Source organism: Hallella bergensis DSM 17361, assembly GCF_000160535.1.
GTDB lineage: Bacteria > Bacteroidota > Bacteroidia > Bacteroidales > Bacteroidaceae > Prevotella > Prevotella bergensis.
In genome coordinates this window covers 113,302-165,337 of the sequence record NZ_GG704780.1, presented here as the reverse complement: position 1 = coordinate 165,337, position 52,036 = coordinate 113,302, and the positions used below count along the sequence as shown (strand labels likewise).

Here is a 52,036-nt window from a genome sequence, read left to right as displayed (position 1 = left end):
AATAACAAAAAATTCACAGAAATGCAAGGTTTTGTTCCAAAACGGATTGAAGAATCGGGGGGTCGAGGTGATAAATTGTTATTTAAAAAAACGAACGTGAGTGGTAGATGTGTCTGATTTACACACGCATTCGTGCAATCGTTTGGGTAAATCCAGCTGCCGCCACAGCGCTTAACGGCCGCGATACACGTGTATGACGGACGATAGACACATGGATGACAGACGATAGACACATGGATGACGGACGATAGACACGTGGATGACGGACGCAAAGCGCCGACGTTCAAACCTGATCAACACGACAAAGGCTGATGCGGCACGGGGAAATCGAATTAAATTTATCAGAATTCATAAACGAAAAAGGGATTTTTCAACTCGATTTCACGAAAAATATTTATCTTTGCGGATACAAGAATCAAACGATATACAGATGAGGCTCTCGCAGGTTCAAGTTGCTGTTAGACTGGGCCGACGAGAACCCTATATATGAAATAAGTAATGGAAACGACACAAGATTTTGACCAGGTGGTGATGCACCTTAAAAGCAAATGCATCAAGCGTCGGGTGGCTGTGGTGTGCCCACGCGACAAGTCGACCCAGGAAGCCGTGGAGCGCGCGACCCGAGATGGTTTCATAGAGGCTGTCATGCTCGACGGTGACGACCTGACGAGTGTAGCCGAACAAGCCGTCGCAATGGTTCAGCAGGGTGAGGCAGACATGATCATGAAAGGCTTGATTCCTTCAGAAATTCTGCTGAAGGCTATCCTCCGCTATAACGGCGGACTCCTGTCCGAGGGGCATCTGCTCACGCACACGGCTTGCGCTAACATTCCGCAATACCCCAAGTTGCTATTCTATTCCGACGCCGCTGTCATCCCTTTTCCCACCCATGAGCAGCGCATCCAACAAGTGAGCTATGTGGCTGACCTCTGCCGTGCCATGGGCGTTGAAGAACCCAAAATAGCACTGATTCATTGCAGCGAGGAGGTGGACGAACGTCACTTTCCCTACACGGCAGGCTATGCCGAGATTGCAGAGCGGGCCAAGCGTGGGGAGTTTGGCCGATGCGTGGTAGACGGGCCCCTGGACCTGAAGACATCGTGCTCGGCGGAAAGCCTGAAGGTGAAGGGCATAGCCTCACCTATCGCCGGAGATGCCGACGCCCTGATATTCCCAAACATCGAGGCAGGGAACGTTTTTCACAAGAGCATTACGCTGTTCAACAATGCCAAGTTAGCCAGCATCCTTCTGGGAGCGAGCGTGCCCGTGGTTCTCACCTCGCGTGCCGACACTGCCGACACCAAATACTACAGCCTGGCGGCTGCAGCCGCACGGGGTAGGAGAGAAAGTCAACGGGCGTGAGGTGCCCGGTGTGTTTTAACTATCAGTAAAAACAAAGATGAAGATATTAGTCATCAATCCCGGATCCACCTCTACCAAAATGGCTGTCTATGAAGATCTCAAGCCACAATATACAACCAACATTCACCATCAGGCCGAGCAGCTGGCCAACTTTGCCGACGTGCACGACCAGTACGACTTTCGCCGGGAACTGGTGCTCGATGAACTCAAAACCCAAGGCATAGCCTTAGACTTTGATGCCGTGGTAGGACGGGGCGGAATCGGCAAACCGGTATTGGGGGGAGTGTACGTCATCAACGAGCAGATGATCAGCGACAACCTGCATGCCACGTATCGGCATGCCTGCAACTTGGGGTGCAAAATTGCCTACGACATTGCAGCCATGATTCCCGGATGCAAGGCATTCATTGCAGAACCTGGTGTCGTGGACGAACTGACGCCGATGACTCGCCTGACAGGGCGACCGGAAATGATGCGGTCGTGTGTGTGGCATGCCCTCAACCAGCGCGCCGTGGCCAAGCAGTTTGCTAAGGAATGCGGTCGCCGTTACGAAGATCTGAAACTCATTGTATGCCACTTGGGTGGCGGAATATCGATTGCGGCCCACGATCATGGGCGAGCTGTGGATGTGAACAATGCCATCAACGGCGAGGGACCTTTCAGCACAGAGCGCTCGGGATCGTTTCCCAGTTCAGACATGGTGCGATTGTGTTTCAGTGGCAAGCACACCGAGGAGGAACTGCTGAAAATGATTACCGGACAAGGGGGTGTCATTGCCCATCTTGGCACCAACGACATGCGTGAGGTGATGCGACGGATAGATGAGGGTGATGCGTATGCAAAGCTTGTCGTAGAAGCCATGGTATACAATGTGGCCAAATGGGTGTGCGCCCTCGGGGCTACCTTTTGCGGAGACGTTGATGCCATACTGATAACCGGCGGAGTGGCTCACTCCACAAGAATTACGGACATGCTGCGCAAGCGCATAGCATTCCTGGCTCCCGTGCACTGCTATCCCGGCGAAAATGAGCAGGGTGCACTGGCTGAGGCCGCATTGGCTGTGCTGAAAGGAGACACGGAAGCCCAGGAATATAAATAATGATCTATCTACATGCGGCCACGCAGCAATCTGAGATAATAAAAGCCGGGGCACAGGGTAGCTGACGATGCCGTGAGCCGCACGACAAACTTGTTTTTGGCCTTGCCCCGAGCATCCACAACTAAGTGTGCCGGTATAGGGAATTCCACGTTGTAGAATCCATTGACCGACCCTTTCATCGTGGCCGGTATCTCGATATCGGCCAACTTCACACCGTCTACGGTGAGCGTGGCTTTGCGTCCCTTGTCGGCCGTGGTGAAACGGCAGAGGATGGAAAGGCTGTCTTTCAGCTTGTCAGGATTGAAAAGGGAATATTGGATAAAACCTCCGGCTTTGGCATCGCGATAGGTTTCATCGCGATAACTCCCCGATGAGGAGTCGTCGCTATACTGATATTCATGTCCAGCCTCGCTCTGTTGTTCTCCGGTGGCCACAAAATCTATGGTACGTTCGGCCAGTTTCTTATTGGCAAGTTCGCTGGCTACCATGTCGCTATGTTCAAAATTCTCCTGTGTTTGCTGGTACCAGTAGCACATATAGCGAGCATGGTGAATCTCGTGGAAGGGGCGCAACGTCAGTTCTGACCACGCGTATCCGGGAGTATCACCGCGACTGGCGTCCACCACAAATTGCAATTTGGCCAAATCTTTCACCTTGACCCTGTTCAGCACATCGGCACGATTGCCGATAAGCAGGGGTGCCGAGACAAGCGATTTGCTGGATGCCATGGCACCGGGCGCATGATCCATACGTCCTTCGCCGGCGTATTCGTTGCGCAAGGGTTCGTAGGTCAGTCCATTGGCTTTGGCATCGGATGCATCCGTGGCCGTGGTCTGGGCACCCAGCAACACGGGACCATACTCAAATGCAATATAATCGCTATAGTTGGGGCATTCTGCCACACGAAGTGACATGGGCAGATCGACAGTGATCACATCGCCCGCTTTCCATGCTCGCTTCAGCCGGCAATAGCTGGCTTGACCCTGAAGAACATCAAGAGGTTGCTTGGTTCCATTGACGCTGATCGAATAATCTGCCGTAGTCCACCAAGGGTGACGCACGGCAATGGTATAGGTTCCCGACTTGCCCACCGTGATTTTGGTGCGCTGCTCATAAGGATAAGCGGTTTCCTGGGTGAGCATGAAATGCTTATTATCCAACTTACTCGCCGTAAAAAGGTTGATATACACGGCAGTATCTGCATCGTGAGTGTAAACAAAATGACCATATTTGCTATGATTCTCCATACCGGTTCCCACACAACACCACATGCCCTCATTCACCTTGGAATAGATTCGGTAGCCTTGTGGGCGGAGGGTTGTGAAATAAACGTAGCCGCCTGTCGTGGGATCCTGGGTGGAGAGGATATGGTTGTACATGGCATACTCATAGAAATCAGCGTATCGGGCATCGTGAGTGCGGTCGGCCATCATCTCCGACAATTTCATCATATTATTGGTGTTGCAGCTCTCGGGACCATCGAGATGGTCGATATACCGATTGCTGTTGCCGACGGACAGGAAATGCTCGCCCACACTATTGCCCCCGATGCACACGGTTCGGTTTTGTGCCACGTCATCCCAGAAGTTGCTCGCAGCAGTGGCATAGGTTGTCGCAGTGGGATCCTCCTCGGCCACACGCTCAAAACCAATATACTTGGGCACCTGCGTGTTGGCATGTCTGTTGTCGAGGAATGTGGGGTTGGGCGTCTGCATTCCGTTTAGCATCGTCTGGTGGCTGTATTTGCGGGCAGCAGCCAGATATTTGCTGTCGCCAAAAAGAGTGTAGGCATCGGCCAAGGTTTCGTTCATGCCACCATGCTCGGTGTCGAGTACGGTCTGCATCGTGGCATCCGAAAGGTTGGATACCAGATTGACACTCCAGTCGGCAAGTTTACGAAAGAGATCTCGCGCCGTGGTGTTGCCGGTATAAAGATAAGCATCGCGCAGACCGGCCAGCACCTTATGCTGACAATAGAACGGCACCCATCCACGGTGTTGCCGGAAAGAACTGATGTCGCCGGCATACATTTTCTTCCACATGTCGTTGATGGGCTGACCGCCAATAAATCCATAGAGCCCCTCGGTATTGGTGTCGTAGGCATCCTGGCAATCCTTCAATACGTCAATCATATAGTCCAAACGCTCTTTGATGCGAGCCTTTGTGGCGGTGTCGTGACACGCTGCGTATGCCATGGCCAAGGCCGACACATAGTGCCCGCCGACATGTCCGGAGAGGTCAAAATTGTTTCCACCCCAATTCATGAAGTTCGGGTGTCGGGATTGCCAGTCAGCATATCGTCCGGTATGCAGGCCAGCCTGACGGATGAAGGGAGTGAGCAGGCGGTCGACATCATACTGCATCAGCATCTTGATGTTGAGATCCATGGCTGTCTTGAGTGGACTGTCGAGCAAGGTAACCTCATCCAAGTTGAAATGATGAGGGTAAAGCAAACGCTGCGCATGTGTCGGCATCCAGCTCCAAAAAGCCACGACTGCGGAAAGAAGAACAAATCTGAGTTGATTCATAATGATAGAATGTATAGTTAGTTAGGCTTGAGTGTTTCGGGAATTGATTGTGGCAAAGATACTCATTTAAAAATTTAACACCACGACAAAACACAAAAAATTAGATAAAAACGCCCAAATCACAGGATGTTTTCTTGGAATAGTACAATAAATTAGGTAACTTTGCCAGGGACAGTTAACAGAAGTCACGACATGCTGACAAGGAATGATATCCAGAAAACTGTTCTAAAACCATAACCCAGGCATGGAGAAGATATAGCATGCACATTGTAATCGCAGGAAATATAGGTAGCGGAAAGACTACGCTCACCAACATGCTCGTACGCCATTACGGGTGGGAGCCGCGCTTGGAAAGCGTGCTCCAAAACCCCTATTTGGAGGAATACTATCAGGACATGCAGCGATGGTCGCTCAATTTGGAGGTGTACTTCCTGAAGGAAAGGTTTCGTGACCTCTTGGACATAGCCAAGGCCGACAACACCATCATACAAGATCGTTCCATCTTTGAGGGCGTGTATATATTCACGGCCAACAACCACGATATGGGTAACATGAGTGACCGTGACTTTGACACCTACATGGGACTGTTCGAATCGATGATGATGGTTGCCAAACAACCCGACCTCATGGTCTATCTTCGCTCGTCAGTGCCCCACCTCGTTGACCATATCCATAAACGGGGACGGGATTACGAACAGAATATTCAACTCGACTATCTGAATAATCTCAACGTCAGATACGAAGACTTTATCAATAACAAATACAAGGGACGTGTACTGACCATCGAAGCCGACAACCTCGACTTCCTACATTCCAGAGAAGATTTCGCATCGGTTATCAAACGAATAGATGCTCAGTTGGCTGAAATCCAAAACACTGACCATACGCTGTTCAGTACAACTCCTTTCATCAAACCATAAAAATCATGCACATTGCAATAGCAGGAAACATCGGAAGTGGCAAGACCACCCTTACGAAGATGCTGGCCAATCGCTATGGCTGGACTCCAAGATTTGAACCTGTAGAAAACAATCCATACTTAGATGATTTCTATAAGGACATGAACCGATGGTCTTTCAACCTTCAGGTGTACTTCCTGAACAAGCGCTTCAAGGAGGTGGTGGAAATTGCCAACAGCTCGGACACCATCATACAAGACCGCACAATCTTCGAAGACGCACGAATCTTCGCCCCTAACTTGCACGAGCAAGGGTACATGAGCGACCGGGACTTCAAGAATTACTCCGATCTCTTTGACCTGATGATGTCGTTGGTCAAGCTGCCGCAACTTATGATTTATATCCGGTCCTCCATACCAACGCTTGTAAAGCATATTGAGAAACGTGGGCGATCATTTGAACAAAGCATACGCATCGACTATCTTACGGGGTTGCAAAAGCGATACGAAGACTGGATTGCTGGCTACAAAGGCGACCTCATTATCATCGACGGAGACAACCTCAGCTTTGAGGATACGCCCGAAGATTTTCGAAAGGTGACCGAAATGATTGACACCAACCTCTATGGACTGTTTCCCGTGGAAGGTAAGTAGAGTTCCCCAAAACGAATATTCCCAGAGCCTCCGCGTTTGCCGAAGTTCGGCAAAAACATCAAAACCATACATTATGACAGAAATAAACGAAATAAAGAATTCCAGCATCAACTTCTTGGTGACAGGAAAAGACGGCACCCGTGAGGTCATGCTCATCGGCCTGAAGCCTGGCTTTGAAGACAGACCGCAGTATCAACGCGGATTGAAACGCGAATACGAACAGTGCCAGAAGATAGACCATCCCAATATCTTGAAATATCTTGAAATGAAGGAAGTTGCCGGTTACGGACAGTGTATTGTGATGGAATGGGAGCCATCTCGCACCTTGGCCGACTATATGGAGGAAAATCACAGTGCTGAGGAACAGAAAGACATAATCCTGCAGATTGCCAACGCGCTCAACTTCCTGCATCAACAAGGCAAGGTGCACGGGGCATTGGATCCCTCGTGCATATTCATCACTCAGCAGGGCGACCGCGTGAAGTTGTTGAACTTTAGGTTACGCTATGCCGACCGACTCAGTGAACCAACAGAATCCATGAAATTCCGCGCTCCGGAAGCCAAGGACGGCACCGTCTCACTCGATGCCCGAACTGATGTATTCTCCTTGGGTATGATTCTCAAGGAGATGGATTTGGGGGAAAGATACGAGAACGTTGTTTTCGGTAGCAGCGCCATAGCCCGCAACAACAGATTCCCGGACATTGACGCCTTCCTCGAGGCATTCGAGCACCATCGCCATACACGCCGGAAAACCACAGGCATGGGCAAAGGCGGTGCCAATAGTAAGCGCATAGTTGCTGTTGTTGCCGCTATTGCAGCACTGGCTGTTGTAGTCGCCTTGGCTTTCTTCAATCGCGATGTTATCGATACAGAAAAAAGCCAACCGACAAGCGAAATAGTCGATTCAACAGAGAGGACAGAGATTCCGACGAAACAATCCGACAGACCACTCCCTGCACAAGAAACGGCAGAACCTACCCAGAGCGCCGCTCCTGCAAACCAGACTTACACCGGCGACCTCGCCTTCCTCAACGAACTGGTACCCCAAATGCACATTGACATGGACAAGATCTATGCATCCAGCAAGGAGAAATCTGTCATACAAACTAAGCTTTCAAGCTATTACAAAGGACTACGCAAGGCATTAGGCAATAAAACAGAGGAGCAGTTTGCCGCCTACGATAAGGCATTTATGGATTATAGAGCGAAGAAGGATGCCGAACAATAAGAAGAGGACGCGCTCTTTCAACTGACCGTAATACCGAAATGTGTATAACACTGCAATATATCATCACCGGCATCATCGTTCTGGCATGTGTAGTGCTGGCGGGTGTCCGCATTTGGCGCACGCTGACCAATCCCAAGTCAGCATGCGACGGCTGCCAACTCAAGGACGCCTGCACCCGGTATGACTGCACCAAGAAGAATCACCCAAATACCAAGCTCCCCACATGAGCACACGCTGAAATTCTACTTCTCAAATCATAGTCTATGAAACGAAAACTGTTATTTATCCTTGTCCTTATCCTGTGTTTGTCGGCCATTGCCAAGGATAAACACATCTCAAACATTGAGAGCAGCAAGAACTGGGTGTATCTTTATGACGAGCGCGGCAACAAAATCAAGATACTCAGCAAGTCGGACATCGGGCAAGTCGTGGGATGGTCTGCCTATTTTTTTATCAGCAAGAAAGGTTCCTGGTATTATTTCTTCGACGTGATGGGGAAGAAATACAAAACCATGAGCGCCAATGATGTGGGATCCATTATCGCCGTAGCGGGGGAAACTTTTACCTCACGCAACGGCAACTGGATATACACATGGGATAAAAACGGCAAAAAACTTAAGACGAGATCCGCGTTATAGGGGTTTCGTGATGTTTGCGCCGATGGAGATGAAACCCCCGCACGCCCTGATTGGACAGATAAACGCCAAGCAAGATTAAACCAGAGCCCACGTATGCGAGCCATGTCATCGGCTCATCGAGTACCAAGGCTGAAAACACAACCGTGGAAACGGGATTCAGGTAGATATAATTACTTGCCTTAAGCGCACCCAACCGTTTGCTCACCCAACTCCAAAACACAAAACAGCCAAAGCTCGCCACAAATCCAAGGAACAGCAGATTAGTCCATACGGCTGGTTTCAGAAAGCCCTCCAATGGGAACTGCCAAGGATGAACCAAGAACATAGGCAGCACCGTAACCAGTCCGTAGAAAAACACTTTGCGCGTGACAAACACCACATTATATCCTGCCATCCTGCGCAGCAACAGGCTATACACGGCCCAACTCAGTGCAGCACTCAGCGCCAACATGTCGCCCAGAGGGTTGAGGTTGAGCATAAACTGACCGTTAAACACAACCAGCGCAACGCCCAACACAGCTGCAGCCGATCCCAAAACCAATCCCTTGTTGGCCGTTACACCCTTCAAAAACAGCAGCGCAAGCAACGTTGTGAGCAAGGGAGCCGTGCAAACAATAAACGAAACATTGTTCACATAATCTATCATCACCGCCTCGTTCTCCGTCACAAAATACAACGAGCCTCCGGTTATGCCCAGCAACACAAACAACAGCTCATCTTTCACGCTGTCTGCCCAAAGCCGATGTGGCGATATTGTCCAGATGCAAATGTATGAGAAAAAGAAGCGCAGAACAAATATTTCGTGCGCAGTAAGCCCATTCATCAGCAGAACTTTGGAGTTGACAAAGGTGCAACCCCAAATCAAGACCACCACTGCTGCCAGCAGATGATAGCCAATCATACCTTTCTTCTTATCCATTCTTTCGCTCTACCTTATCCCCATTTACAATCTTCTACCTCTCACCACGCTAAGCCATGATGGTGGCTACAATGCGCCGCGGTCCTCCATGCTCCCTGAATTCGCATAGATATATTCCCTGCCAGATGCCCAAAGCCAAATGTCCATTGATAATAGGGATATTGAGCGAGGCCCCCACGAGCGAACTCTTGGCATGCGCACTCATATCCGTTGGCCCCTCATCCCGGTGACGGTAGGCTGGGTCGCCGTCAGGAGCAAGCCGATTCATAATAGTCTTCAGATCATGACGAACGTCAGGATCACAGTTTTCATTAATCGTCAGCCCACAGCTCGTATGTTGTACAAAAAGGTTGAGCATACCCACCGTGGGAAACTCCGGCAGTTGCCTCATCACCTCTCCTGTCACCAAATGAAACCCTCTTGGAAAAGGGCCAAGCTCAAAAGTCACCTGTTTTATCATCTTAGCATATTGTTGTCCAAACCGTGTGGTTTTATTTCCCGAATCATTGAGCAAACTCCCTGCATGCTCAATCTTCAATCAAGGCTCCTGCTCCTCCTTTGCTTTGGGCAGCAGCAAGTTGAGCAACACGCCCACTAAGGCACTCAGGCCAATGCCGCTGATGGCAAAACTTCCCCATGACAGAATGGCACCACCAATACCCATGGTCAGCGTTACGGATATTATGATGGTGTTTCGGGTCACATTCATGTTCACCTTATTGTGCACAAGATTTTGAATGCCCACACTCGCAATCGTACCAAAGAGCAGCAACATGATACCCCCAAGAACCGCAGTAGGAATGCTCTGCAGCAGCGCGGAGAGCTTACCAATAACTGAGAACACCATGGCTGTTGCTGCCGAAATGCGTATCACCTGCGGATTAGTCACCTTCGTGATACTCATCGCACCCGTCACCTCGGAATAAGTCGTCACCGGAGGACCACCCAGGAAACTGGCCGCCAGACAAGCCAATCCGTCCCCGAGCATGGTGCGGTGAAGTCCTGGTTCTTCCATAAAATCCTTATCGGCCACTGCCCCTACTACATACACATCACCAATATGCTCAATCACCGGCGCGATGGCCACTGGAATCATATAAAGGAAGGGTTCCCATGCAAAGGCTGGCCAACGAAAGTTCACCACAGACGGTGGCAGGGCAAACCATGGTGCAGCCTCCACAGCCGTGAAATCAACCTCATGCATGGCCAGCGCAACCACATAGCCCACAATAATGCCGCAAACAATAGGCACCAACTTAATGAGTCCTCGACCGAACGACAGCACCACAATGGCCGTGGCGAGGGCAACAAAGGCCAGAGTCCAGTTGCTCTTGGCCATGTCGACAGCCGATGTGGAGAGCGACAAGCCGATGAGAATAATCACCGGGCCAATGACCACAGGTGGAAAAAGTCTGTCTAAAAGTTTCTTGCCCCGCCATTTGATCAGGGCAGACATCAGGAAATAAACCAGTGCCACCCCGATGATTCCGGCCAATGTCCCGGGCATTCCCCACTGTTTGCTGGCCGCAATAATCGGTGCGATGAAAGCAAAACTACTGCCCAGAAAGATAGGTACCTTACCCTTGGTGACGAAATGAAAAATAAAGGTGCCGATGCCGGCCGTCATCAGTGCCGTGGCCGGGTCGAGCCCCACTAACAAAGGGACAAGCACCGTGGAACCAAAGGCGATAAAGAGAAACTGTACGCCCAGTATAGTCTTCTTGAATGGAGAGAGAGTTGCGTTGTTCATAACAAGTTGGTCATACATGCATCAGGGCGTGACCTCAAGACACGTGCCGTCCCGATTCACACAAATTATCAACGTGCAAAGGTAATACAAAACTTCATCATTCCTGCTCAACACATCGCATTTTTTGCATCGATGTCATGCGTTGCTGCGCACAGGAAATCGCTGCTTGAGCAATTTCCAAAATCCTTTGCGCTCGAGATTGGCTGCTTCAAAGTTTTAAAAAAAGAATTGAAGCCCTGTTTTCTTATCATTGTTGGTCATCAAAAGTGAATAGCATGTAGGGCTAATAGAAGATGCAGGCCTGAAAGGTAAGTGTGTTGCTGTAGGTGTAATAGTACAGCGAACTGAGATAGACGGTGGCCTGCGATATGTTGAAGGTCCAGTAAGGCTTCTTTTGCGACTGCATAGCGCGCAGTTGCTTCACGGAGAACGACAGGGGCAGGGTGCGTTCGTGCCCGTTTTCGCTCAGTGTGATGGTACACGAGAGTGTATCGCCTGCGAGACGGACCTCTTCGCCCGTGAAAAAGGTGCTGGCACAGTGGCGCTTGCCGGGAGGCACGGGGAAGCTCTGCTCGGACGTGCTCGAGCTGCGAACTGTCAGGTCTCCATCGTTTTCAGCACTCTCCTTATCATAACTTTTGATGATATGAGCAATGGCAGCAGAGTCGGCCAGCTGGGAGAGTTCATGCTTTTCGTAGGTTTGGGCGAGATAGAGGAGCTGGTCTGAAACTTGTCGATGCTGTTCGGTGGTATCGCGTTTCCATGTTTTAACGGCTTCTACGTTCATCGGAAAGCGGTAAATATCGTTAGCCGCCATAGCCATCTTGATTTTGGTTGAGAGCAAATGCAACGTGATGTTGGCAAAACTTTGCGGTCCTACTGAGCTTGCCACAAGAAGGAAAACAAACGAGGCGGGAATCCACGCCAAGCGCTTGGGTTGGCGCACGATGAGCCAAAGACACACTCCGTAGCACCAGAGATTGAACAGGGCGAGGTAAAGTCGAGGCACCGTGATGCCGTAGTCGCTGAAACGGCGCACGATGCCGATTGTCATGAGCAGTAGGAGTGGCAACACCAGCATGGGCAGCAGGCGGGTGAAAGTGCGGTCAAACTTCCGCGTGTCGTCAAACCGGGAGGGATAAAGCAAGACCGTGAGGCTCACCATCAACAGCATGAGCACCGAGACGAGCCACGACACCCATCCGTCGGGCAGTTGCCAGGTGATGAGTATCTTGGCGGCGTAGGCATAAAGCGTAACGAGATAAGCCACCGTGAGCGGCACAAACAGATAGTGTACCACGGCGTTGGCCCATCGGGGCATGCCTTGAATGGACCGGTCGTGCTTGCGTTGGCCACCGGGCAGAAGCTGCAAGAAGAGGACAGGCGTGATGCATCCCAGACACACAATGGCGATGTCGAACTCCGCATTGTTCCATAGCTGTAGCGAGAACAACTCTTTAAAAGAGGTGAACAACAGGCTAATACCACCCCAAAAAATGTTGCTCACGACAATGGCAACAACGGCGGCAAGCAGTGTGCGGAATGTGAAATGCCACAGTGGAAGGTCGGTTTTCTCTTTCGTAAACGACACCAGAAAGCCGGCGATGACCATAGCCACCATGAGGGAGACGAGGGCTGTCACATGGATGATGCCCAGCTCCCATTCCGAAACAAGGTAGATCATGAATCCCAACCACGCGAGTTGAGTCGCCAGCTGTACGCCCCAACTGAGCCGTCGGTTGTCGGTCTCCTCGTCCCAGAGACGCAACACGGCCGATAGCAAAGCCGCCGAAGCGGTGTAGAATGTGGCGAAGAAACAGTATTTCTCCTCAGTAATGACGTCATGGGTGACGCAAATGGCGCATACAGTGAAGGCAAGGATAAACGCTAAGGCAATGGGGAAGCGTGTGCACATCGCCACGAATTGGTTTCGGATAGCGGAAAAAGATATTTTTTTCATCATCAATGTGTTTACAGTCAAACAAAAAGACTTTCGACAAAGATAGATAAAATTTCCAAATCATTAGCCCGTTCTTCTCATAAAAAAATGGAATTTTATTTATCTCACACCTTTATCAATCTCAGAATTTTGTGTATATTTGCAACACATGATTAGTCTAAAAGAACTGTGGAACCTGTTCCTGAAGCATCACAAGGCTTCTAAGGATGTCGCACTCGTGTTGAGCGGAGGCGGTGCAAAGGGATGGGCTCATATCGGAGCCATCGAATCGCTCATTGCCCATGGCTACCGCATCACGTCGGTAGCTGGCACTTCGATGGGTGCACTCGTGGGCGGATTTTATGCCGCAGGCAAAATGGGCGAACTGAAGCAAATAGCTGAGGGCATGACGCGCATGCGCATGTACCGCATCTTGGGCTTCGCACCCCACACCGACCATATTGCCAGTGACAGCCGGGTGATGGAAATACTCGACAGACTCATCGGCGACACCGCCATCGAGGATCTCCCCATACCCTATTGCTGCTCGGCATCCGACTTGGTAAGCGGCAAGGAGGTGGTGTTCCGGCAGGGCAGCCTCAAGATGGCCATTCGTGCATCGATTTCTATCCCCTTGTTTTTCAAACCAATTCGCATGAGCAACCATGCATACGTGGACGGGAGTATACACAACGCTCTGCCCCTCGACCGGGTGGAACGTAAAAAGGGTGACCTGCTTGTCGCGGTCAACGTGAGCGCGCCGGACGAGGAACCTGACACCACATTCGTGGGGAATGGCCAAACCCGAGGAAAAGAAGGCAACAATGACTTATGGATCAAGAGTGTCTTTCGCAAAGCTGAACCCACGTCAAACTATATGAACCTCACCACACGCATCACCAAGTTGACCATCCAGAACAACACGGAAATGGCGCTGCGCCTCACCCCACCCGACATTTATGTGAACCTTCCGATGGACGGCTTTGGCCTTTTCGACTTTGAAAAGGCTGCAGAACTGATTAGCTACGGTCGCCGAAAAATGGACGAGATTTTACAACATCGGGCATAGCCTCCTATCCCTCTTCGTCTCCTCAAACACGGGGTGGCATGCTCGCCACCCGCGCATCACGCTGTCTTTTGACTCGTTTCGTCAGCGTCCGGCGGCCGAAAAGCAAGTGTACGGCGGCCGCCGTACACGTGGATGACGGCCGAAGTACGCGTGTATCGCGGACGATGTACGCTGGCGACAAGGCTCTGATGAGCGCTCGCTCACCTGTAATCTGTGGCCAGCCGACGTCTCATCCGGGAGTTAGAACTACAACTTGTAAGTTTGGCTGTATTGTTCGCCAAACCTGTTGGTAAACACAATTTTTATCTGCTTTGTACCCACCGAAGGTTTAAAACGAAACAGATGGCCGGTCAGTGCATTGGCTTTCTTACCCAATGTAATCTGTTGCACCAGATAGGCATCGTCAATGTCTGTGAATTTCTCCATGGCACCCTTGTGCTGACCGTCCTCGTAATACTCCACCTTGCAGCGGTTGTCGTAGTCCCACACGTTGGCAACCACCGTTGCAGGCTGGCTGCGGAATTGGCCGGGCAGATAAGTGCGGAACTGGTCGGCAAAGCTGCCCTTGGTAGGTTTGAAATGCCAGCGCACGTCATTGCCATCGACGTCTACCACGAGATACCCATTGGGAGCTCCGCACACACTGTAGTCGCCGGCCCACCATGTGCCACAAGCGGCACCGATGTTGTGCTGATAGAAGGTGGGAGTCACCTCTATATTCTGATAAAAATGTGTGTGGCCACAGAAAAAGTGGACGTCATAGTCTTTCAATAGCCTCTCTACATCTTTGGCCTCACGAAAGTTGCCATCATTGCCTATCTTGTTCCAACCTGCAGCATGCATATTGACAAACACCACACTACCTTTGGGCACAAATCTGAGGTCGTTTTCCAACCATTCCAATTGTTGGTCTGTGACAGCCTCGATGTATTTTTTATATCCCACATAGTTGATATTCTTCATGGTGATGACATGCACGTTGCCGATATTAAATGAATAGTCGGTGGGACCAAAGTAGCTGTTGTAGACATGCTCGCCATACACTGGTGAGCCGACACGCATGTTGTGCAAATCCTGATATCGCTTGTCAAGGTCGTGGTTGCCAATGGTCTGAAACATGGTGATACCCAACGTGCTACAGGACTCTGCATAGGGATCATACAAGTTCATTTTGTCGAACACCAAGTCGCCGAGGGTCATACCTATCACTTCTCTGTGTTTTTTCAAGGAATCGACCACATGACGCATATCATTGACCGTCTCACGACGCCACCTGTTCATTTCTTCCTCGTTGCGCACCTGTGGATCAGAAATGGCTAAATAACTGAACGTTGTACATGGCTTTTTTCGCTTGGTCAGTACAAAGTTGTTGTCTTTGTTCGTCACCACCTCACGCATCGGCTTGTAAAACAAGGCCAGACCATTGCGATGTGGCAACTCATAGGCGGACGGGGTTGAGATGCTCACAAACTTGCAGAAGGCAGTGTCTGTGGTGAAGTGCCAAGTGCCAGTGTTGTCAGTTTTCACGAAGTGGCAACCATCGTTGACCACCACATTACTTATCCCATTGCCCTTTTCGTCGACCACCCTACCGGTTATGGTAAAGCTTGAGTTTTGTGCAAAGCCAGAAATGGCCAAGTGCATCAATGCTACGAATACTGAAGTTCTAATCATCTTTTTTTGTTATTTTGATTACTAATATCCGGGATTGTTCTCTTGGATGAGCTTGTTGGTGTTGAGTTCTGTCTGGGGCAAGGGCCACAACTCGTTCTTGTTTTCCCTGAATGCACCATTTATCCTGTAATTGCCCATATGATATTATAGTTTACTGCTTGTTATACCGCATGACTATTTTGATGGTTGCAAAATTACAAACTGAATGTTTCTACAGTATTAATCAGCTGTTACATTGGAATAACAATTAAGTTTCATTACGGTTATACCTTGACATGGCAACGTTCAAAGTAAATCGCATGAATATGAGACCTATCTACGAATTTAGCCTGACATGTCGCGCTACTTGAACAGTAGGCGCGACATATCAGGCTAAGTCTGTAAATACAAAATTTTCTTAGAACGTCATCCTCAGCATGAACCGTACACTGTTTCGGGTGCAAGTTGGCAGGTAGGTGTAGTTGCAGCGATGTACAAATTCAACGTGGAGAAGCTTAAAGATATTGTGCACTCCGGCTATCAACTCCACGTAGGGGCGCTTGGGATCCATCACGTAGCAGCCTTCCGGGAACTGCATCAGATTGGCATTGCCTGCATTTTCGGGCAGCAACGGGTTGTTCTTGTCGGTGAGTTGTCCCCACAGGCACTTCACGCCAAAATATTCTCTCCACTTCAGTTTCTTAAGCAGTGGGATGCGGTTGAAAATTTTACCGTTCATGTCCCATCCTACATCAAGACTTGCAAACCGATCGTTGAGGAACTCCATGTTGTTGATCAAGTTGAACGCCTCATCCTGAACAATGTAACTCAAGTTTGCCGCAGGCATGATAAGCAACGGATAGGGAACGCGGTTCCACTGGGCACCCGCCTTGATATGCGCGTCGATCTTGCCCCAGCTTTTCATCCAGAAACGTTTGAAGAGCGTTGCTTCCGTGTAGTTATACCTATATTCTCCTCCCAGGACATTCTTCAATCCTATGGTATGACCGATCATCAACTCGGGAGCATCAAGATTGATGGGCGTCCTACGCTGCTTGGTATTGATATAGGTACGTCCCGGAGCCAGCGTGAGTCTGAAACTCAGCTCCGTTGTTCGTATCTTGCCATTATGCAACTGGTCGCCCGCCACGATGTTATCGGGGAAGGAAAATGTGGTGCCGCTGCTCAGCTTGTTGAAAAACAGACGTCCGGCCGCCTCGTTCTGCTCCGTCTTGAAGCCCACAGATGTTTTTATGCCCCACTCATGCTCATACTCGAAGAGCAACTGCTGCCGGTTGTAGAACATCATCTTGTCCACGGTGGCCCACTTAAAGGCCGTGAACACGTTGTCCTTGTCGGTATGTATGAATTTGTCGGACGGCGAGCTGATGTCGTAGGTCGAAGTGAAGGTCAATGTGCGCTTTGGAAACTCACGGGGCAGATAGTCCTTCTTGTTGAAAGAATAGGTAAGCTCACCTTTATAATAGGTCTTCTTCGAGTGCCATCCATGGGCAAGGTATCCCGAAAGAAACCAGTGCTTGCTCAGGTTGGCTGTGGTCTGTGCACTGACACGCGTACGGAACCCGTCGATAAAGTTCTTGGTTATCATGGTGTTCACGGGACCGATGTCAACCTTACTCGGTTTGTTTTGGTCGCCCGTTTCGACATAGTTCTCGATCAAAGCCTTGGCGCCAAAGATGATGTACTTAAATCCTTTGATTTGCTCTATACGATGAACAAAGGCGTCCATGGTACTCTCGCTCTTGGTGAGTTCCACGCCCCGGTATTTGTTCCAAAAAGCCTCATCGCGCATCTGGGCATTGGCTTCGCGGCGTTCCTTGGTCCTGCCCTTGAACAACTGCTTGGGAAGTTCGTCGAAAGCATAGTCGCTGAGTCGGGTTGTGCGCACAACCAGCACCTTGGACAACAGATTGGATATCTTCAATTCTATGAACAGATCGTCAACACTCAATGCCCATTCGCCATTGGGCAACTTGCTGTATTCCTGTTTAATCTGCATGTTTTCCACAAAGTTCACACCGCTGTTTTTCGGAATGGTCAGGTTGCACCGCTTCACGTGAAGCGACGAATCAGCCAAGATAAAAAGCTCGCCCCGAAATCCGAAGTCCTGCTGGTTGTTAGGAATAAACTGCAAGTGGTAGCAAAGGTCCCGGTCCACATAGACGGTGTCCTCAATATAAAATCGGTAGAACGATATGGCATCCTTGCCGATGGGCGAGGTGAACGGGTATTGGAGCAGCCGGATCTGATCATCGTATATATCAATGTCAGTAAATACATCCTTCATACCCACATTGAGTATGTCGCCGGTCTGGATGAGTTGGTTGATGCCCGTAGCACTTTCTCCCTTTATAATTTGCTTCTCGCTCCTGGGGTTCTTGCGGTAGATGTGCTGCGTCACCGTCTCGTTGACGCTGATGGGAAGAATCAGTTTGTCGTTGTACGGACAGGTTTCTATCTGGTCGAGCAACCAACGGCGCTTACTGATAAACCCAGAATCAATATCCCCGGTGTTAATGTCATTAATGGCACACGTGAGTTTCTGATACTTGGTGTATTGCAGATAGTCATGGTTTTGCAAGTCGGTGTGCTTCTTGGCAGCAATGACACGCTTCATCAGTTCCACGGCGGGGTTGTTCTTCCGACTGTAGCGCCCACGTTTGGACTTGACCACTATCTCGTTGAGCTGCTTGGTGTCCGGGCGGAGCTTCACATTGAGCACAGATGGCGTGCCGGATGTAATCTTAACGGTCTTGGACTTATAGCCAACTGCCGAAAACGTGAGCTGCCATCCCTCATGCCGGGCTATGGAATATTCACCTAGGGCATTACCGCTCACCGCCACATGATGACCCTTGTACGATGCACTGGGATAAAGCAGGGTGTCGCCGGTCGCAGCATCGGTAATCACACCATGTATCTGAGCACTGATACTTGTCGTCAGCACCAGCAGTATCCATGTAAGAAATATCCTGAATCTTTTCATTCGTTTGCTTTTAATGTCCGCAGACTATATCTCCAACAACTGTGCCAGATCAGTAATGATATGGTCGGGCACCGTCTCGTCAAACTTTCTATTGGTCCATCCCTTACCCTTGAACCACACCGTATGGCATCCCAGCTTGCGGGCAGGCTCTATGTCTTTATAAAAGCTGTCGCCCACAACGACCGTTTCCTCCGGTTTCAGGCCAAGACTCTCCACACCCAACCTGAAGATGCGTGCATCGGGCTTGCGAATACCAACAGCGGCAGACTCGATAACGTCTTCGAAGTATGTGCTGAGTCCAAATTCCTGCAACACAGTATTGATGTTTCCATAGAAGTTGCTCACAAGCACCAAAGGGTAGCGTGCCTGCAACTTGGCCAGCACTTTCCCGCTGTAGTTAGTGGTGGCTTTCACTCGTGTATAAAGGTCTTCGAGCACAGCCTTGTGCTTGCTCTTGAATTCCGACTCGTCAGCATTCCACGCTCCCGACATGCAGAGGCACTCCATTTCCAGACGAATCTTAACGGCAAGCGTCTTGTAAAAAGTGAAGTCGGGACGAATCAGTGACTCGTTGCCCAATTTGCGCTCGCCATAGACGTAGGCATCGCGAAAATCCTGTTCGCCTACCGGCACATGCTGGCGCTGATAGGCTGCCCATAACATTTGTCCCCAGTGGCAACCTGCTGTATCGAGGGTTCCACCATAGTCAAATAAATATCCTTTAATCATGGCTCGGGAGTTTGGAGAGTTCAACAGTCATGTCGCGACACAGGTTCTCGTGGCTTTTGTGCATATAGCCGTAAAGGAAGTTGAACGCTGTGATTTCGAAGAGAAAATATATCCACGGACAGTTAAGCAGACACGTGATGTATAGAATGATGGCACGAGCGTTGAATGACAGGATGTTGGCATAGGTCATCATCGGGCGACTCCCGTCAAGAAATGCCTGACGCACCGGCTCGAGCACGGCGCTGTGATGCGACGAAAGCTTTTCTTTCCAGGCAGCAAAGAATTTTTGAAACTTGGGCGTGCGCTTTTCCTGTTTTCTACAATACCCTGCATAGTTGTTGTAAAAGAGCCGCGCCAACACCTGTTCCTTCGGCGTGGACTCATAAACCGCACGTTGTTGGGCATAACTGTCGAGTTCAGATCCCGCCTTGCCTTTGAGAAAGAAAAGGTGAATCTGCCGATAGTAGTCAGCCAGCATGGCCTGAGGCGCATGGCTCAGAAAACCGGCCAAGATTCCCAACACCCATATCCAGATACCCCAACGCATCTGCGTTCCGGGAATAAACTGTCCCTGCATCCGCAGACAGAGCGCTACGTAGATCGCAAGAAACCACATATCGCCCGAGGCTCCGTCCAAAACCCGGCCCACCAGGGTCTTCTTGCCCGTGAGGCGGGCCATCTGACCATCTGTGGAGTCACAGAAATTGGCCAGCATCAGCAGCACTACGCCCATGATGTTGTGGGTGAGATCGGTATAATAAAACATCCATCCGGCTCCGACACCGAAGAAAATAGATAGAATGGTAATGGTGTTGGGATGTATGCCCAACTTGTTCCACAATAGGGCAAAGACCAGTCCTATCGGACGGGTAAAATGCACATCCAACCATTCTTCCGTGTCTTTCGACTTGAGAGATGACTGTAACAGTTCCTTAAATGTAGCCATTTCGCTTTTTTGTAATTTGTTTCCTCCACCAAGGAGGTCTGTTTTATAAATATTATAATAGCTTGGAGACAATCTCGCCAGCTATGGCCTTGGCCGCCTCCTCCCTGCATCGCGAGAAACTTGGCCAGTCGTTGAAATCAATGATATAATATCGGCCGTCCTCCCTGATAATGGCATCGCCGCCATATATATCGATTCCGGCGAGTTCGGCGAGCCTTGATACATCTGCACGCAACGCATCGTCATCAAAGGAATAATGGTGTGCCTTGCCGTTTCGAACTTCATTGTCAAACTTGAACATGCCATCATCGCTGGGGTAGAAATATTTGAAGAAACGGGTTCCGACACCATAAAACTTCACCAAGTCGCCGGGAACATGCGCACTGACCACCATATCGCTGATGCCCCGCGCCAGGAAAGCATCCTTGGCATGCTCCAAGGACTTTTTGTCGGGACAGAACACCACATCCTTGCTGGACTGTGCAGCCGCATCGCCACGCTTCAGCCAGTAGCTTCCGCTGCTTTTCTCCCCCGGCATTGGAATCTGGTTTTCATGCATGAGGTGATTGAGCCGCGAGCGCTGGCAGTGCTTCACCGCACCCGGCGTGTTGACCACGATACTGCCTTTGGATTCTTGTTCCGCCAGCACTTGCAATGCCTCGTCCGACCGAGCCATTGAGATGTAGCAGTCAACTGCGTCCGGGAAATTCGGCAACTCCGCCTCGTCCATCATGCGAATGTCCTCCTCAATCCCCAGCAAGCCTGCGATTTCATGGCATGCGGCCTGCAATATCAGGCGATCATTCTCCACCGAATTAGGCGAGAAACGGTCATCGCGACGTATGGCAAGAAACTTCTTCACATCCATGTTTCCTATGCGTTGCTGCTCGGTTGACCTTCCGTTGCCAGAAATGCCTCTGCCTTGGCAAGGTCTGAAGCATGGTCTATGTCGAACACGGTGGAAAACCGAAACGCCTTTAAACGTCTACCGTCACGAATCAGTCCACGCTGAAAGTTGCGCATGCGGCTTTCGCCCCGCTGCATACAGTTGTCCAGAGTCTCGAGAGCCGACGGCGCAAGTCCGTAGATTCCACCGGAGATATAACGATTGGCAAGCCTGTTGTCATCATAAAATCCGGTAATGTTCATCTGCTCGTCCGTCCCCACGTACAAGGGTTTCTCATCGTCTATGAAGTCGGTAACGCCCATCAGTCCGTCTCCGCCCTCGTCCAACACTGTCTCAAAAGCCTTGACATAGGCGGAGAATTCCTGTTCGCGAAAAATAGAATCGACCGTGGTCAACACAAAAGGTGCATCACCAAGCAAGCCGCTCAGCTCATGGAAGGAATGCATTGAACTCGGCGTACTCTTGACAACGAAGCGCAAGGGCACAGGTCTTCCGTTCAGACCCTTCTCAGAGATATGGCGAAGATGACTGCTCACCAGCGAGGTCAAGTCGTTGCAAATGACGACCACTTCCTCTGCATCGTTCTCAACAAAAATACGCATCAAACGGTCTATGAGATACTCGCCACACACTTTTACGAGCGGCTTGGGTTCCTGCACGCCTTCTGCTGCTAAGCGAGAGCCCTCTCCCGCTGCTATAATTGCGAATTTCATCTTTTATCGACGTTCATGTTTTGTGCAAATTTAGTCATATTAGATGACATTGGAAAACTTTTTAGTATATTTTTGTTTTTCTTGGAAAAACACATTATATTTGCACGAGGAATATATCAATCACCTCAGAAATCTACGTTGCAGCATGAAAAATAGAGTCTTCAAACCTATCGCCCTCTTCTTATTTTTCGCGTTTTCTGTACATATTTTTGCCCAGTCGGAACACGACTTCTCGGACAAACGTTCTGCCACCCCCACTCCTTCCCAATCTGCTCCAGTCAAGCCCGGGAATAGAACCAAAAAAGTGGCCTTGGTTCTCGCCGGCGGAGGGGCCAAGGGCATGGCACACATTGGCGTGATCAAGGTGATTGAGCGTGCTGGAATCCCCATAGACATCATCACCGGAACGTCCATGGGAAGCATCGTAGGTGGACTCTACAGTTGTGGATGGAACGGCTATGCAATGGACACACTTGTGCGAAAACAGAACTGGAAGTTTCTGCTCAGCGACCGCGCTGATTACTATTCCCAGGATCTTCTGAACCGCAAAAGACAAAACACCTATCTGCTTTCCAAAAACTTCACCTCCAAGCAAAACAACATTTCGGAGACAAGCGGACTGATCGAAGGCAAAAACCTCATGCGACTCTTCAACAGACTGACGGCGGGATACACCGACTCCATGGACTTCAGCCAACTTCCCATACCCTTCGCCTGTGTGGCCACCAATATTATGGACAACACGGAGTATGTCTTTACAAGTGGTATTTTGGCCAATGCCATGCGAACCAGCATGGCCATTCCGGCTGTCTTCACACCAATCAGAAAGGACGACATGATTCTCGTCGATGGCGGACTGCGCAACAACTTTCCCGCCGACATCGCCCAGAAGATGGGTGCCGACTACATCATAGGCTCCACGGTGCAGGGCAAACCCAAAACGGCAGACGACCTTGCCAACGGAGCATCCGTCATCGGACAGCTTGTCGATGTGTACTGCATGAACAAATATGAAGATAACCTCTCGATCACAGACATTCCCATCCGGGTGAACACCGAGGGATACAGCGCGGCCAGCTTTTCCAAAGCCGCCATCGACACACTCATAAGGCGTGGCGAGGAGGAAGCCATGAAGCACTGGGACGAGCTCATGGCACTCAAGCGCAAATTGGGATTGCCCGAAAACTTCACCCCACCACCCCACGAACCCAACACCGCAGCCCAGGAAGCACCTGCCCCGACAAAAGAAAAAAACAAGGAGCGCCTTCCCTACGATCGCATTCAGGGGAACCTGGGAGTGAGATTCGACTCCGAAGAAATGGTTGTGCTGCAACTCAACGGCATCTACACGCCGGCCTACAGTCCCTTCGATCTGGAAGGAACCATCAGGCTCGGACAGGATATCAAGGGGGAAGCACTGGCCAAATGGAAACCGGAACATTTTACCGATGTGTCATTGGGCTACACCTTCCGTCACAACACTTTTGACATCTATGAAAAAGGCGACAGCAAATACAACGTGACCTATAATCACCACAAGGCAGAATTCAGCCTGCTCAATATCAATATCAAAAACATTGCCATGGATGTCAGCGCCCGGTGGGATTACTACAATTATAATAAGGTGTTGGTGTCAAGTCAGATGACAAACGAGGGTTTCAAGCTGAAAGACGACCATTATTTCAGTTACCATGCCAATTTTCACTACAACTCCGAAAACGACTGGATATTCCCTCAGCGTGGAGCAAAGTTCCGGGCTGAGTATGCCTATTTCACCGACAATTTTACGAACTACAAGGATCACGCCGGCTTCAGCGAGGTCAGTGCCTCCTGGCGCATGTCATTCAGACTGACCAAGAGCCTGGTCCTTCAGCCACTGCTCTATGGTCGTCTGCTTTTTGGATCTGAAATCCCCCTCATCAGGCAGAACGCCATCGGCGGACAATGGTTCGGCCATTACGTCGAACAGCAACTGCCATTTGTCGGCATTCACCATTTCGAGTTCACCGACCCCCACTTCGTTGCCTGCCAAATCAAACTCCAAGAGCAACTCACCACCAACAACTACATCTTGCTCCGGATTGCCGGTGCCCAGCATGCCGACAAACTACACAACCTCTTAGACCACAGTCCCATCTTAGGTTGTCAAGCGGCTTATTATTATCGTTCGATGTTCGGCCCTGTCGGTGGCTCCCTCAGCTACTCCAATCGGACAAAGAAGCCAAACTTCTTTATCAACTTAGGATTCGAGTTCTGAGAAGATACCAGGACAAACTGATCAAGCAGCTATAAGTAAACTCACCAACACAAAAACCATGTCACGACAACAAACAAGCCTCAAAACAATTCTGCTACTTTTTCTCATATCTCTGGCACTCACCCCTGCCCAAGCCAAAACGGGGCTGAAACAGAAACCTCGTAGCGAAAAGCAGATGGGGGCATACCTCTTTACCTATTTCAACGACCCCACACACAGCCTGTTTATGGCCATCAGCTATGACGGCTACACCTTCACGGCTGTGAACAACGGAGAACCCATCATATCGGGCGACTCCATTGCCGAGCAGAGAGGCATACGCGACCCACACCTCTACCGCGCTCCCAACGGGTCGTTCTATATCGCCATGACCGACCTCCACGTATTCGGAAAGCAGATGGGGCTTCGCACCACGCAATGGCAGCGCCCTGACCGTTATGGCTGGGGAAACAACCGAGGGTTGGTTCTGATGAAATCCGACGACTTGATTCACTGGACGCACACCAACGTCAGGATAGACAAGCTGTTTCCACAGAAGTTTGGCGACATAGGATGCGCATGGGCACCGCAAACCATCTGGGACCCCAAAGTGGGGAAACCCATGGTCTATTTCACCATCAGACAAACGGGAGGTGGGCGAACCAAACTCTACTACAGCTATGCCAACGAGGAGTTTACGACGCTCGAAACCGAACCACAGCTGCTTTTCGAATATCCTGACGAGAAAATTCAAGTGCTCGATGCTGACATCTGCCCCATGCCCGACGGACGGTATTTCATGACCTACGTGGCACAAGAATCGCCCGGTGGCATTAAATATATGATTTCGGACAAAATTAACCACTACAACGACTACCATGCCCAGCAGATCGACAGCGAGAACCGTGGCTGCGAGGCGCCGAACGTATGGAAACGCATCGGAGAAAAGAAGTGGGTGTTGATGTACGACATATACAGCGTGAACCCACACAACTTTGGTTTTGTAGAGACATCCGACTTTAAAACCTTCAAGCCTCTCGGACGCTTCAACGAGGGGGTGATGAAGGCCACCAACTTCAGCTCGCCCAAGCACGGGGCAGTGATCCAAATCACCAAAGCCGAGGCCGAGCGCCTCGAAAACTATTGGAACGCGCGGCAGGCCAAACCCAAAATGATACGGTCGGGAAAACTTTGGCCCGATGCAGGCGGTGCACATATCAATGCACACGGCGGTGGGGTGTTGGAACACAACGGCACGTACTATTGGTTTGGCGAGCACAAGGCCGACCACACTTCGGCAGCCCTGCACGGCGTGATGTGCTATTCATCAAAAGACTTGCTGCATTGGAAGAACCATGGCATTGCCCTCGCCGTTACCGACAACAAGGGAGACGACATCGAGCGTGGCTGCACGCTGGAGCGGCCAAAGGTGATTTACAACAAGAAGACCAATAAATTTGTCATGTGGTTCCATCTCGAGCTGAAGGGTCAGGGCTACGATGCCGCACGTTATGGTGTGGCCGTAAGCGACAAGCCCGAAGGCCCCTACAAGTTTCTATACTCCCAGCGTGCCAACGCCGGCATTTATCCCATAGAGTTTGGAGAGGTGGAAAAGGCAACCGCCGACACGCTCAACGAGCGTCATTACCGCGAGTGGTGGACGCCCACCTGGTACGATGCCGTGAAAAAAGGCCTGATATGGAAACGGGATTTCAAAGGGGGGCAAATGTCGCGCGACATGACGCTCTATGTCGACGACAACGGTAAGGCCTACCATATCTATTCGTCTGAGGAAAACCTGACCTTGCACATCGCCGAACTCAACGACGACTTTACCCATCATTCCGGAAAATACACCCGCTTGGCTCCCGGGGGACATAATGAAGCCCCGGCCATTTTCAAGAAAGACGGAACCTACTGGATGATTACCTCCGGGTGCACGGGATGGGCTCCAAACGAAGCACGGATGTTCTCTGCACCCAGCATCTGGGGGCCATGGACCCAGCACAAGAACCCATGCGTAGGCCCCAACGCCGACAAAACTTTCGGAGGACAGTCTACCTACATCTTGAAGAAAGGAAACTCCTTTATCTTCATGGCCGATGTCTGGCGCCCCAAACACCCAAGCGATGCACGCTACATCTGGCTACCCATCGAGTTTGAAAACGGCAAGCCCGTGATAAGGTGGCAAGATGAATGGTCACCCGAGAGTCTAAGATAAAGCTCTTGGGAATCTTGGCAAAAGGGAATCACCCGCTTGACAAATACCCGTATTTTTCTTAACAAACACCCCTCCATATTTCGCGCATTTAAAAATCGAAGTCCCTCGGGGCTGAAATTCAAGAAATTCGCGTCATTCGTAGTCGCCTAACAATCAGCCGTTTAATAAAACAGGCCTTGGAAGTCTCATTTTTTCATCTGCGATTGCATATCGATTGGCCATGCGGTTAAGCCTTAATCGCGGTGCGACAAGGGTTTCCTTGCACCGCCACGAAGCTCAAACCGCACCACCAAAAGGCTGCAATCGCAAAACGTTCAGTATTTTTTACGCATTCTGCCAGATTTTGTCCGTAAAAACATGGCGCATTTTTCTCTGGATGATTCATCAAAAATCATCCAGATTTTATCAATTCATTTGACATTTCTACACCCGTTGTCCACCATCCGAACAAAACAGGAGGTGAAGCTGGAGTTGCGGAACAATGCGCCCACCATATTCCAGACCTATTCGCCAAATGCCGACAGACAAGCAAGATACAAGCAAACAAAAAGAGCCGGAAGCATTTTGCTCCCGGCCCCATGATTACTGATCATATATGATGTTATCTTGTACAGTTAGCTGTCCAAGTGTTACCATCCTTCGTTACCAACATCGTCAGCTTGTCCTTAGTGATTGTGATGCCCTTGAGCGCTGAACCGATGCTTACCAAGGTGTGGTCATCCTTCTTTTCGAAGTTCACATTCTTCAGATCAGGAATTTTGTGATCGAAGTGGAACGAGTAGGAAGAACCAATCTTGGTAACAATTACCTTACCGTCGGTAGCGCTGATGTGATTGGCAGGCTTGAGGCTCGTGTAAGAAATATCACCCTTATAAGTACCTACGAACACGTCCGTGTCAGCTGGATCGGTGTCACTGCTGCATGCAGAAAAGCTCAGGGTTAACAACAGTGAGAAACATAAAATTGTTAAAGTTTTAATTGTTGCTTTCATTTTATTGAATTTTAAATTACAATCCAAAGGTAAAGGTTTTTCCGCTCCTTTGTATCTTTTGTTATGTTTTTTTTATAATTAATACGTTGAATCGCTTGCCGAGTGGTAATTTTTAACTAACTTTGACGCATCAATTATCCAAATCGATAAGTTATGAAACAGAATAAACGTTTGATGTGGTTTTCACTCCTAACCCTGCTGTTTTTGCTGACATCACCCCATGTCGGTGCGCAAAACCAGGAACAACCCGATGGCATCATACCCGTGGTTCAAGGCAAGGTGACGCTGGAAGATGATGGTACCCCGGTTATGGGAGCTACAATTCTGATTGAGGGAACGGGCAAGGGCACGACCAGTGATATAGACGGGAAGTTCACGTTGCAGAGCGTGCCCAAGGAGTCTTTCCTGAAAATATCGTATATCGGCACAACACCTGTGAGGCAGAAAGTTGCTGCCAAGATGAACATTCTCTTGAAAAGTGATGAGTTGTCATTGAAAAATGTGGTGGTTACGGGCTATTACACTCAGCGCAAACAGACTTTTACCGGTGCGGTTTCGAATTACAGCGGCTCTGAATTGCGCTCGGTGTCCGACCAAAACGTGCTGAGCACGGTGGCCGCGCTGGACCCATCTTTTAATCTGAATGAGAATCTGGCCATGGGATCTGACCCGAACAACATTCCCGACATTCAGGTACGTGGTGTCAATTCTCTACCCAATACGGATGCCAATCTGCTCAACGAACAATATAAAGGTAGGGCCAACCTGCCCACGTTTATCCTTGACGGCTTTGAGGTGAGCGTGGAAAAGATCTACGACTTGGACCCAAACCGCGTGTCCAACATTTCCATCCTGAAAGACGCTTCGGCCACGGCCATCTATGGTTCGAGGGCATCTAACGGCGTAGTCATCATCGACACCAAGGCACCTAAGCCTGGGCAACTGAAACTGAACTATACCGGGAGCCTCGATTTCGAAATCGCCGACCTCTCCGACTACAACCTCCTGCATGCCCCGGAAAAACTTAAGTATGAGGAGATGGCCGGGCTGTACAATGGAAGCAGGTATATATATGTCAAGGAAGACTACTTGGACACATACAACGAACGGCTGAAGCTCGTCTCCAAGGGCTATGACACCGACTGGCTCTCAAAACCACTCCGATCGGTAGGCATCACCAACAGGCACAGTGTGCTGCTCGAAGGTGGAAGTGATAACTTCAGATACGGCGTAAACCTGACATACAACAACACGTCGGGTGTGATGAAAGGGTCGGGCAGAACGCGCATCGGCACGGGTATCAAACTGCAATACAACTACAAGAACCTGCGTTTCAGGGACGAGATTACCTATGACAAGGTTTCGTCAGACCAATCGCCCTACGGCTCATTCAGAACATACACCAACCTGAACCCATACTATTATCCGTATGACGAAAGCGGACATGTGAAGAAAATACTGTTTGTCAACAATACTTCGACAGGCTCCTCACAAATCGCCAACCCGATTTACAACACCACACTCAACACATACGATAAGTCGGTATACGATGACTTTGTGAACAATTTCAGCGTGGAGTGGGATATTATACGAGGTCTGAAACTCAAGGGAAACTTCTCCATCGAACGCATCAACCGCACAATGGATGTCTTTAAGTCGGCAGACCACACCGACTTCGTAGATGACACGAAGAACAAAGGCAGCTATACCAAGGGGAAGAGATTATCCAATAATTATGACGGCAACATCATCCTGTCTTACTTCACCACGCTGAACGAAAAGCATGCGCTAAGTTTCAATGGCGGATGGAACATTCAGGAAACCAACGACGACTACGATGCATACACGGTCTACGGCTTTGCCAACCAAGCCTTGGATCACCCTGCCCTTGGCACGGGCTTCAAAGAAGGCGCACACGTGAACGGATACGCCACCAAGACCCGCCTCATGGGTTTCTTGCTCAACATGAACTACAGTTATGATGACCGATATTTTGTCGATGCATCCATGCGTACGGACGGATCGTCCATTTTTGGTAGCAACAAACGATGGGGCACTTTCTGGAGTTCAGGAATCGGTTGGAACATACACAATGAGCACTTCATGGAGGGCAACAAGCTCATCAACCAGTTGCGACTGAAATTGAGTACTGGTTTCACCGGCAACCAGAACTTCTACCCCTACCAGTCGATGATGATGTATCAATACATGAGCAAGCTGGCCTATCAAGACTATATCGGTGCTGTCATCAAGGCATACGGCAACGATAACCTAAAATGGCAACGCACGCAAAAGAACAATTTTGGCGTTGACTTTGAACTTTTCGACCACTGTGTGAGTGGGTATTTCAACTATTTTGTTGAAAACTCCAAGGACTTGCTCGTTGATGTGACCATGGCAAACTACTTAGGGTTTGACTCCTATAAGGAGAATCTTGGGGAGACTCAGAACAAAGGCTTTGAGTTTAACGTTAAGGCTGCCGTTATCAGGACAAAGGATCTTAAACTCAATCTGTTCCTCAATGGCATGCATTTCAAGAACAAATTAAGAAAGATCTCATCAGGCCTGAGTTCCTACAACTCGCATGCCGACGCCAATGCATCATCAAAACCCTATGTGAGATATATGGAAGGAGCATCTATCAATTCGATATGGGTTGTACCGTCAGCCGGCATTGACCCGGCCACAGGTAACGAAGTCTTTATTAAAAAGAATGGTTCATACACCAACACATGGAGCGAAACCGACTATGTTCCCTACAAATCCACCGACCCGAAGATGACCGGGACATTCGGACTGAATGCCTATTATAAAGGTTGGGAGCTCAACTCCATCTTCTACTACCGTTTTGGCGGCTACGCCTACAACCAGACTTTGGTGGACAAAGTGGAGAATGCAAACCCGTATCAGAATGTCGACCGCAGGGCACTATACGACAGATGGTCCACGCCCGGCACACCCGCAAAGTTCAAGCGAATCACTGACCTGTCGACAACCAAGCCCACTTCACGCTTCGTAGAAAAGGACAACCTGTTGAGGGGAACCTCACTGAGTGTGGCATACACGTTTGACAGAAACCTGATCAAATCATTTGGGGCACAATATTTGAAGCTGATGCTTACGGCTAACGACTTCCTTCACAAGTCAACCATCCACAGGGAAATGGGTACTGCATATCCATACGCCCATCATTATTCATTGTCAGCCCAGTTGACTTTCTAAACCATGGAGCATGAAAAAGCCCAACTTACATTCTAAACCAAGGAATATGAAAAAGATAATAATAACCTGTCTGTCGGCGCTCCTCATAACGCTAACCTTCTCCTCATGTGAGAATTGGTTTGACATCTCGCCCAAATCAGAGCTGAAAGCAGACGACTTGCTCAATAATGAACAAGGATTCAGAGATGCCCTCATCGGCTGTTATGCCTCCATGAGGGATGGCAAATTGTATGGAGCACAGCTGACCATGACCTACATGGACTGTCTCGGACAATATTACTCAACGGCGAAGACAACGCAAAACAGCTTTTATTACGCTGCCAATTACAACTACACCAAGACGGAAGAAGAGCAGAGGAAAGACCAGATCTGGAAGAATCTGTATAATGTGGTATCGAATGCGAACGGCATCGTTAACCGAATTGATGGCAAGAAGGGTGTTTTCCCCACAGGAGTCTATGAACTTCTGAAGGGTGAAGCACTGGGGTTGAGAGCCTATCTGCACTTTGACATCCTGCGGCTATTCGCACCTGCCCCGAGCATGGCAGACGGATTGCAGGCCAAGGCCATTCCATACGTGGATCAATTCACCAACACACTGTTCGAGCAACTTACCGTTGGACAGGTGCTTGACAGAGTAGTGGCGGATCTTACAGAGGCCAGAGAACTGCTTGCAGGCGTGGATCCCTATGGCCCCAAGCACGCCAACTTCGACCTCAAGGCCCTTGAGGGGGTGTGGAAAGGACGCGAGTATCGCATGAACTACTATGCGACAACAGCCCTGTTGGCAAGAGTGCTGCTCTACAGAGGACTTCCGGAAGACAAAACCAAGGCCTATCAATATGCCAAAGAGGTAATCGACAGCAATCTATTCCCCCTGATTACAAGCAGCGACCTTAAAAGTTCAGATGATAACGGCTTTACAAAGGAAAACATATTCTCATTGGAATATCCGGGTATCAAGGACGATATGGTGAACAAATACTTTGTAGTGGACGAGCGTGGGTACGAATTTCTCGGAATCAACAACTCCACACTCAAGCGCATCTTCCCGCCAACGCTTGACATGGATTACCGTCGGCAGTGGTGGCTTGGCGCAGCTGGCCCTTATTTCACAATTGCCAAATACAACGCGTCCAAGCGAGTGCCGTTGATCAAAGTTTCAGAACTCTACCTCATTGCGGCGGAAACAGCACCCAACTTGAGCCTGACCAACGAATATTTCAACACACTTCAATATCACCGAGGCTTGCCCAAGGAGGAAATTACGGCAGAAAACCTGCAAAAAACCATCTTGGCAGAGTATGCCAAAGAGTTTATTGGCGAGGGTCAGCTCTTCTATGCCTACAAGCGCTTGAATAACAAGGTGAAGCCAATACTAAAGTCTGCCCTCTCGGATCCGGAAAGCGTTTATGTGTTACCCTTGCCCAAGGAGAATACCTTTTTTAAATAATCATGTCGATTAAACAACTGTGCTTTATGAATAGAAAAATCTTCAGCGGTTTATATATACTAATATTCCTGTTATCGGTCACCGGTTGTCAGGAAAACGAACAGATGATATTCAGCGAGAAACCGAGTGTCTATTTCAGCAGTATCACTGCATCTGACAGCATTTCCTATTCGTTTGCTTCAGGCAAAATGAAGCAAGACACGGTGATTGTACCTATTAAAATTATTGGCGAATCAACCGACTACGACCGCGAAATAGCCTTCAGCATCGATGCTTCCTCCACCGCAAAGGCAGGCGTTCAGTACAAAGCCTTAGACAACAAGGTTGTCTTGCCCGCAGGAAAAGTAGAGACACAAATCAAAGTTGTGGTTTTTGACAAGGAGCTGGACAAAAGCGACGTCTCGTTGTTATTCGCCCTCGTGCCCAACGATAACTTCAATCTGGGTTATGGGGACAGGCTCACGGCCAAAGTCATCATCACCAACCAATTGGTCAAGCCTACCTACTGGGACATCCCCCTGTCGTTCTACTACGGAGAATACTCCAAGGCCAAGCATCGCCTATGCATCCAACTGCAGGGAGAAGACTTCCCACCCACATGGAACAGAACCAAGGTACAAACCTATATGTCCTACGGACGAATGGTCTATAACTATTTGCTGAAAACTCCCGTATGGGATGAAGATACACAAACATGGATTACAGCGGACTGGTCTCCACTCTAAAAGATAAATAAAAATGAAGAAACTTATCATATTATTTTCGGTTACACTCCTTGCGCTGACTGCTTGTGTCCACGATGATACAAACGAAGACTTCCTGCAACTCAACGAGGCTGCGATCAGCGGTATCGAGGATGTGTATGACAATGTCTACGTGGACGACTTCCTCAAGATATCGCCTGTCATCAACGCCAGCAAGAACGATCTCTCCCAGTTCAGCTATTCCTGGTATACCTACAACACCAACACCATCTACAGTGCTGACACACTCTCGCACGACAAGGATCTCAACGTGAAAATCAAGCTCATCCCCGGCAAGCACACCATGGTGTTCAAGGCTGTAGACAACAGTACCGGCATCTTCTACAAAAAGCAGTTTACCATCAACGTGATCAACGAATTTACCAATGGTATCATGCTACTCTACGAGAAAGATGGCCATGCTGAACTTGGCTTCTGGAGCTATGACCGCGACAAACTCATCAGCGACATCTATAGCAAACTAAACCATGGCGACATCATCGGCCAACATCCTCAAAGGGTGTACTTCAACAAATACTCCAGTGAGAGTGCCAACGAGATATTGGTGCTGTGCCAAGACCGGAAAGGCGGAATCTTCATGGATGCCACAACCATGCTGAAAACACGCGATTACAAGGACTTTTTCTTCGCCGAGCCCGATGAGTTCAAGCCTCAGGCCTATTTCAAATCGAACATGCGCGAATACCTCATCGACAACGGTTTGGCCTACGACAGAGCCACCAACACCATGGTGCCCAATCCAACTGTAAAGCCCAACCTCAGCGTACAAGGTAAAACATACGCCATTGCAGACAAGGCCGACTTCGGTGATACCGAGGTTGATCCCGAATATTACCCTGCCCGCATGATTCTGTACGATAACAAGAACATGTGCTTCTACAATGTTTACAACATAGCCTCAGCCTTTATGGAATTGGTGGGAGGCTCGGAGGACGTGGTATACACCCCCGGAGGCTTCTTCGATCCCAACCATGTGGGCATGACCTGCCTCTATGCCCACATCTCCGCACGCAGCGCCACCGGTGCACGCGAATACATGGGCGTGTTCGAAACTCCGGAAGGCGAGCGTCACCTGTTGAAAATGGCTATTGGTTTTTGGGTCGAAAATGCTGATCCCGACACCTATTTCAAAGACTTAGGCAACGATGTCATCCAATCCGAGAATATCAACAATGCAACCACATTCGCCTGCTCGCCAATGGTTCCGGGCTATATGTTCTATGCTTCGGGCAACGCGCTGTACCTCTACAACGCAACCAACAAGACCGGACAGAAGATTTTTGAGCTTGCAGCCAACCAAAAAATCAACCACATCGAAATAGAACGGAGCCACGGCTACATGCTTGTGGCCTATCAGGACGAGTCAAAACAATCGTCCGGAGCCGGCTTTGCCGTTCTGGAAATCAGCACCGACGGAGGCTTCAAACTGACTACCAAACACCAGTTTAACGAGGTGGGCAACAAAATTGTTGATTTTGAGAACAAGTATTAAAATGAAGATAAAAGTTCTATTTGTATTCCTGCTGGCCCTGTATGGTTACACCTCACACGGGCAGCAGGTCATTTTCCAAAAACTGTCCTGGCAAGAGGCCAAGGCCAAGGCAAAAAAAGAAGGCAAAGATATTTTTGTAGACATCTACACGACCTGGTGCGGTCCCTGCAAGAAAATGGCCAAAGAAGTGTTCAGTCAGAAAAAAGTGGGAGATTTTGTCAACCATCATTTCATCGCCTTGAGCTTAGATGCGGAGAAAGAATCGCAGCACGGCTTCTTCAAATCGTTCAAGGCCAATGCTTATCCCACCTATTATTGGCTCGATGCCGATGGCAACTTGTACGACACGCAGTCTGGCTATTATCCTGCCGATGAGTTTATCAAACTGTCAAAACAGGCAATCCTGTCCAAGTTGCCAGGCCAATATGCCGATGCCCGCACCAAGTGGCAACAGGGAGATCGGTCGGTGGAGTTTGTCGAGCACTTCCTTTATGACGTGATGAGCAAAGTCTATCCAGACTCCGTTCGACCCTATCTCAACCATTTTCTCGGCAGTCTCAGCAGTGAACAACTGGCCAGCGCGAAAATCGGGCGACTTCTGCATGACTTCACCTATACCATCAGGCGCGACAGCGTGTGGCAAACCTTGGTGACCTACAATGATGTCTATCAGAAACAACTGGGCAATAGCTTCGGCAAGAAAATGTATATGAACCTCGTGCGCGTTCCCTTGGTCACCAGCAGGGAAAATGCCGGGGAATATGATAAGCAGCGGATTATCCTCAGCGAAACCGAGTTTCCCAATAAGAAGATGTATCATGATATCTTCGCAATGGAACAGACACTACGCCAAAAGAACTATTCCTCGGCGCTGAAGAAAGCACTTGAAATTGGGCAAGCCAACGAGGATCACTTCCCCAACCTGTATTCAGAAATCATCTATTCGTTTATTCTTGCCGATTTCTTTGCAGACAACTACACACCCGACGCAACACAAATGGCAGACATGCAGCGACTGGCCGACAGGGCCTTTGAACTCGACCCGTCACAGTGCACCCTGCTCTACAAGGCCGCATCGATGGCGCGGGCTGACAAATTCCAGCAGGCCTACGAACTGCTCGCAAGCCTACCCTTCTATGGCGAACCCACACTCAGCTCCGCCGTCTATGCCAAACTGAACCTCAAGCGCATACGCACCAACAACAAGTAGGGACAGCGGTGGTGACACAAAACAGGATTGAAATAAACGGACAAAAGGCTTCTCAGGGTTCGCGTATTTGAAAACTCAGGACCAAAGTCTTCAAATACGCGAATTTTCGGCACTTTTTTCAATTCTCTGATTCACAGTCACTTGCACAAAATTTCATCAAAACACGTCCACCACAGTCGCAGAATGACCCTCCCGTTACTATCTAATCGCAGTGCGTTTCAAGCTCATTCGCACTGCCGATAAAGTCTTGTCGCATGGCGGTTAAGCTATATCCGCACTACCAAAAATCCTTATCCGCATCAAGGCTGCGCCCAAAACTTAGAAAAGCAAAGGTTTTACTGAATGAAAACCCGATTTCAATCTCCAGAACAAGAAAAAAAAAGGCACCTTTCACAGTGAAGAAAACTTGACACGAAAAACATTCGTTGCATCGTTCAAAGTCTTACTTGTGACAGTTCAAAACTAACTTTTTCTGTAGCAAATAATGCATCAAACTCCATACAAATTTCAGCAGTAGAGATACGGCTGTTGAGCTGTTGACAGCCGAAACTGGCAGTATGGGAATTAAAAAATAAAACAAAAAAAAACAAGAATCGTTTGGATGTTTTAAAAAAAACACGTACTTTTGCAAACGTTTTGAAAAGGATGTGTCTTTCATAGGCACGCTTCCCAACGCATGAGACCATGCACCCTTAGCTCAGTTGGTAGAGCAACTGACTCTTAATCAGTGGGTCTAGGGTTCGAATCCCTAAGGGTGTACTCATCGTTCAAGGTCGCTTTTCATGCACCCTTAGCTCAGTTGGTAGAGCAACTGACTCTTAATCAGTGGGTCTAGGGTTCGAATCCCTAAGGGTGTACTTACGCAAGCCGGGCAACGAATTTTCGTTGCCCGGCTTGGTTTTGCTGTATATCTACCTTCAAAAACACTACTCGCGAAGCCTGTCACGGAAGTGGTTGCTCTTGCCAAGATAGCTCATCAAGGCCAGCACACTGATGAAGGCTATGGCCAAGGAACCAATATAGATGGCCGACGCAAACGAGTCGTACAAGCCATGAAGCACGGCAGGTACGGCCAGCGCAAGCACATAGAGCGACTTGCGGTATCGGGGATAGAGATTGGCAAAGCCTACAAAATAGCCGCATATGCCACCCCAAAGGGCATGAAGGAAAGGCAAGGAGGTGAGACGGGCTATGTTAAGGAGAAAGGCCGTGGTGTAGTCGGCCTGAACATTGATGGTGATCTGATACTGCACGCCCTCAAATACTCCGAAGGCGATGCCCGACATCAAACCATAATATACTAACGTCTGAGGTAGCAGGGGTTCGCGTGAACGATGCACCAGATAGAGCAGCGGAAGCATCTTGACAAACTCCTCGGTCAGTCCAACACCCAATATGAAGCCAATGGCATTGACGGGGAAAGCGGCATTGGTAAAGGCATAGAACAGGTTGAGCCGGTTGAGTCCGGAAAAGATAACGAAGACAGCAATCTGGGTGAGGAAGAACACGGAAACAGTGGTCTTGATGTTGACTTGGCGCGTGCGGAAAAGATAATAGAAAAACAGGCCCCAGATAACGGCAAAATATAGGGACACGGCATAAAACACAAGATATCCGCCAAGCGGAAGCATCATGAGCACCGAGAGGGAGAGTCCCACGACAGCCAACACGAGCAGCTGACTGTCGTGCGCCCTCCAGTGCCTGGCGATGTCTTCCTTGGGAAATATAAACTCAGAACCAATGGCGCGGAGCTGTTCACGCAGCGTACCTTTGTCCCGAACCTTGGGGTCGAACCCTTTCCGCTCGAGAAAATCGGCCACGGTTCCCTCTTCGCCCGTCAAGGCATCGCGCGCCCTGTCGTTTTTCAACAACTTGCCTCCCTCCACATACCAGGCCACCATGGCCTCATCGTAAGGACCGTATTCGTGGCCGTTTCGTATGACGTATATCATCTTTTTACTGGTTTAGAAATCTTCCTTTGTATTACAACAAGCAGCGGGCTGTGCGCCGCACCGCTTGCCTGACGGCAAAATTAGGCATTATTCTTGAGAAAAAGAGTGGTCTGTTTCAATTTTTGGAAAGAAGAGTCCGATAATCAGAAACAAATGCTTACTTTTGCATATACATTCAATTTTTCTAAATACCCATCATGATGAAAGCTATCAACACAGACAAGGCACCGGCAGCCATCGGCCCATACAGCCAGGCCATCCATGCCGGAAATTTGGTATTTGTGAGCGGGCAGCTCCCCGTGGATCCCGCAACGGGCAACTTTGCCGAAGGCGGCATCAAGGAACTGACGCGCCAGAGCCTGACCAACATGAAGAATATACTCGAGGCCGAGGGTCTCAAGATGAGTCAGGTGGTGAAGACCACGGTCTTTCTGGCCGACATGGCCGACTTTGCAGAGATGAACGAGGTGTATGCCGAGTTCTTCGAAAAGCCCTTCCCGGCTCGCTCGGCCATCGCCATCAAGACACTGCCCAAGAATGCACGCGTGGAAATCGAGTGCATAGCATCTGAAATATAAAGGAACTACCCACCCTGTCGCTCCGCTTGTTCCCGGGCAGCTTCCAGCGCCTCGCTGCGCTCAATGACAGGTTCATATCCCCATGTGGCCGACTGTCGCCACAGGGATATGGCACGCCCGGCATCTTCGTGGACACCACGTCCGTGCCAATAACACCGTGTCAGCAGGTACATGGCCTCGGCATGTTCCTGCTTTTCGGCATAGCGCATAATGCGACATGCGTCCTCATAGTTGCCTTCGCTCAACAACTTCTTGGCACGTCCTACGGCCTCGCCATAACTTTCGTTGGAGTTGTCGTCGAAGTAACCAAAAAATGACCTCCACAGCTTGCTCATGATTTCTTTTGGTCTTTTAAGAAAATAATTGCGGACTGGTTGTGAACTCATTTTTTTATCTGTTTTTTATGCTTAAAATATTTATATTATCACTGATTTTCCATATATTTGCAAGCAGATAATATTTATTTTTTCAATGTTATGAGCAAATACGTTCGAGCCAAAATGGCACTGCTCAGTTTTTTGGTAGCATGTGTTGCCAGTCCAATGTGGGCGCAGCAGCCTGCTTTCGAGACAACGGAACCTGACACAACTATCAACATCGTGGCTTTCTTCTGCAACCACGACACGACAACCTATAATTACGAATCGCGAAAGTGGAAGGTGAATGCCGGTGATACGACGGAGGTGCATCGCCTGACGGAGAAGTTCCAACTTGTTGTTACCGACTCCACACCCGATGGGTATAAATTGGTGTATATTCCTTTGAGTTTTGAATATAATGACACCGCCAAGAGCAGTGACAAGCTGATGTATGAGGCGCTATGGAACCTAACCCGAAACCTGCGTCCGGAGTTTCTGATGGACGAAATGGGGCAGCTGACACATCTCACCAATTGGCGGGAGATACGCGACGCGATGAAGAAAGGCAACAAAATGATGCTCGACTCGCTCTATGCCAAGAGTCCGGAGCTCGACAGCGTGATGCCCCGGCAGCGAATGGAGTCGGTATTGGCCTTGAAATTTATAAACGAGGCCGGAGTGATGGATGCCTATGAAGAAGTGAAGATGCTGTTCGACCTGCATGGCGGACAGGTGAAAATAGGCACGACGGAAGTCGACGACTCCACATCTTTCCCGTCGCACACCAAGTTTTGGGCCAGCTATGAAGCCGTTGAAGACCCTGACGAGGATTACGAAGGCGATTATGCGATACAGTCAAACACTGTCACCACGCTGTCCGGGGAAGAGGCGGCAGCTTTGATTGGCAATGTTTTCAACGTGTTGGCTACGGGCGAAGTGGCCGGGAAACTTCAGCAACTGATGGTTGACAGCCTTAACACCCAAATGACCGTTACCAATTTAGAGGACTATCACTATTTCTTCAACGGTTGGCCGAAGTTGATGCGAAAGCAGAAAATAATTGAAATCAAAGACCATAAAAATGTGGACGAAACCTCTATAGAATGGGCAAACTATATATGGGGCACATACGGTGGCGAGGCTGAGGAACCCAAAAACAGTTTCTGAAAAGATATTTTCGGTGATTGTTGATGCTTTTTCAAAACGAAATGAGTATATTTGCAGAAGCAGTCAAATGTAACGAACGCGGTGCGGACACAAAGCCTGCACCGCGCGGTTTTACTTGTAGATGCTACTGTCTCTGCAGTCGTTGATGCAATGGAGCAATAGTGGCATGACAAATTAGAAATCATAATAATACAAACGATACATGGCAACAGTAGACGACAAGAAGATTATCTTCTCGATGGTGGGAGTGTCAAAGATTATCCCCCAGAACCAAAAACAGATTCTGAAGGACATATACCTCTCGTTCTTCTATGGTGCAAAAATAGGAATTATCGGCCTGAACGGTGCGGGTAAGTCCACGCTGATGAAAATCATCGCGGGCATTGAGCAGCCCACATCGGGTGAGGTGGTGTGGAGTCCGGGCTACAGCGTGGGTTATCTGCCGCAGGATCCTCCCTTGAACGAGGAAAAAACGGTCAAGGAGAACATTATGGAGGGTGTTCAGCAGGTGTACGACGCACTGGCCGAGTACGATGAAATCAATCGGAAGTTTGGCGAGGAAGAATACTACAGCGACCAAGACAAGATGGACGCACTGATGAAACGACAGGCCGAGGTGCAGGACATTATCGATGCCACCGATGCCTGGAACATGGACTCCAAGCTCGAGCGCGCCATGGCCGCACTGCGCTGCCCCTCTGGCGACCAGGCCATCACCCACCTTTCGGGTGGAGAACGCCGCCGCGTGGCACTCTGCCGACTGCTCCTGCAAAAGCCAGACGTACTGTTGCTCGATGAGCCTACCAACCACCTCGACGCCGAAAGCATCGACTGGCTGGAGCAGCATTTGCAGCAATACGAAGGCACGGTGATTGCTGTGACCCACGACCGCTACTTCCTCGATGATGTGAGCGGGTGGATATTGGAACTCGACCGCGGCGAGGGCATCCCATGGAAGGGCAACTATTCCTCGTGGCTCGAACAGAAAACCCAGCGCATGGCGCAAGAGGAGAAGACGGCTTCGAAGCGCCGCAAGACTCTGGAACGAGAGTTGGAGTGGGTGCGCATGGCTCCCAAGGCACGACAGGCCAAGGGTAAGGCTCGTCTGAAATCGTACGACCAAATGCTTAACCAAGAACAGAAGGAGCGCGAAGAGAAGCTCGAAATCTTTATCCCCAACGGTCCGCGTCTGGGCAACAAGGTGATTGAGGCCCAGCATGTGCAGAAGGCTTTTGGCGAGAAGGTGCTCTTCAAAGACCTCAACTTCATGCTTCCCCCCAATGGTATCGTGGGTGTTATCGGCCCCAATGGTGCGGGCAAAACCACGCTGTTCCGCCTGATTATGGGCTTGGAAACGGTCGATGGCGGCACCTTCGAGGTGGGCGAGACTGTGAAACTGGCCTACGTGGACCAGCAACATAAGGACATCGACCCCAACAAGTCGGTCTATGACGTGATATCGCAGGGCAACGAGACCTTTCGCATGGGTGGCCGCGACATTAACGCGCGGGCTTATCTGTCGCGCTTCAACTTCTCGGGCGTCGACCAAAACAAACTCTGCGGCGTGCTCTCGGGTGGTGAGCGAAACCGTCTGCAACTGGCACTGGCCCTGAAACAAGAAGGAAACGTGCTGTTGCTCGACGAGCCGACCAACGACATCGACGTGAATACGCTGCGCGCGCTCGAAGAAGGCTTGGAGTCGTTTGCGGGCTGTGCCGTGGTCATCAGTCACGACCGCTGGTTCCTCGACCGCATCTGTACACATATTCTTGCCTTTGAGGGCGATGGCGAAGTGGTGTATTTCGAAGGCAGCTATTCTGAATACGAAATCGATAAGGCACGCCGGTCGGGCAACGAAGAAATCAAAAAGGGTCGCTATCGCAAGCTGATGGAAGACTGATTTGACTCAATTCCATGGTCCAAAGCTATAAAACGCTATAAGAAATGAAGAGAATTTTGCTTGCAGGGATCGTGATATCACTCTGCTTTTTAAATTGTACAATGTTACAAGCCAAGGGAAAAACCGTAACCATAAAGATAGTAGGGACAACCGACGTGCACGGCTCGTTCTTCCCCTACGACTTTATCAACCGCAAGCCCAAGGCCGGCTCGCTGGCTCGTGTGAGCAGTTATGTCAACCGATTGAGGGCAGAATATGGCGAAAATGTTATCCTGCTCGAAAACGGAGACATACTGCAGGGACAGCCCGTGACCTATTATTCCAATTATATTGACACGTTGGGCCATAATATTGCCGCCGACCTGATCAACTATATGCGCTATGATGCACAAACCATTGGCAATCATGACGTGGAAACCGGACACAAGGTTTACGACAAATGGATATCGGAACTGGACTGCCCTGTGCTGGGAGCGAACATTATCGACACAGCCACGGGAAAACCATACGTAGAGCCTTACACGATCCTGAAACGCAGTGGGGTGAAGATTGCGGTGCTCGGCATGATTACACCAGCCATTCCCAACTGGTTGCCCAAGGAGCTATGGACGGGGCTGCACTTTGAGGAGATGGTGGCTTCGGCACGCCGGTGGGTCAAGATTCTGAAAGAGAAAGAGAAGCCCGACGTGATTGTCGGACTGTTTCACTCGGGTCGCGAGGGTGGCATCACCACGCCCGACTACACAGAAGATGCCTCACTCACGATAGCACGCGAGGTGCCGGGCTTCAATGTCATCATGTTTGGACACGACCACACACGATTCCTGGAAACCATTAAAAACAATGCCGGCAGATACGTGCTGTGTATGAACCCGGCCAACAATGCCATGGCCGTGGGCGAAGCAACGCTCACACTTGAAAGGAACAAGGGCAAATGGCAACTCGTCAGCGCAGGGTGCAAGTTGCCAAGCATGGTAGACGAGCCTGTTGATCAGGATTTTACAAACCACTTTAAATTCTTCACTGCGAAAGTAAGCAGCTATGCCGACGAGGTGATCGGGGAGTTTGGGCAGACCATTTACACCCGCGACAGCTACTTCGGAAACTCGGCTTTCAACGACCTTATACTCAACTTGCAGTTGCAAGTCACCGGAGCCGACATCTCATTCAACGCCCCTCTGTCGTTTGATGAACATATCAGTCAGGGGCCAGTACGCGTGAGCGACATGTTCAATCTTTATAAATACGAGAACCAACTCTATGTCATCCGGATGACGGGAGAGGAGATTCGCCGCCATTTGGAGATGAGCTACGACCAATGGGTCAACACGATGACCTCGCCCAACGACCACCTCCTGCTGCTCGACAGCACCAGCCGTGGCGATGCCCAGCGTTATGGCTTCAAGAATTTCACCTTCAATTTCGACTCCGCCGCAGGCATAGACTACGAAGTGGACGTGACCAAGCCCAACGGACAAAAGGTGAAAATACTGCAAATGAGCAATGGCAGGCCGTTCGACGAGAAAGCATGGTACAAGGTAGCCGTCAACAGTTATCGCGCCAATGGGGGCGGAGAACTTCTCACCCGAGGTGCCGGCATTGCGAAAGAAGACCTTGAGCGTCGCATCGTGTGGCGTTCGGACAAAGACCAACGCCACTATCTCATGGAGGAAATCAGAAAGGCTCGCGTCCTGAATCCCAAGCCAAACCACAACTGGCGATTCGTGCCCGAGGCATGGGTAAAGCCTGCCGCCGAGAGAGACAGACAGTTGTTGTTCGGCCATCGTCAGCAACGGGCGGCACAGCAACGTGCGAATGATTAAGTTTGAGAGGCTTGGGCAGTTATTATTTCATATTCAGCAAGACCGACCTGATGCTCCAAAGGCAGTACGACGGCTCATTGACGGTACCGCGATGCGATGATGTGCCCGTCAGAATCCACCCGTGGACTCACATCCTGAACATCTCGCCCATGGACGATGGAAGCCCGGTAAAGGCCTTCAACATGGACAATCCGCACGATCTGGAGGTCACCAACACCGAGCTTGCCAGCAACGGTTACGAGTTCGTAGGCCTGCGAGAGTCGTACTATCACCTCCCCCACGAGTTCTATGTCAAGGCCGGTAAATGCCGCGAACTGCTCTATTGGGACAGCAACACCAAGTTTTGCGGGGTATGCGGAGCACCCATGCGCATGCATACCGATATCTCCAAACGTTGCACGGAGTGTGGCAAGGAGGTGTGGCCACAGCTTGCCACAGCCGTCATCGTGCTGATACATCGTGGCGACGAAGTTCTTTTGGTGCATGCCAAAAACTTCAAATCAGACTTTTACGGACTCGTGGCAGGATTCGTGGAGACCGGCGAGACGCTGGAAGAAGCCGTCCGCCGCGAGGTGATGGAGGAAACAGGGATCAGCATCGACAACATCACCTACTTCGGATCACAGCCTTGGCCCTACCCCTGTGGGCTGATGGTGGGCTTCAATGCCGACTTTGTTTCCGGCGAACTACACTTGCAGCGATCCGAACTTTCGAGGGGAAACTGGTTCAGATACGACAATCTGCCGCGCATTCCCCAAAAACTTTCCATCGCCCGAAAGCTGATAGACGCATGGCTCAGACAATACAACATCGTGTCCGAGCAAGACTAAACTCACGAGAAGCAGAAACAAAACCATCAAAAAAACAGTATTTATGAAATTCTTAGAGAAAGCTTTAGGGTTCCGCCCCACGGTCAACCCATGGCGTACAGAGCTTATTGCCGGTGCCACGACATTCCTCACCATGAGCTACATTCTTGCCGTCAACCCAGCCGTCCTCGCCACCACGGGTATGGACAAGGGTGCGCTATTCACGGCCACCGCACTGGCATCGGCCATCGCCACCCTCCTATTGGCCTTCATGGCCAAGCTGCCCTTTGCCCAAGCCCCCAGCATGGGGCTCAACGCTTTCTTTGCCTTCACCCTCTGCCAAGCCATGAACTATACCTGGCAACAGTCGCTGGCCATCATGCTCATTGAGGGAATCATCTTCCTACTCATCACCTTCTTCAACATTCGCGAGATGATTCTCGATGCCATACCGCAGAATCTACGGTATGCCATATCGGGTGGAATTGGCATGTTCATTGCCTTCATTGGTCTGAAAAATGCCGAAATCATCGTGCCCAAGGAGGGAACTTTCGTAGGGTTGGGCGAGTTTACGCCCATATCCATCCTTGGCATCATAGCCATAATGCTCAGCGGAATACTCATGGCCAAGCAGATCAAGGGAGCACTGTTCTACGGCATCATCATCGCGACAGCGGTGGGCATCCCCATGGGGGTTACCATCATACCCGACGGTTGGATTCCCGTGTCGGCCCCTCACAGCCTTGCACCCACATTCTGCCAGTTCGATTTCAACGGTCTAATCAACTACAACACCCTCTTAGTGGTCATTTCGCTACTCATTGTCAACATCTTCGACACTGTGGGCACCCTCGTGGGACTGGCACAGAAAACCGGAATCGTGCGCCCTGACGGCAGCATTCCGAGAGTGAAGGAGGCCATGATGAGCGACGCCGTCGGTACCACCTGCGGGGCATTCCTCGGTTCGAGCACCATCACCACATACATCGAGAGCGCTTCGGGCATTGCCGAGGGCGGTCGAACCGGCATGACGAGCTTCGTGGTCGGCGTGCTCTTCCTCTTCGCCCTACTCCTCTCCCCCATCTTCCTACTCATTCCTGCCGCTGCCACATCGGGTGCATTAGTCTTGGTTGGTGTGCTGATGCTTGATTCTGTGAAAAAAATAGACTTAGGCAATGTCGCCGAAGCTTTCCCCGCCTTCATCACCATGATCACCATGGTGCTGTGCTACAGCATTGCCGACGGAATCTGCCTTGGTATCCTGAGCTATGTTATTCTCAAACTATGTCTCGGCAAATGGAAGGAACTGAACTGGACACTCATCGTGCTTTCCGTCATCTTTATCCTCAACTTCATTTATGCATAGTGCAAATATTACACCAAATACTTTGCCATTAGCATGAAATGATGTAATTTTGCACTTATCATCATTAACATAATAAAATGGACTGGTTAATCAATCTCTTTACCGCCCAGGATTCTGTTGCGCACATAGCCCTGCTGTTTGCCATCGTTATTTCCGTGGGTGTACTTTTAGGCAAAGTGAAAGTCGGAGGCATTTCGCTCGGTGTCACTTTCGTTCTGTTTGCCGGCATCGTTGCTGGGCACGTCGGCTTCACGGCTCCCACCCCAATTCTTACATTCGTGCAAGACTTCGGTCTTATCCTGTTTGTTTTCTGTATAGGCCTTCAGGTGGGACCCGGTTTCTTCGAAAGTTTCCGCAAGGGCGGTGTAACGCTCAACCTCTTGGCCGCTACGGCCATTCTGCTGAACGTCCTGGTGATGTTTGCCTGTTATTATCTGTTCTTCGATACAGACAATCCCAACAACCTGCCCATGATGGTCGGCACACTCTATGGAGCCGTGACCAACACCCCGGGACTTGGTGCGGCCAATGAGGCTTTGGCCGCTGTGTTCACCAATGGCAACATCCCGCAGATAGCCAACGGCTATGCCTGTGCCTATCCTCTGGGTGTATTGGGCATCATTGGGGCAACCATTGCCGTGAGATACATCACCAAGACCAAGTTAGAGGAGGAGGAATCGAAGCTCGACGAAGCCGAAGCCGAGAATCCACATGTCAAGCCACATGCCATGACGCTCAAGGTAAGCAATGCCCCCATAGCCGGACGCAACCTCATGGAGATAGCTGAATTTCTGAACCGCGACTATGTTTGCACCCGCATTTTCCACAACGGGGAAGTGCACACACCCAAGCGCGACACCGTGCTCCATATTGGCGACGAGGTGCTCATCGTATGTGCAGAGTCTGAAGCCGAAGCCATCAAGGCCTTCATAGGCCCCGAAGTGGAACCCGAATGGGACGCCTACCAGGAGTCTGACAAGCGGCAGATGATATCCAAGCGCATTGTAGTGACCAATCCCAAGATGAACGGCAGGGTGCTGAGCAAGATGCAGTTCAATGGGCTCTACAAAGTAAATGTCACCCGAATCTCACGTCAGGGCATGGATCTCTTTGCCAGCCGCAACCACCACTTCCAAGTGGGCGACAAGATTATGGTCGTAGGGCGCGAAGACAACGTTGAGCGCGTGGCCGACCTGATGGGCAACTCCACAAGACGACTGAACGTTCCGAACATTGCCACCATCTTTATTGGCATCATGATTGGTATTATCTTCGGAAGCATTCCTTTCGCCATTCCCGGTATTCCTGTGCCCTTGAAGTTAGGTATTGCAGGCGGTCCGCTGATCATTGCCATCCTTATCGGGCGCTTCGGCTATCATTTCAAATTAGTGACCTACACCACCACTTCAGCCAACATGATGCTGCGCGAAATTGGTTTGGTGCTGTTCCTCGCCGGCGTGGGCATCAAGGCCGGAGCCGGATTCTGGGATACGGTTGTCTCGGGCGACGGTCTGAAGTATGTCTATACCGGTTTCCTCATCACCGTCATCCCCATTCTCATTATAGGCACAATTGCACGCCTGAAGTATAAGTTCAACTACTTCACCATCATGGGTATGCTGGCCGGAACCTATACCGACCCACCAGCCTTGGCCTATGCCAACTCCAGCTGCTCAAAGGAAGCACCTGCCGTAGGCTACTCCACGGTTTATCCGTTCAGCATGTTCCTCAGAATCCTGTCGGCGCAGATTATAGTTCTCTTCTTCTGTGCTCCGTAATAAGAAAGAGAGAAGAGGGAACTATAATTCAAAATTCATAATTCATAATTCATAATTTGGCTGCGCGTTGAGCAAGTTGATGCAAAAGAAACGGTGGAAGGTAAAAAGTGAAGAACGAAGAGTGAAGAATCGACGCGCCAGCCAATTGTACATTATACATTGTAAATTATAAATTATTATTTGTGAATTGTCTTAACAAAAGTACTTCCATATTTCGTTTATTTGAAACTCAATCCCCCTCCGTTCTAAATTTCGTGAAATTCGCGTCATTCGTAGTAGGTTAACAATCAGCCGTTTAGCAAATCACACGTTGGTAGTCGCATTTTTTCATCCGCGATTACATATCGAATCGCAGTGCGGTTAGAGCCTCGTCGCACGGCGACAAGACCCGAGTCGCATGGTCACGAAGCCCTAATCGCACCGCCAAAAGGCTCCAATCGCAAAGCCCTCATTATTTTTCGAACTTTCCGTCGCGTTTTGTCCACAAAAACATGGCGCATTTTTCGCTGGATGATCAAAAAATAATGACCGGAAAATAGTCATACTATTTGACATTGTCGACCCCTGAAGAGGCAACGGGACAACAGATGCATTTAGAAGTTGAAACAACGCAAGAATGTTTTGCAACAATTATTTGGAGGTTCAAAAAAAAAACAATATCTTTGCACTCGCAAAATGCCGATATGGCTCAGTTGGTAGAGCAACGCATTCGTAATGCGTAGGTCCCCGGTTCGAGTCCGGGTATCGGCTCTCTGTTCCGAGCAGGAACGAAAGATGCAGAAAGCCTTTGTAAAACGCGACACCAATTTCTCGTGACAAAGCATGCGGAATTAGCACATCGGTAGTGCACGGGCTTCCCAAGCCTGGGAGGCGGGTTCGATTCCCGTATTCCGCTCTTCCCCTTTCCTTTTTATCCCATATTTCTTCATGCCGTAAAGTTTTGCAGACAGGTCTCCCTGTCGCACGGCTCAACCTCCAACCGCCCCATCGCGGTCGGACCGTTGTGGACACCCATGCCCATTGATTCGGCGCGGCTCTGAAAAAACACGCGATGATAGCGATGGTTTCTGTCAAAAAACACTATCTTTGTACTACCCTATCCCCATGAATCTCAACAGCCCATGACACCAAACAACAAACCGCTTACCGTGTACAAAGCCAGCGCAGGCAGTGGCAAGACCTTCACGTTGGCCGTGGAATACATCAAGTTGCTCGTGCAGGAGCCGCAAAACTACAGGTATATCCTTGCCGTGACCTTTACCAACAAGGCCACCGAGGAGATGAAGCGGCGCATCTTGGGTCAGCTCTATGGCATTGCCAATGCGCTGCCCGACTCTGAATCGTATATGGACGCCCTGCACAAAGCCTTTCCCGCCATGGCCGACAGAGCCATCCGCGAGAGGGTCAAGGAAGCGCTCGGCCTCATCCTGCACCATTACCACGAGTTCCGGGTGGAGACCATCGACAGTTTTTTCCAGCGCATCCTGCACAATCTCTCGCGCGAGCTCGGACTGACGGCCAACCTGCAAGTGGGTCTCAACGACTTCGAAGTGGAGTCGCAGGCAGTGGACAATATCATCGACAACATTCAGCAGGACAACGACCCACTACTCGCGTGGCTCATGGACTTTATCAAGGAAAAAGTAAACGACGAGAAAAACTGGAATGTCATTGGCCCGATCAAGGAGTTTGGCAAAAACATTTTCAAAGAATTCTACAAGGATCACCAGAAGGAACTCAGGCGCATTATGAACGATCCGGGATTCTTTAAGGCGTACAATGCAAAACTCCGATCCATGAAAACGGAGGCCTATCAAGTGATGGCCGACTTTGCCAAAGCGTACCAAGACCTGGCCGGGAAACACGGATTGGAGGATGCCCATTTCAACAGGGGAAGCCAGAATGCACCCGGATATTTTGCCAAATTGGCATCGGGAGATTTCCTGGACGACAAGTTTCCCTCGAAAACCATGCTCAAGGCCATTGAGGATCACACCTCGATGGTGAAAAAATCTGATTTGAACACCCCAGAGGGACAAATCATCGTCAGCGAGGTGGGGGTTCTGCTCGACCGCGCGGAAAAGGAGCGCAAGAAGCAGTGCGCGGTCATCAATTCGGTGGATCTGACACTGCGCAACCTCTATGAACTTCGTCTGCTCGGGCGCATCGAACAGGAAGTGAGCACCATCAACACTGCCAACAACAACTATCTGCTGAGCAACACCCAGAAACTGCTCAACGACCTGATAGACAAACAGGACTCGCCGTTTATCTATGAGAAGACCGGCGCACAGCTGCGGTATATCATGATCGATGAGTTTCAGGACACCAGCACCGTGCAGTGGAACAACTTCAAGGTGCTGCTGGATGACTGCATGGCCCACAACAATGGGTCGCTCATCGTGGGAGATGTGAAGCAGAGCATCTACCGATGGCGAAACGGAGACTGGAGACTGCTGCAAAACCTGACTCCCGAAAACGATAACCGCATACTGATTAAACCGCTCGACACCAACTATCGGTCGAAACAAAACATCATACGGTTTAACAATGCCTTCTTCAAGATTGCTGCCCAAACGACCTCCGATGACGCTTTGGCTGCGCTGCAGGCGCTTGACGCACCGCCGCAATTGCTGCGCGAGGCCCTCGACATTCGCCAGGCCTACGACGACGTGGTGCAAAAGGTATCACCCAAGCACCAGACGGAAGACGCGAGCCGTGCCGGGTCGGTGACCATCAAATTGCTGCCGAGGGATAACTACGAGGCGCAAGTGATAGAAGAGGTGAGTCGGATTCTGGAACATCTGCTTGAAGCTGGCATACCGCCCAAGAAGATTGCCATCTTGGTCAGGAAGAACAATCATATACAACTGTTGGCCAACTATTTCCAACAAAATCCCATCACGGTGAACGGCGAGGCTCAAATGGTGAGGATGGTGTCTGACGAGGCATTCCGACTCGATGCCTCGCTGGCGGTGTGTACGCTTGTAAGGGCCATGCATCTGCTCACGCATCCCGACGACAAACTGGCTGCTGCCGCTCTGGTCAAGGCATACCACAAGATAGGTCATGATGGCGAGGAGACTGATGACAGCCAGTTGTTTGTGGGAAACGACAACCTATTGACCCTTCTACCTGAAGAGATGACCGAACATTGGGACGAGTTGCTCTCTACCCCACTCATCGACATGGCAGAGCAACTCTACCGCATCTTCAGGCTCGACAGGCTCGATGGACAGAGTGCCTACGTCTGTGCATTCTTCGACCACCTCTCCCTCTTCATGCGAAACCACGTGGCCAGTGTGGAGGAATTTATCGAAGAATGGGAGAACAGCATCTCCGGGAAGGCCATACACAGCGATGAGGTGAATGGCATCAGGCTGCTGACTGTACACAAAAGCAAAGGTCTGGAGTTTGACAATGTCATCATCCCCTATTGCGACTGGGATTTGGAGATGCAGGGCGAGGTGCTTTGGATGATGCCGCCAAGCGAACCCTTCAGCCAGCTTCCCGTGGTGCCGGTCAATCTGTATGCCAAGCGATTGCAACGCTCGATCTACAACATCGACTACCAGAGCGAGCATCTGAAAAACTATGTGGACAATCTCAACATGCTCTATGTGGCCTTCACGCGTGCGGGCAGCAATCTCTTTGTCATCGGAAGGAATCAAGCACCCCAATTCCCTTCACTGCTGATTAGGCAGGTTATAGACCATTGTCAAGCCGAATCCGACGGCAAAGCCGAAGACAAAACGCAGGATCCGGAGGTGGAGCCGGCCCTCATGATGCCCAAACACACGGTGGAAGACGACGAAGACGACATCACCACCTTTCGGATTGGGCGTCTGTGTGTGGACGAAGAGACGCACAAGGAGCAAACGCGAAACGTGTTTGAGCAAACGGAAGAAGGCATCAGGACGGCCATCAGGAACTATGAAGCCAAGGCCTGTTTCCGTCAAAGCAACGACAGTGCCGACTTTGTCACCCCCGATGAAGAGATGGAAAGGCTGGAGAAACGGCAGAGCTACATACAGACCGGCAACATTCTGCACACGCTTCTCGCATCGATCCGGAACGTCGACGACATCGACAGGGCCATAGACCAGCTGGAATTTGACGGGGTGTTGTATGACAAACCCATGAACCGCGAGGAGCTGCGCCGCATGATTACCGAGCGAATGCAAACCCAACAGGTGGCCGACTGGTTTGCCCCGACAGGACAGGTCTTTAACGAATGCACCATTCTCTCCTATGATTCTCATTTGGACCGGGTGAGGGAAAATCGCCCCGACCGTGTCATTTGGAACGGAAAGGAGATGGTTGTCATCGACTTCAAGACCGGTAGGGAGCACGAAGAACATCATGTCCAAGTGAGAAACTACATGGATTTGCTGCGTGGAATGGGCTATGCCAGCGTGTCTGGTTATCTGTGGTATATACGCACCAACCGTGTTGTCAGTGTAAAATAGAACAATGAGGTCTGTAAAATAAAGGAAAAAAGAATGACGAAATCATTTCTGCAACATGTGGCCAAGGATATTTTGGCTAAACATCCCGAGGGGTTGAGCGACGTGGCGATCGTGTTTCCGAACAAACGCGCCTCGCTGTTCCTCAACCAAGCGCTCTACGAAGAGGCCGGACGACCGCTGTGGAGCCCTGCCTACATCACCATC

38 protein-coding genes and 4 tRNA genes (1 of these 42 cut by a window edge) are annotated in these 52,036 nt (G+C 50.1%); 28 read left to right on the top strand and 14 right to left on the bottom strand.

What is annotated here, in order from left to right; translation table 11 throughout:
- Window positions 1–498 precede the first annotated feature (498 nt).
- Both HMPREF0645_RS00655 and buk read left to right on the top strand, forming a co-directional pair.
- On the top strand, window positions 499–1,362 hold the full coding sequence (locus HMPREF0645_RS00655) for a phosphate acyltransferase (RefSeq protein ID WP_007172846.1): 864 nt from the start codon (window positions 499–501) through the stop codon (window positions 1,360–1,362).
- A gap of 37 nt (window positions 1,363–1,399) precedes the next feature.
- Window positions 1,400–2,461 carry a butyrate kinase gene (gene buk, locus HMPREF0645_RS00650; protein WP_007172845.1) on the top strand — a complete coding sequence of 354 codons (1,062 nt, stop codon included), beginning with the start codon at window positions 1,400–1,402 and terminating at the stop codon, window positions 2,459–2,461.
- 8 nt (window positions 2,462–2,469) lie between these two features.
- On the opposite strand, the gene HMPREF0645_RS00645 is transcribed toward buk, so the two are convergent.
- The gene (locus HMPREF0645_RS00645) at window positions 2,470–4,989 is read right to left on the bottom strand and encodes a glycoside hydrolase family 127 protein (RefSeq protein ID WP_007172844.1); all 2,520 of its coding nucleotides are present in this window, start codon (window positions 4,987–4,989) and stop codon (window positions 2,470–2,472) included.
- 260 nt (window positions 4,990–5,249) lie between these two features.
- Between HMPREF0645_RS00645 and HMPREF0645_RS00640 the strand changes: the two genes are divergently transcribed.
- The 5 genes from HMPREF0645_RS00640 to HMPREF0645_RS00620 all read left to right on the top strand — a co-directional run bounded on the left by HMPREF0645_RS00640 (window position 5,250) and on the right by HMPREF0645_RS00620 (window position 8,410).
- The gene (locus HMPREF0645_RS00640) at window positions 5,250–5,909 is read left to right on the top strand and encodes a deoxynucleoside kinase (RefSeq protein ID WP_007172843.1); all 660 of its coding nucleotides are present in this window, start codon (window positions 5,250–5,252) and stop codon (window positions 5,907–5,909) included.
- Window positions 5,910–5,914: 5 nt separating this feature from the next.
- The gene (locus HMPREF0645_RS00635; RefSeq protein ID WP_007172842.1) at window positions 5,915–6,541 is read left to right on the top strand and encodes a deoxynucleoside kinase; all 627 of its coding nucleotides are present in this window, start codon (window positions 5,915–5,917) and stop codon (window positions 6,539–6,541) included.
- A 73-nt stretch (window positions 6,542–6,614) separates the two neighbouring features.
- Window positions 6,615–7,772, top strand: a complete 1,158-nt coding sequence (locus HMPREF0645_RS00630) for a serine/threonine protein kinase (protein WP_007172841.1) — start codon at window positions 6,615–6,617, stop codon at window positions 7,770–7,772.
- Window positions 7,773–7,810: 38 nt separating this feature from the next.
- On the top strand, window positions 7,811–7,999 hold the full coding sequence (locus tag HMPREF0645_RS00625; RefSeq protein ID WP_007172840.1) for a hypothetical protein: 189 nt from the start codon (window positions 7,811–7,813) through the stop codon (window positions 7,997–7,999).
- 36 nt (window positions 8,000–8,035) lie between these two features.
- Window positions 8,036–8,410, top strand: a complete 375-nt coding sequence (locus HMPREF0645_RS00620) for a hypothetical protein (protein WP_007172839.1) — start codon at window positions 8,036–8,038, stop codon at window positions 8,408–8,410.
- Here the strand turns inward: HMPREF0645_RS00620 and HMPREF0645_RS00615 are convergent.
- The 4 genes from HMPREF0645_RS00615 to HMPREF0645_RS00600 all read right to left on the bottom strand — a co-directional run bounded on the left by HMPREF0645_RS00615 (window position 8,388) and on the right by HMPREF0645_RS00600 (window position 13,042).
- Window positions 8,388–9,329 carry a DMT family transporter gene (locus HMPREF0645_RS00615; protein ID WP_007172838.1) on the bottom strand — a complete coding sequence of 314 codons (942 nt, stop codon included), beginning with the start codon at window positions 9,327–9,329 and terminating at the stop codon, window positions 8,388–8,390. The two genes, HMPREF0645_RS00620 and HMPREF0645_RS00615, sit on opposite strands and share 23 nt — an antisense overlap.
- Before the next feature lie 49 nt (window positions 9,330–9,378).
- The gene (locus HMPREF0645_RS00610) at window positions 9,379–9,789 is read right to left on the bottom strand and encodes a secondary thiamine-phosphate synthase enzyme YjbQ (protein ID WP_044123193.1); all 411 of its coding nucleotides are present in this window, start codon (window positions 9,787–9,789) and stop codon (window positions 9,379–9,381) included.
- Window positions 9,790–9,867: 78 nt separating this feature from the next.
- On the bottom strand, window positions 9,868–11,079 hold the full coding sequence (locus tag HMPREF0645_RS00605; RefSeq protein WP_044123192.1) for a uracil-xanthine permease family protein: 1,212 nt from the start codon (window positions 11,077–11,079) through the stop codon (window positions 9,868–9,870).
- 283 nt (window positions 11,080–11,362) lie between these two features.
- The gene (locus tag HMPREF0645_RS00600) at window positions 11,363–13,042 is read right to left on the bottom strand and encodes a DUF4153 domain-containing protein (RefSeq protein WP_007172834.1); all 1,680 of its coding nucleotides are present in this window, start codon (window positions 13,040–13,042) and stop codon (window positions 11,363–11,365) included.
- A gap of 145 nt (window positions 13,043–13,187) precedes the next feature.
- On the opposite strand from HMPREF0645_RS00600, the gene HMPREF0645_RS00595 reads away from it, so the two are divergent.
- The gene (locus HMPREF0645_RS00595; RefSeq protein WP_007172833.1) at window positions 13,188–14,087 is read left to right on the top strand and encodes a patatin-like phospholipase family protein; all 900 of its coding nucleotides are present in this window, start codon (window positions 13,188–13,190) and stop codon (window positions 14,085–14,087) included.
- 246 nt (window positions 14,088–14,333) lie between these two features.
- Here the strand turns inward: HMPREF0645_RS00595 and HMPREF0645_RS00590 are convergent, their stop codons facing one another.
- The 6 genes from HMPREF0645_RS00590 to HMPREF0645_RS00565 form a co-directional block, all read right to left on the bottom strand.
- Window positions 14,334–15,761 (bottom strand): calcineurin-like phosphoesterase C-terminal domain-containing protein, encoded by a 1,428-nt coding sequence (locus tag HMPREF0645_RS00590; RefSeq protein WP_007172832.1) that lies wholly within the window; start codon window positions 15,759–15,761, stop codon window positions 14,334–14,336.
- 397 nt (window positions 15,762–16,158) lie between these two features.
- A complete protein-coding gene (locus HMPREF0645_RS00585) occupies window positions 16,159–18,747 on the bottom strand; it encodes a DUF5686 family protein (protein WP_007172831.1) in 2,589 nt (862 codons plus the stop codon).
- 24 nt (window positions 18,748–18,771) lie between these two features.
- On the bottom strand, window positions 18,772–19,476 hold the full coding sequence (locus HMPREF0645_RS00580; protein ID WP_007172830.1) for an HAD family hydrolase: 705 nt from the start codon (window positions 19,474–19,476) through the stop codon (window positions 18,772–18,774).
- A complete protein-coding gene (locus HMPREF0645_RS00575; RefSeq protein ID WP_007172829.1) occupies window positions 19,469–20,422 on the bottom strand; it encodes a CDP-alcohol phosphatidyltransferase family protein in 954 nt (317 codons plus the stop codon). The genes HMPREF0645_RS00580 and HMPREF0645_RS00575 overlap by 8 nt, the downstream gene beginning before the upstream one ends.
- 52 nt (window positions 20,423–20,474) lie before the next feature.
- The gene (locus tag HMPREF0645_RS00570; protein ID WP_007172828.1) at window positions 20,475–21,290 is read right to left on the bottom strand and encodes an ATP-grasp domain-containing protein; all 816 of its coding nucleotides are present in this window, start codon (window positions 21,288–21,290) and stop codon (window positions 20,475–20,477) included.
- Between the two features lie 5 nt (window positions 21,291–21,295).
- Window positions 21,296–22,042 (bottom strand): nucleotidyltransferase family protein, encoded by a 747-nt coding sequence (locus HMPREF0645_RS00565; protein WP_007172827.1) that lies wholly within the window; start codon window positions 22,040–22,042, stop codon window positions 21,296–21,298.
- A 145-nt stretch (window positions 22,043–22,187) separates the two neighbouring features.
- Between HMPREF0645_RS00565 and HMPREF0645_RS00560 the strand changes: the two genes are divergently transcribed.
- Both HMPREF0645_RS00560 and HMPREF0645_RS00555 read left to right on the top strand, forming a co-directional pair.
- Complete coding sequence (locus HMPREF0645_RS00560) at window positions 22,188–24,299, top strand: patatin-like phospholipase family protein (RefSeq protein ID WP_007172826.1); 2,112 nt, start codon at window positions 22,188–22,190, stop codon at window positions 24,297–24,299.
- 1,087 nt (window positions 24,300–25,386) lie between these two features.
- Entirely contained in the window at window positions 25,387–26,499 is a 1,113-nt protein-coding gene (locus HMPREF0645_RS00555; RefSeq protein ID WP_044123191.1) for a glycoside hydrolase family 43 protein, read from the top strand.
- 601 nt (window positions 26,500–27,100) lie between these two features.
- Here the strand turns inward: HMPREF0645_RS00555 and HMPREF0645_RS00550 are convergent.
- Window positions 27,101–27,490: a hypothetical protein gene (locus tag HMPREF0645_RS00550; RefSeq protein WP_007172823.1), complete on the bottom strand. Its 390-nt coding sequence runs from the start codon at window positions 27,488–27,490 to the stop codon at window positions 27,101–27,103.
- 153 nt (window positions 27,491–27,643) lie between these two features.
- Between HMPREF0645_RS00550 and HMPREF0645_RS00545 the strand changes: the two genes are divergently transcribed.
- The 7 genes from HMPREF0645_RS00545 to HMPREF0645_RS00515 all read left to right on the top strand — a co-directional run bounded on the left by HMPREF0645_RS00545 (window position 27,644) and on the right by HMPREF0645_RS00515 (window position 36,488).
- On the top strand, window positions 27,644–30,712 hold the full coding sequence (locus tag HMPREF0645_RS00545; RefSeq protein WP_007172822.1) for a SusC/RagA family TonB-linked outer membrane protein: 3,069 nt from the start codon (window positions 27,644–27,646) through the stop codon (window positions 30,710–30,712).
- Between the two features lie 46 nt (window positions 30,713–30,758).
- Complete coding sequence (locus tag HMPREF0645_RS00540; protein WP_044123100.1) at window positions 30,759–32,165, top strand: RagB/SusD family nutrient uptake outer membrane protein; 1,407 nt, start codon at window positions 30,759–30,761, stop codon at window positions 32,163–32,165.
- Between the two features lie 26 nt (window positions 32,166–32,191).
- On the top strand, window positions 32,192–32,890 hold the full coding sequence (locus HMPREF0645_RS00535) for a DUF4843 domain-containing protein (RefSeq protein WP_169305443.1): 699 nt from the start codon (window positions 32,192–32,194) through the stop codon (window positions 32,888–32,890).
- Window positions 32,891–32,903: 13 nt separating this feature from the next.
- A complete protein-coding gene (locus HMPREF0645_RS00530; RefSeq protein WP_007172819.1) occupies window positions 32,904–34,421 on the top strand; it encodes a PKD-like family lipoprotein in 1,518 nt (505 codons plus the stop codon).
- 1 nt (window position 34,422) lies between these two features.
- Window positions 34,423–35,631, top strand: coding sequence for a thioredoxin family protein (locus HMPREF0645_RS12920; protein ID WP_007172818.1), 1,209 nt, complete (start codon window positions 34,423–34,425; stop codon window positions 35,629–35,631).
- Between the two features lie 686 nt (window positions 35,632–36,317).
- Window positions 36,318–36,390 (top strand) — tRNA-Lys (locus HMPREF0645_RS00520).
- 25 nt (window positions 36,391–36,415) lie between these two features.
- A tRNA-Lys gene (locus tag HMPREF0645_RS00515) sits at window positions 36,416–36,488 on the top strand.
- Between the two features lie 69 nt (window positions 36,489–36,557).
- Here the strand turns inward: HMPREF0645_RS00515 and HMPREF0645_RS00510 are convergent.
- The gene (locus HMPREF0645_RS00510; RefSeq protein WP_007172816.1) at window positions 36,558–37,583 is read right to left on the bottom strand and encodes a PrsW family intramembrane metalloprotease; all 1,026 of its coding nucleotides are present in this window, start codon (window positions 37,581–37,583) and stop codon (window positions 36,558–36,560) included.
- Between the two features lie 200 nt (window positions 37,584–37,783).
- Here HMPREF0645_RS00510 and HMPREF0645_RS00505 point away from each other — a divergent pair, with 200 nt between their 5' ends.
- On the top strand, window positions 37,784–38,161 hold the full coding sequence (locus tag HMPREF0645_RS00505) for a RidA family protein (protein ID WP_044123188.1): 378 nt from the start codon (window positions 37,784–37,786) through the stop codon (window positions 38,159–38,161).
- Between the two features lie 5 nt (window positions 38,162–38,166).
- On the opposite strand, the gene HMPREF0645_RS00500 is transcribed toward HMPREF0645_RS00505, so the two are convergent.
- On the bottom strand, window positions 38,167–38,496 hold the full coding sequence (locus HMPREF0645_RS00500) for an SEL1-like repeat protein (protein WP_211205366.1): 330 nt from the start codon (window positions 38,494–38,496) through the stop codon (window positions 38,167–38,169).
- A 141-nt stretch (window positions 38,497–38,637) separates the two neighbouring features.
- Here HMPREF0645_RS00500 and HMPREF0645_RS00495 point away from each other — a divergent pair, with 141 nt between their 5' ends.
- The 10 genes from HMPREF0645_RS00495 to HMPREF0645_RS00450 form a co-directional block, all read left to right on the top strand.
- Window positions 38,638–39,687 carry a hypothetical protein gene (locus HMPREF0645_RS00495; RefSeq protein WP_007172813.1) on the top strand — a complete coding sequence of 350 codons (1,050 nt, stop codon included), beginning with the start codon at window positions 38,638–38,640 and terminating at the stop codon, window positions 39,685–39,687.
- 202 nt (window positions 39,688–39,889) lie between these two features.
- Entirely contained in the window at window positions 39,890–41,587 is a 1,698-nt protein-coding gene (ettA, locus tag HMPREF0645_RS00490) for an energy-dependent translational throttle protein EttA (RefSeq protein ID WP_007172812.1), read from the top strand.
- A gap of 101 nt (window positions 41,588–41,688) precedes the next feature.
- Window positions 41,689–43,410, top strand: a complete 1,722-nt coding sequence (locus tag HMPREF0645_RS00485; RefSeq protein WP_007172811.1) for a bifunctional metallophosphatase/5'-nucleotidase — start codon at window positions 41,689–41,691, stop codon at window positions 43,408–43,410.
- Between the two features lie 11 nt (window positions 43,411–43,421).
- A complete protein-coding gene (gene nudC / locus HMPREF0645_RS00480) occupies window positions 43,422–44,240 on the top strand; it encodes an NAD(+) diphosphatase (protein WP_156777808.1) in 819 nt (272 codons plus the stop codon).
- Window positions 44,241–44,283: 43 nt separating this feature from the next.
- Window positions 44,284–45,585 (top strand): NCS2 family permease, encoded by a 1,302-nt coding sequence (locus HMPREF0645_RS00475; RefSeq protein ID WP_007172809.1) that lies wholly within the window; start codon window positions 44,284–44,286, stop codon window positions 45,583–45,585.
- A 77-nt stretch (window positions 45,586–45,662) separates the two neighbouring features.
- Complete coding sequence (locus HMPREF0645_RS00470) at window positions 45,663–47,363, top strand: putative transporter (RefSeq protein ID WP_007172808.1); 1,701 nt, start codon at window positions 45,663–45,665, stop codon at window positions 47,361–47,363.
- A gap of 677 nt (window positions 47,364–48,040) precedes the next feature.
- Window positions 48,041–48,113 (top strand) — tRNA-Thr (locus tag HMPREF0645_RS00465).
- A 74-nt stretch (window positions 48,114–48,187) separates the two neighbouring features.
- Window positions 48,188–48,258 (top strand) — tRNA-Gly (locus tag HMPREF0645_RS00460).
- A gap of 172 nt (window positions 48,259–48,430) precedes the next feature.
- Window positions 48,431–51,832 (top strand): UvrD-helicase domain-containing protein, encoded by a 3,402-nt coding sequence (locus tag HMPREF0645_RS00455; protein WP_336433160.1) that lies wholly within the window; start codon window positions 48,431–48,433, stop codon window positions 51,830–51,832.
- A 33-nt stretch (window positions 51,833–51,865) separates the two neighbouring features.
- A protein-coding gene (locus HMPREF0645_RS00450; RefSeq protein WP_007172806.1) for a PD-(D/E)XK nuclease family protein crosses the window boundary here: on the top strand, window positions 51,866–52,036 show its beginning. 2,793 nt of this gene lie beyond the right edge of the window; 171 of the gene's 2,964 nt are visible here — the first part of the coding sequence; it begins with the start codon at window positions 51,866–51,868; the stop codon falls past the right edge of the window.

What these genes read in the sequence shown, in the direction of transcription:
- HMPREF0645_RS00655 (WP_007172846.1), top strand. Translation starts at nt 499, where the DNA reads ATGGAAACGACACAAGATTTTGACCAGGTGGTGATGCACCTTAAAAGC.
- buk (WP_007172845.1), top strand. Translation starts at nt 1,400, where the DNA reads ATGAAGATATTAGTCATCAATCCCGGATCCACCTCTACCAAAATGGCT.
- HMPREF0645_RS00645 (WP_007172844.1), bottom strand. Translation starts at nt 4,989, where the DNA reads ATGAATCAACTCAGATTTGTTCTTCTTTCCGCAGTCGTGGCTTTTTGG.
- HMPREF0645_RS00640 (WP_007172843.1), top strand. Translation starts at nt 5,250, where the DNA reads ATGCACATTGTAATCGCAGGAAATATAGGTAGCGGAAAGACTACGCTC.
- HMPREF0645_RS00635 (WP_007172842.1), top strand. Translation starts at nt 5,915, where the DNA reads ATGCACATTGCAATAGCAGGAAACATCGGAAGTGGCAAGACCACCCTT.
- HMPREF0645_RS00630 (WP_007172841.1), top strand. Translation starts at nt 6,615, where the DNA reads ATGACAGAAATAAACGAAATAAAGAATTCCAGCATCAACTTCTTGGTG.
- HMPREF0645_RS00625 (WP_007172840.1), top strand. Translation starts at nt 7,811, where the DNA reads ATGTGTATAACACTGCAATATATCATCACCGGCATCATCGTTCTGGCA.
- HMPREF0645_RS00620 (WP_007172839.1), top strand. Translation starts at nt 8,036, where the DNA reads ATGAAACGAAAACTGTTATTTATCCTTGTCCTTATCCTGTGTTTGTCG.
- HMPREF0645_RS00615 (WP_007172838.1), bottom strand. Translation starts at nt 9,329, where the DNA reads ATGGATAAGAAGAAAGGTATGATTGGCTATCATCTGCTGGCAGCAGTG.
- HMPREF0645_RS00610 (WP_044123193.1), bottom strand. Translation starts at nt 9,789, where the DNA reads ATGATAAAACAGGTGACTTTTGAGCTTGGCCCTTTTCCAAGAGGGTTT.
- HMPREF0645_RS00605 (WP_044123192.1), bottom strand. Translation starts at nt 11,079, where the DNA reads ATGAACAACGCAACTCTCTCTCCATTCAAGAAGACTATACTGGGCGTA.
- HMPREF0645_RS00600 (WP_007172834.1), bottom strand. Translation starts at nt 13,042, where the DNA reads ATGATGAAAAAAATATCTTTTTCCGCTATCCGAAACCAATTCGTGGCG.
- HMPREF0645_RS00595 (WP_007172833.1), top strand. Translation starts at nt 13,188, where the DNA reads ATGATTAGTCTAAAAGAACTGTGGAACCTGTTCCTGAAGCATCACAAG.
- HMPREF0645_RS00590 (WP_007172832.1), bottom strand. Translation starts at nt 15,761, where the DNA reads ATGATTAGAACTTCAGTATTCGTAGCATTGATGCACTTGGCCATTTCT.
- HMPREF0645_RS00585 (WP_007172831.1), bottom strand. Translation starts at nt 18,747, where the DNA reads ATGAAAAGATTCAGGATATTTCTTACATGGATACTGCTGGTGCTGACG.
- HMPREF0645_RS00580 (WP_007172830.1), bottom strand. Translation starts at nt 19,476, where the DNA reads ATGATTAAAGGATATTTATTTGACTATGGTGGAACCCTCGATACAGCA.
- HMPREF0645_RS00575 (WP_007172829.1), bottom strand. Translation starts at nt 20,422, where the DNA reads ATGGCTACATTTAAGGAACTGTTACAGTCATCTCTCAAGTCGAAAGAC.
- HMPREF0645_RS00570 (WP_007172828.1), bottom strand. Translation starts at nt 21,290, where the DNA reads ATGGATGTGAAGAAGTTTCTTGCCATACGTCGCGATGACCGTTTCTCG.
- HMPREF0645_RS00565 (WP_007172827.1), bottom strand. Translation starts at nt 22,042, where the DNA reads ATGAAATTCGCAATTATAGCAGCGGGAGAGGGCTCTCGCTTAGCAGCA.
- HMPREF0645_RS00560 (WP_007172826.1), top strand. Translation starts at nt 22,188, where the DNA reads ATGAAAAATAGAGTCTTCAAACCTATCGCCCTCTTCTTATTTTTCGCG.
- HMPREF0645_RS00550 (WP_007172823.1), bottom strand. Translation starts at nt 27,490, where the DNA reads ATGAAAGCAACAATTAAAACTTTAACAATTTTATGTTTCTCACTGTTG.
- HMPREF0645_RS00545 (WP_007172822.1), top strand. Translation starts at nt 27,644, where the DNA reads ATGAAACAGAATAAACGTTTGATGTGGTTTTCACTCCTAACCCTGCTG.
- HMPREF0645_RS00540 (WP_044123100.1), top strand. Translation starts at nt 30,759, where the DNA reads ATGAAAAAGATAATAATAACCTGTCTGTCGGCGCTCCTCATAACGCTA.
- HMPREF0645_RS00535 (WP_169305443.1), top strand. Translation starts at nt 32,192, where the DNA reads ATGAATAGAAAAATCTTCAGCGGTTTATATATACTAATATTCCTGTTA.
- HMPREF0645_RS00530 (WP_007172819.1), top strand. Translation starts at nt 32,904, where the DNA reads ATGAAGAAACTTATCATATTATTTTCGGTTACACTCCTTGCGCTGACT.
- HMPREF0645_RS12920 (WP_007172818.1), top strand. Translation starts at nt 34,423, where the DNA reads ATGAAGATAAAAGTTCTATTTGTATTCCTGCTGGCCCTGTATGGTTAC.
- HMPREF0645_RS00510 (WP_007172816.1), bottom strand. Translation starts at nt 37,583, where the DNA reads ATGATATACGTCATACGAAACGGCCACGAATACGGTCCTTACGATGAG.
- HMPREF0645_RS00505 (WP_044123188.1), top strand. Translation starts at nt 37,784, where the DNA reads ATGAAAGCTATCAACACAGACAAGGCACCGGCAGCCATCGGCCCATAC.
- HMPREF0645_RS00500 (WP_211205366.1), bottom strand. Translation starts at nt 38,496, where the DNA reads ATGAGCAAGCTGTGGAGGTCATTTTTTGGTTACTTCGACGACAACTCC.
- HMPREF0645_RS00495 (WP_007172813.1), top strand. Translation starts at nt 38,638, where the DNA reads ATGAGCAAATACGTTCGAGCCAAAATGGCACTGCTCAGTTTTTTGGTA.
- ettA (WP_007172812.1), top strand. Translation starts at nt 39,890, where the DNA reads ATGGCAACAGTAGACGACAAGAAGATTATCTTCTCGATGGTGGGAGTG.
- HMPREF0645_RS00485 (WP_007172811.1), top strand. Translation starts at nt 41,689, where the DNA reads ATGTTACAAGCCAAGGGAAAAACCGTAACCATAAAGATAGTAGGGACA.
- HMPREF0645_RS00475 (WP_007172809.1), top strand. Translation starts at nt 44,284, where the DNA reads ATGAAATTCTTAGAGAAAGCTTTAGGGTTCCGCCCCACGGTCAACCCA.
- HMPREF0645_RS00470 (WP_007172808.1), top strand. Translation starts at nt 45,663, where the DNA reads ATGGACTGGTTAATCAATCTCTTTACCGCCCAGGATTCTGTTGCGCAC.